Source organism: Mesorhizobium sp. M1273, from assembly GCF_040318195.1.
Taxonomy (GTDB): Bacteria; Pseudomonadota; Alphaproteobacteria; order Rhizobiales; family Rhizobiaceae; genus Mesorhizobium.
The window spans coordinates 1-53,517 of record NZ_JAMYLV010000035.1 but is presented as its reverse complement, the minus strand read 5'-3'; the positions used below and the strand labels follow the sequence as shown (position 1 = coordinate 53,517).

Annotated in this window: 64 protein-coding genes and 3 tRNA genes (1 of these 67 only partly in view); 8 read left to right on the top strand and 59 right to left on the bottom strand. The window is 61.9% G+C overall.

Annotated elements, in window-relative coordinates:
• The 9 genes from NKH30_RS27100 to NKH30_RS27060 form a co-directional block, all read right to left on the bottom strand.
• On the bottom strand, nt 1-297 hold the start of the coding sequence (locus NKH30_RS27100; protein WP_352997539.1) for an ATP12 family chaperone protein. The gene continues 495 nt to the left of window position 1, outside the view; 297 of the gene's 792 nt are visible here — the first part of the coding sequence; it begins with the start codon at nt 295-297; the stop codon falls past the left edge of the window.
• Nucleotides 298-299: 2 nt separating this feature from the next.
• On the bottom strand, nt 300-1,157 hold the full coding sequence (locus tag NKH30_RS27095; protein WP_502911529.1) for a DMT family transporter: 858 nt from the start codon (nt 1,155-1,157) through the stop codon (nt 300-302).
• A 68-nt stretch (nt 1,158-1,225) separates the two neighbouring features.
• Entirely contained in the window at nt 1,226-2,206 is a 981-nt protein-coding gene (locus NKH30_RS27090) for an RluA family pseudouridine synthase (protein WP_352451037.1), read from the bottom strand.
• A gap of 62 nt (nt 2,207-2,268) precedes the next feature.
• Entirely contained in the window at nt 2,269-2,607 is a 339-nt protein-coding gene (locus tag NKH30_RS27085; RefSeq protein ID WP_352451038.1) for a DUF190 domain-containing protein, read from the bottom strand.
• Nucleotides 2,604-2,975 carry a CrcB family protein gene (locus tag NKH30_RS27080; RefSeq protein WP_352451039.1) on the bottom strand — a complete coding sequence of 124 codons (372 nt, stop codon included), beginning with the start codon at nt 2,973-2,975 and terminating at the stop codon, nt 2,604-2,606. The genes NKH30_RS27085 and NKH30_RS27080 overlap by 4 nt, the downstream gene beginning before the upstream one ends.
• A gap of 122 nt (nt 2,976-3,097) precedes the next feature.
• The gene (crcB, locus tag NKH30_RS27075; protein WP_352997535.1) at nt 3,098-3,484 is read right to left on the bottom strand and encodes a fluoride efflux transporter CrcB; all 387 of its coding nucleotides are present in this window, start codon (nt 3,482-3,484) and stop codon (nt 3,098-3,100) included.
• Between the two features lie 31 nt (nt 3,485-3,515).
• Complete coding sequence (locus NKH30_RS27070; protein ID WP_352772929.1) at nt 3,516-4,346, bottom strand: aspartyl/asparaginyl beta-hydroxylase domain-containing protein; 831 nt, start codon at nt 4,344-4,346, stop codon at nt 3,516-3,518.
• Between the two features lie 136 nt (nt 4,347-4,482).
• Complete coding sequence (locus NKH30_RS27065) at nt 4,483-5,793, bottom strand: replication-associated recombination protein A (protein ID WP_352469154.1); 1,311 nt, start codon at nt 5,791-5,793, stop codon at nt 4,483-4,485.
• Between the two features lie 43 nt (nt 5,794-5,836).
• Nucleotides 5,837-7,324, bottom strand: a complete 1,488-nt coding sequence (locus NKH30_RS27060; RefSeq protein WP_352997534.1) for a DegQ family serine endoprotease — start codon at nt 7,322-7,324, stop codon at nt 5,837-5,839.
• A 132-nt stretch (nt 7,325-7,456) separates the two neighbouring features.
• On the opposite strand from NKH30_RS27060, the gene NKH30_RS27055 reads away from it, so the two are divergent.
• Entirely contained in the window at nt 7,457-8,125 is a 669-nt protein-coding gene (locus tag NKH30_RS27055) for a hypothetical protein (RefSeq protein WP_352997533.1), read from the top strand.
• A 22-nt stretch (nt 8,126-8,147) separates the two neighbouring features.
• Here NKH30_RS27055 and rplQ read toward each other — a convergent pair whose 3' ends face one another.
• From rplQ to rpsL, 31 genes are all read right to left on the bottom strand, one after another.
• A complete protein-coding gene (gene rplQ / locus NKH30_RS27050) occupies nt 8,148-8,579 on the bottom strand; it encodes a 50S ribosomal protein L17 (RefSeq protein WP_023675127.1) in 432 nt (143 codons plus the stop codon).
• Nucleotides 8,580-8,695: 116 nt separating this feature from the next.
• The gene (locus NKH30_RS27045) at nt 8,696-9,706 is read right to left on the bottom strand and encodes a DNA-directed RNA polymerase subunit alpha (protein WP_023675128.1); all 1,011 of its coding nucleotides are present in this window, start codon (nt 9,704-9,706) and stop codon (nt 8,696-8,698) included.
• Between the two features lie 104 nt (nt 9,707-9,810).
• On the bottom strand, nt 9,811-10,200 hold the full coding sequence (rpsK, locus tag NKH30_RS27040; protein ID WP_006205444.1) for a 30S ribosomal protein S11: 390 nt from the start codon (nt 10,198-10,200) through the stop codon (nt 9,811-9,813).
• A gap of 138 nt (nt 10,201-10,338) precedes the next feature.
• Entirely contained in the window at nt 10,339-10,707 is a 369-nt protein-coding gene (rpsM, locus tag NKH30_RS27035) for a 30S ribosomal protein S13 (protein WP_006205445.1), read from the bottom strand.
• Nucleotides 10,708-10,905: 198 nt separating this feature from the next.
• Entirely contained in the window at nt 10,906-11,517 is a 612-nt protein-coding gene (locus tag NKH30_RS27030) for an adenylate kinase (RefSeq protein WP_352471809.1), read from the bottom strand.
• Nucleotides 11,514-12,854 (bottom strand): preprotein translocase subunit SecY, encoded by a 1,341-nt coding sequence (secY, locus tag NKH30_RS27025; RefSeq protein ID WP_352471807.1) that lies wholly within the window; start codon nt 12,852-12,854, stop codon nt 11,514-11,516. Before secY ends, NKH30_RS27030 begins: the two co-directional genes overlap by 4 nt.
• 191 nt (nt 12,855-13,045) lie before the next feature.
• The gene (gene rplO / locus NKH30_RS27020) at nt 13,046-13,519 is read right to left on the bottom strand and encodes a 50S ribosomal protein L15 (RefSeq protein ID WP_352997532.1); all 474 of its coding nucleotides are present in this window, start codon (nt 13,517-13,519) and stop codon (nt 13,046-13,048) included.
• Nucleotides 13,520-13,541: 22 nt separating this feature from the next.
• Nucleotides 13,542-13,739, bottom strand: a complete 198-nt coding sequence (gene rpmD, locus NKH30_RS27015) for a 50S ribosomal protein L30 (RefSeq protein WP_006205449.1) — start codon at nt 13,737-13,739, stop codon at nt 13,542-13,544.
• 24 nt (nt 13,740-13,763) lie between these two features.
• The gene (rpsE, locus tag NKH30_RS27010) at nt 13,764-14,327 is read right to left on the bottom strand and encodes a 30S ribosomal protein S5 (protein ID WP_006333394.1); all 564 of its coding nucleotides are present in this window, start codon (nt 14,325-14,327) and stop codon (nt 13,764-13,766) included.
• 83 nt (nt 14,328-14,410) lie between these two features.
• Complete coding sequence (rplR, locus tag NKH30_RS27005) at nt 14,411-14,770, bottom strand: 50S ribosomal protein L18 (RefSeq protein ID WP_023675132.1); 360 nt, start codon at nt 14,768-14,770, stop codon at nt 14,411-14,413.
• A gap of 86 nt (nt 14,771-14,856) precedes the next feature.
• On the bottom strand, nt 14,857-15,390 hold the full coding sequence (gene rplF, locus NKH30_RS27000) for a 50S ribosomal protein L6 (RefSeq protein ID WP_023675133.1): 534 nt from the start codon (nt 15,388-15,390) through the stop codon (nt 14,857-14,859).
• Between the two features lie 89 nt (nt 15,391-15,479).
• Nucleotides 15,480-15,878 (bottom strand): 30S ribosomal protein S8, encoded by a 399-nt coding sequence (gene rpsH / locus NKH30_RS26995; protein WP_006205453.1) that lies wholly within the window; start codon nt 15,876-15,878, stop codon nt 15,480-15,482.
• Nucleotides 15,879-15,890: 12 nt separating this feature from the next.
• Nucleotides 15,891-16,196, bottom strand: coding sequence for a 30S ribosomal protein S14 (gene rpsN / locus NKH30_RS26990; RefSeq protein WP_352451046.1), 306 nt, complete (start codon nt 16,194-16,196; stop codon nt 15,891-15,893).
• Between the two features lie 27 nt (nt 16,197-16,223).
• On the bottom strand, nt 16,224-16,802 hold the full coding sequence (rplE, locus tag NKH30_RS26985) for a 50S ribosomal protein L5 (RefSeq protein ID WP_008875670.1): 579 nt from the start codon (nt 16,800-16,802) through the stop codon (nt 16,224-16,226).
• The gene (gene rplX, locus NKH30_RS26980) at nt 16,795-17,109 is read right to left on the bottom strand and encodes a 50S ribosomal protein L24 (protein WP_254817150.1); all 315 of its coding nucleotides are present in this window, start codon (nt 17,107-17,109) and stop codon (nt 16,795-16,797) included. Before rplX ends, rplE begins: the two co-directional genes overlap by 8 nt.
• Before the next feature lie 12 nt (nt 17,110-17,121).
• On the bottom strand, nt 17,122-17,490 hold the full coding sequence (rplN, locus tag NKH30_RS26975; RefSeq protein ID WP_006205457.1) for a 50S ribosomal protein L14: 369 nt from the start codon (nt 17,488-17,490) through the stop codon (nt 17,122-17,124).
• An 82-nt stretch (nt 17,491-17,572) separates the two neighbouring features.
• Nucleotides 17,573-17,812, bottom strand: coding sequence for a 30S ribosomal protein S17 (gene rpsQ / locus NKH30_RS26970; protein WP_023675136.1), 240 nt, complete (start codon nt 17,810-17,812; stop codon nt 17,573-17,575).
• Between the two features lie 11 nt (nt 17,813-17,823).
• On the bottom strand, nt 17,824-18,024 hold the full coding sequence (gene rpmC / locus NKH30_RS26965) for a 50S ribosomal protein L29 (RefSeq protein WP_006205459.1): 201 nt from the start codon (nt 18,022-18,024) through the stop codon (nt 17,824-17,826).
• Nucleotides 18,025-18,037: 13 nt separating this feature from the next.
• Nucleotides 18,038-18,451: a 50S ribosomal protein L16 gene (gene rplP / locus NKH30_RS26960; protein WP_006205460.1), complete on the bottom strand. Its 414-nt coding sequence runs from the start codon at nt 18,449-18,451 to the stop codon at nt 18,038-18,040.
• A gap of 27 nt (nt 18,452-18,478) precedes the next feature.
• Entirely contained in the window at nt 18,479-19,204 is a 726-nt protein-coding gene (gene rpsC, locus NKH30_RS26955; RefSeq protein WP_023675137.1) for a 30S ribosomal protein S3, read from the bottom strand.
• Nucleotides 19,204-19,593, bottom strand: a complete 390-nt coding sequence (gene rplV, locus NKH30_RS26950) for a 50S ribosomal protein L22 (protein ID WP_006205462.1) — start codon at nt 19,591-19,593, stop codon at nt 19,204-19,206. Before rplV ends, rpsC begins: the two co-directional genes overlap by 1 nt.
• A gap of 2 nt (nt 19,594-19,595) precedes the next feature.
• The gene (gene rpsS / locus NKH30_RS26945; protein WP_006205463.1) at nt 19,596-19,874 is read right to left on the bottom strand and encodes a 30S ribosomal protein S19; all 279 of its coding nucleotides are present in this window, start codon (nt 19,872-19,874) and stop codon (nt 19,596-19,598) included.
• A gap of 16 nt (nt 19,875-19,890) precedes the next feature.
• Entirely contained in the window at nt 19,891-20,724 is an 834-nt protein-coding gene (gene rplB / locus NKH30_RS26940; protein WP_023675138.1) for a 50S ribosomal protein L2, read from the bottom strand.
• A gap of 22 nt (nt 20,725-20,746) precedes the next feature.
• Entirely contained in the window at nt 20,747-21,040 is a 294-nt protein-coding gene (locus NKH30_RS26935) for a 50S ribosomal protein L23 (protein WP_023675139.1), read from the bottom strand.
• A complete protein-coding gene (rplD, locus tag NKH30_RS26930; RefSeq protein ID WP_023675140.1) occupies nt 21,037-21,657 on the bottom strand; it encodes a 50S ribosomal protein L4 in 621 nt (206 codons plus the stop codon). Before rplD ends, NKH30_RS26935 begins: the two co-directional genes overlap by 4 nt.
• Nucleotides 21,657-22,385, bottom strand: coding sequence for a 50S ribosomal protein L3 (gene rplC / locus NKH30_RS26925; RefSeq protein ID WP_352451050.1), 729 nt, complete (start codon nt 22,383-22,385; stop codon nt 21,657-21,659). The genes rplD and rplC overlap by 1 nt, the downstream gene beginning before the upstream one ends.
• 96 nt (nt 22,386-22,481) lie before the next feature.
• On the bottom strand, nt 22,482-22,790 hold the full coding sequence (gene rpsJ, locus NKH30_RS26920; RefSeq protein ID WP_006205468.1) for a 30S ribosomal protein S10: 309 nt from the start codon (nt 22,788-22,790) through the stop codon (nt 22,482-22,484).
• A 63-nt stretch (nt 22,791-22,853) separates the two neighbouring features.
• Complete coding sequence (tuf, locus tag NKH30_RS26915; protein ID WP_352614181.1) at nt 22,854-24,029, bottom strand: elongation factor Tu; 1,176 nt, start codon at nt 24,027-24,029, stop codon at nt 22,854-22,856.
• A 67-nt stretch (nt 24,030-24,096) separates the two neighbouring features.
• Complete coding sequence (gene fusA, locus NKH30_RS26910; protein ID WP_023680448.1) at nt 24,097-26,187, bottom strand: elongation factor G; 2,091 nt, start codon at nt 26,185-26,187, stop codon at nt 24,097-24,099.
• Between the two features lie 30 nt (nt 26,188-26,217).
• Entirely contained in the window at nt 26,218-26,688 is a 471-nt protein-coding gene (gene rpsG, locus NKH30_RS26905) for a 30S ribosomal protein S7 (RefSeq protein WP_008875664.1), read from the bottom strand.
• Between the two features lie 85 nt (nt 26,689-26,773).
• Nucleotides 26,774-27,145 carry a 30S ribosomal protein S12 gene (gene rpsL, locus NKH30_RS26900; protein WP_006333356.1) on the bottom strand — a complete coding sequence of 124 codons (372 nt, stop codon included), beginning with the start codon at nt 27,143-27,145 and terminating at the stop codon, nt 26,774-26,776.
• Between the two features lie 462 nt (nt 27,146-27,607).
• Between rpsL and NKH30_RS26895 the strand changes: the two genes are divergently transcribed.
• Both NKH30_RS26895 and NKH30_RS26890 read left to right on the top strand, forming a co-directional pair.
• Complete coding sequence (locus tag NKH30_RS26895) at nt 27,608-27,889, top strand: transcriptional regulator (protein ID WP_023680447.1); 282 nt, start codon at nt 27,608-27,610, stop codon at nt 27,887-27,889.
• A 123-nt stretch (nt 27,890-28,012) separates the two neighbouring features.
• Nucleotides 28,013-28,942, top strand: coding sequence for a Gfo/Idh/MocA family protein (locus tag NKH30_RS26890; RefSeq protein WP_352997531.1), 930 nt, complete (start codon nt 28,013-28,015; stop codon nt 28,940-28,942).
• An 82-nt stretch (nt 28,943-29,024) separates the two neighbouring features.
• Here NKH30_RS26890 and NKH30_RS26885 read toward each other — a convergent pair whose 3' ends face one another.
• From NKH30_RS26885 to tuf (NKH30_RS26815), 15 genes are all read right to left on the bottom strand, one after another.
• A complete protein-coding gene (locus tag NKH30_RS26885; RefSeq protein ID WP_352997530.1) occupies nt 29,025-29,639 on the bottom strand; it encodes a hypothetical protein in 615 nt (204 codons plus the stop codon).
• A gap of 246 nt (nt 29,640-29,885) precedes the next feature.
• Nucleotides 29,886-30,551, bottom strand: a complete 666-nt coding sequence (locus NKH30_RS26880) for an O-methyltransferase (RefSeq protein WP_352997529.1) — start codon at nt 30,549-30,551, stop codon at nt 29,886-29,888.
• An 83-nt stretch (nt 30,552-30,634) separates the two neighbouring features.
• Entirely contained in the window at nt 30,635-34,831 is a 4,197-nt protein-coding gene (gene rpoC, locus NKH30_RS26875; protein WP_023680444.1) for a DNA-directed RNA polymerase subunit beta', read from the bottom strand.
• A 131-nt stretch (nt 34,832-34,962) separates the two neighbouring features.
• On the bottom strand, nt 34,963-39,099 hold the full coding sequence (rpoB, locus tag NKH30_RS26870; RefSeq protein ID WP_352457481.1) for a DNA-directed RNA polymerase subunit beta: 4,137 nt from the start codon (nt 39,097-39,099) through the stop codon (nt 34,963-34,965).
• Nucleotides 39,100-39,382: 283 nt separating this feature from the next.
• Nucleotides 39,383-39,760 carry a 50S ribosomal protein L7/L12 gene (gene rplL / locus NKH30_RS26865; RefSeq protein WP_023680442.1) on the bottom strand — a complete coding sequence of 126 codons (378 nt, stop codon included), beginning with the start codon at nt 39,758-39,760 and terminating at the stop codon, nt 39,383-39,385.
• Nucleotides 39,761-39,814: 54 nt separating this feature from the next.
• Nucleotides 39,815-40,333 carry a 50S ribosomal protein L10 gene (rplJ, locus tag NKH30_RS26860; protein WP_008875657.1) on the bottom strand — a complete coding sequence of 173 codons (519 nt, stop codon included), beginning with the start codon at nt 40,331-40,333 and terminating at the stop codon, nt 39,815-39,817.
• Nucleotides 40,334-40,724: 391 nt separating this feature from the next.
• Nucleotides 40,725-41,423 carry a 50S ribosomal protein L1 gene (rplA, locus tag NKH30_RS26855; protein WP_352997528.1) on the bottom strand — a complete coding sequence of 233 codons (699 nt, stop codon included), beginning with the start codon at nt 41,421-41,423 and terminating at the stop codon, nt 40,725-40,727.
• Between the two features lie 4 nt (nt 41,424-41,427).
• On the bottom strand, nt 41,428-41,856 hold the full coding sequence (gene rplK / locus NKH30_RS26850; protein ID WP_023680440.1) for a 50S ribosomal protein L11: 429 nt from the start codon (nt 41,854-41,856) through the stop codon (nt 41,428-41,430).
• 160 nt (nt 41,857-42,016) lie between these two features.
• A complete protein-coding gene (gene nusG / locus NKH30_RS26845; protein ID WP_006333333.1) occupies nt 42,017-42,544 on the bottom strand; it encodes a transcription termination/antitermination protein NusG in 528 nt (175 codons plus the stop codon).
• A 27-nt stretch (nt 42,545-42,571) separates the two neighbouring features.
• On the bottom strand, nt 42,572-42,775 hold the full coding sequence (secE, locus tag NKH30_RS26840; RefSeq protein ID WP_023680439.1) for a preprotein translocase subunit SecE: 204 nt from the start codon (nt 42,773-42,775) through the stop codon (nt 42,572-42,574).
• A gap of 363 nt (nt 42,776-43,138) precedes the next feature.
• Nucleotides 43,139-43,214: transfer RNA gene (locus NKH30_RS26835), tRNA-Trp, on the bottom strand.
• Between the two features lie 77 nt (nt 43,215-43,291).
• Nucleotides 43,292-43,795, bottom strand: a complete 504-nt coding sequence (locus NKH30_RS26830) for a hypothetical protein (RefSeq protein WP_352997527.1) — start codon at nt 43,793-43,795, stop codon at nt 43,292-43,294.
• 145 nt (nt 43,796-43,940) lie between these two features.
• Nucleotides 43,941-44,423, bottom strand: coding sequence for a group II truncated hemoglobin (locus tag NKH30_RS26825; RefSeq protein WP_352997526.1), 483 nt, complete (start codon nt 44,421-44,423; stop codon nt 43,941-43,943).
• Between the two features lie 96 nt (nt 44,424-44,519).
• On the bottom strand, nt 44,520-46,205 hold the full coding sequence (locus NKH30_RS26820) for a COG3904 family protein (RefSeq protein ID WP_352997525.1): 1,686 nt from the start codon (nt 46,203-46,205) through the stop codon (nt 44,520-44,522).
• A gap of 159 nt (nt 46,206-46,364) precedes the next feature.
• Nucleotides 46,365-47,540, bottom strand: coding sequence for an elongation factor Tu (gene tuf, locus NKH30_RS26815; protein WP_254817137.1), 1,176 nt, complete (start codon nt 47,538-47,540; stop codon nt 46,365-46,367).
• Nucleotides 47,541-47,811: 271 nt separating this feature from the next.
• Here tuf (NKH30_RS26815) and NKH30_RS26810 point away from each other — a divergent pair, with 271 nt between their 5' ends.
• The 3 genes from NKH30_RS26810 to NKH30_RS26800 all read left to right on the top strand — a co-directional run bounded on the left by NKH30_RS26810 (nt 47,812) and on the right by NKH30_RS26800 (nt 49,947).
• The gene (locus NKH30_RS26810) at nt 47,812-48,699 is read left to right on the top strand and encodes a DMT family transporter (RefSeq protein WP_352997524.1); all 888 of its coding nucleotides are present in this window, start codon (nt 47,812-47,814) and stop codon (nt 48,697-48,699) included.
• A 33-nt stretch (nt 48,700-48,732) separates the two neighbouring features.
• The gene (locus tag NKH30_RS26805) at nt 48,733-49,182 is read left to right on the top strand and encodes a GFA family protein (protein ID WP_352997523.1); all 450 of its coding nucleotides are present in this window, start codon (nt 48,733-48,735) and stop codon (nt 49,180-49,182) included.
• A 105-nt stretch (nt 49,183-49,287) separates the two neighbouring features.
• The gene (locus tag NKH30_RS26800) at nt 49,288-49,947 is read left to right on the top strand and encodes a peptidoglycan recognition protein family protein (RefSeq protein ID WP_352823015.1); all 660 of its coding nucleotides are present in this window, start codon (nt 49,288-49,290) and stop codon (nt 49,945-49,947) included.
• A gap of 45 nt (nt 49,948-49,992) precedes the next feature.
• Here the strand turns inward: NKH30_RS26800 and NKH30_RS26795 are convergent, their stop codons facing one another.
• Complete coding sequence (locus tag NKH30_RS26795; RefSeq protein WP_023717513.1) at nt 49,993-50,250, bottom strand: GlsB/YeaQ/YmgE family stress response membrane protein; 258 nt, start codon at nt 50,248-50,250, stop codon at nt 49,993-49,995.
• Between the two features lie 159 nt (nt 50,251-50,409).
• On the opposite strand from NKH30_RS26795, the gene NKH30_RS26790 reads away from it, so the two are divergent.
• A complete protein-coding gene (locus NKH30_RS26790) occupies nt 50,410-50,877 on the top strand; it encodes a YidB family protein (protein ID WP_352746804.1) in 468 nt (155 codons plus the stop codon).
• A gap of 166 nt (nt 50,878-51,043) precedes the next feature.
• Here the strand turns inward: NKH30_RS26790 and NKH30_RS26785 are convergent.
• Nucleotides 51,044-51,117, bottom strand: a tRNA-Gly gene (locus tag NKH30_RS26785).
• Between the two features lie 67 nt (nt 51,118-51,184).
• A tRNA-Tyr gene (locus tag NKH30_RS26780) sits at nt 51,185-51,269 on the bottom strand.
• Nucleotides 51,270-51,471: 202 nt separating this feature from the next.
• On the opposite strand from NKH30_RS26780, the gene NKH30_RS26775 reads away from it, so the two are divergent.
• Nucleotides 51,472-52,323, top strand: a complete 852-nt coding sequence (locus NKH30_RS26775) for a TrmH family RNA methyltransferase (RefSeq protein WP_352997522.1) — start codon at nt 51,472-51,474, stop codon at nt 52,321-52,323.
• 102 nt (nt 52,324-52,425) lie between these two features.
• On the opposite strand, the gene NKH30_RS26770 is transcribed toward NKH30_RS26775, so the two are convergent.
• A complete protein-coding gene (locus NKH30_RS26770; protein ID WP_352997521.1) occupies nt 52,426-53,313 on the bottom strand; it encodes a 2-hydroxy-3-oxopropionate reductase in 888 nt (295 codons plus the stop codon).
• Nucleotides 53,314-53,517: the final 204 nt, after the last annotated feature.

Genomic DNA, 53,517 nt, shown 5'->3' with positions numbered 1-53,517 from the left:
ATTGACCAGACGCATCACCGGCATCGTCACCGGGTTGATGGTCTCCTCCTGTGCGGCGAATTCCTCGGCGACGAGAGCAGCCGCCTTTTCGGTCGGCAGCTCCAGCAGCGCCTTGGCCGGCGTGCGGACGGGCTTGCCATCGAGATGGACGGCAAAACCGTCTTCGACCGGTGCTACCGCGACGGTCTTGTAGAAGCGCTTCGGCAGCGGCGTCTTCATCTGGATCTGGGCGCGACGCACCGGGTCCGGATCAGAGAGCAGCTTTCCAGCTTCGAGGTCGTTCAATATATCGCGCATGCTCATCCGGGACTTTGTTTTCGGGCCGGCCGGTTGACGATGATGAGTCCGGCGGCGATCAGGGCGAGTGCCAGGAAGATACGAACGGTCAGCGGCTCGTTCAAGAACACGGCGCCGCACAGCACACCAAATACCGGCGACAGGAAAGTGAAGCTCGACAGTCCAGATGCAGGGTAGCGCCGCAGCAGCCAGAACCACAGCACATAGGTGAAGGCGACGACATAGACGGCCTGGAACAGCAGAGCCAAGGTCGGCAGAAGAGTAAAGTTGCGGACGGGCGGCCCGGCAAAGGGCATCACCAAAATGCCGACGACAGCGGCTCCGGCCAGCTGATAGAGCAGCAGCTTTTCGGCGCTGGCCGTCACCAGCTTCGACCGCTTGATGACGATATTGGTCACGGCCCACAGAATGCCGGCACCGAGACTGAGCAAATCGCCACCCAATGTTGCGCCGCCATTGGCGCTCAGTTTATCGGAAAACACCGCGATCAATCCAGCGAAAGCGAGCAGAAGACCAACGAGCTTGCGTGCCGTGATGCTTTCGCCCAGCAGGAAATGACCGCCGACCAACATCCAGAACGGCATGGTGTTGACCAGCAAAGTGTTGCGCACGACAGTGGTGTGCTCGAGTCCGACATAGAGAAACAGGAACTCGAAACCGAAAAGCGCGCCGGCCAGAATGCCGGCGACGAGGGTCTTGTCGGGCGTGAACAGCGCAATGCCGCGCCAGCGGCACCAGCCGAAAACACACAAGCCGCCGATCACCGAGCGGGCGATCGACAGGAAAACGGGATCGTAGCCGGCATAGGAGATCTTGGCGGCGACGTAGTTCAGCCCCCAGGAAAAAGTCAGCCCAACCATGATGGCGGCTGCCGCCAGATCGACCGCGTCACGGCGGTCGAGGGTTTCTGTGGCGACGCCCACCGTCGCTAGTCCTCGGCACTCTGCTCGTCGAAACCGAGCAGGTTCCAGCTCTGGCGCATATGCGGCGGCATCGGTGCGGTGACGTCGACAAAGCCCTTGTCGGGATGCGGGATAACGATGCGGCGCGCGTGCAGATGCAGCCGGTTCTGCATGCCGCCTGGAAAATCCCAATTGGTGTCGGCCTCGAAATATTTGGGGTCGCCGATGATCGGGCAACCGATATGGGCGGCATGGACGCGAAGCTGGTGGGTGCGCCCGGTATAGGGTTCCATTTCCAGCCAGGACAGCGTCTGCGCCGCCTGCTCGACTATGCGGTAATAGGAGACGGCGTGATCGGCGCCCTTTTCGCCATGCTTGGCGATACGCACACGATCGCCGTCGGGCGTCGGTTCCTTGATCAGCCAGGTCGAGATCTTGTCCTCGCGCTTCGGCGGCACGCCCTTGACCAGTGCCCAGTAGGTTTTCTTCGTCTCACGCGCCCGGAACGCTTCGGCGAGCTTCATGGCGGCGAGCCTTGTACGGGCGACAACCAGCACACCCGACGTATCGCGGTCGAGCCGGTGCACCAGGCGCGGCTTCTCGCCCTTCTGGTTGCGCCAGGCTTCCAGCATGTCGTCGACATTGCGGGTGACGCCCGAGCCGCCCTGCACTGCCAGGCCGGCCGGCTTGTTGAAGACGAAGACCTTCGGGTCCTCATGGATCAGCATCTTTGCCAAAACGTCGGCGTCGCCCTGGTTGCGGATCGAATGACCGGTGAGCGGGCTTTCACCTTTCTTGTCGACTTCGAGCGGCGGCACACGCACCGTCTGGCCGGCTTCGACGCGGGTATCGGCCTTCACCCTGCCGCCGTCGACGCGGATCTGGCCGGAACGCAGCAGCTTCTGCAGATGACCGAAACCGAGACCGGGGAAATGGCTCTTGAACCAGCGGTCGAGCCGCATGCCCGCCTCGCCGGCGTCCACTGTGATCTGTTCAACGCCTGCCATGATTCCAATCGCCGTTTTGCAGGCATGCAACGGCATTCGCCGGTACCCGCAATCTCACTCGCTTATTCGTTGTCGGTTCCATATTGCAGAACCTGAACTTTCTCCAGCGTAATCAAACCACTTGTCATGATTGTTTCAAGCACGGGCAGGAAAGCGGCCAATTTTTCCTCGTCATCGACGATCTCGATGACGAGTGGCAGATCCTCCGATAGGCGGAGGATCTTCGTGGTGTGAAGCCGGCTGGAATGGCCGAACCCCATCGCGCCGCGCAGGACGGTCGCGCCGGCTATCTGCATTTCGCGGGCCCTCAGCACAATAACCTCATACAGCGGACGGCCATCTGCCCTGTCGTTTTCGCCGATAAAGATGCGCAGCAATTGTGCCTGTGTTGGTATCTTCATTGCCTGGACCCTCTCAGCCGGTTGAGCCGAACTGCAAAGATGTGGCCAAGCCAGACGGCGGCAAGCCAGGCCACCACGGAGATCGCGATATTGAGTCCCGCGGCCACAAACCTCCCGCCTTGCGCGAGGATGAGTGTTTCAAGGCTGAAAGCGGAGAAGGTCGTCAGGCCGCCGCAGAAGCCGGCCATGAAGAATTGACGTTGCAGCGGACCGGCGAAGACGCGACCATCCGGTCCCGTCAATGTCGCGTAGAAGCCGATGAGGAACGAGCCAACAATATTGACGAGGAGCGTGCCGAAGGGAAATCCAGCGCCCCACAGGGCAGTGCTCGTCGATGAGGCAAGCGCCCGCAACACACCGCCGATCATGCTGCCTGCGGCTACGGTCGCATAGAGCCGAACCGTTTCGTTGGTTCTGCGACGGCCAATGAGGCGCGCCGCATGCCCTGCCGCAGTGTCCGTCCCGTCGTGGCGGAGCTTCCGCAGGCCGCTCACCGCGCCCCGCCGCCAATCAGAAGACTTCCGGCGGCAAAGCCCAGCGTCACGCCGCCGAGGCTCAGAAAAACCGAAAGCAGCACATTTCCGCCGGCGCGCCGCCATTCGCCCTCGCGCGCCAGCGCCAGCGTCTGCAGGCTGAAGGAAGAAACCGTGGTATAGCAGCCGAGGCCGCCGGTAACGGTAAGGGCCCAGATGGCGGGCATGCCGTCGCGCGCCACCGCATGCGCAACGACACCGATTGCAAACGCTCCCGAGACATTGACGGCCATAGTGCCCCAGGGAAAGGTCTCGCCGACCCGGCGGGCGACGAAGCCGGACAGGAAGAAGCGGGCCATTGCACCGATCGCGCCACCAAGGCAGACAAGCAACAGATGATACATCGTGCTCCCTCGCGCCGGTCACACCATGGTGTCAGGCGGCTCCGGCCTTCTTCGGCTTGCTGGAGCCGATCATCTTCCAGTTCTTGTAGAACATGGCATTGATGCGCTCGACGCTGACCGAAACGATGGCGAGAAGAGCGGCGATCAGGCCGGGAAATGGCGATGGCCGGATGATGTCCATGAACACGCAGTAGCGGCGCCCATCATATTCGTTGACCGATCGGTGCAGCAGCGTGTCGTCGAAAATATAGAGCGGGTTGTCGTGCCAGTAGTTCCTGGCGTTGTTGCACTCGACGAAAACCTCGGCCTTCACCGGGAGAAGATTGTAGAGAATGCGCAGGCTGAGCCGCAGCGGTCCGAAATGCCAGGAGGTCGATTCCCTGCCCCTGAACACCGACACGGCGATGGTCTTGATGTATTTGAAATCCTTGTTGAATTCGGCAACGTTGTCGATTTTGTGCTTGCCATACCACTGGTAGACATACATGCCGCGCCGGCCGCTGCCGAAATTGGCGTCGATATCGGCGATGATCTCGTCCTTGCGCGCTTTGAAGACGTCGAGAACCTCGTTGACCTCACGCTGATAGTCCGGAGGAAACTGGTCCAGTTTCCAGACACCGCGGTTTCTGTAGCACAGCAGATCGACCAGCAGATTGAAGGGCGAAAGCAGCCAGGTGAAGATGCCGTTGCCGAGAAAATAACCACTGAACAGGGCCCAGCTCTTGTTGTCGTTGCGCAACACGTCGATCAGGCCGAGGACAATGAAAATTGTCGTCAGGATGGGAATGAAATAGAAGCCGAGCGCCAGCAGCGGGATCGCTATGGCGAATTTCCGGAGGGTCTTGCGAGTTCTTTTTGTCATTTTTCCACGCGCCAGGCGCGATTCCGTTCTGAATATCGTCGGTACGTTTCTGGCCTGTCCGCCGGCCGAAGGCGCACCTTGATAGGGTTTTTTATCCCGCCAGACAACGGCGATCACACCAGTGTGCGACTGGCAGCTACTTTTCCCGCTCGCTGCGCAGCTTCGCCCAATAATCAAGCCGCTTCCTGATATCGCGCTCGAAGCCGCGCTCGGGCGGGTCGTAGAATGTCTGCCTTCCCATCTTCTCCGGAAAATAGTCCTGGCCGGAAAAAGCGTCGGGCTCGTCGTGGTCGTAGCGATAGCCGGCGCCGTAATCTTCCTGTTTCATCAGCTTGGTCGGCGCATTGAGAATGTGCTTGGGCGGCAGCAGCGAACCGAATTCCTTCGCCGCCTGTGTGGCGGCCTTGAACGCGGTATAGACTGCATTGGATTTCGGCGCGGTGGCGAGATAGACGGTCGCCTCGGCGAAGGCCAGTTCGCCCTCGGGCGAGCCCAGATAGTCATAGGCGTCCTTGGCGGCGTTAGCGACGACGAGCGCCTGCGGGTCGGCCAGCCCGATATCCTCCATCGCCATGCGCACCAACCGGCGCCCGAGATAAAGCGGATCTTCGCCGGCGTCGAACATGCGGGCCAGATAGTAGAGTGCCGCGTCGGGGTCGGAGCCGCGCACCGATTTGTGCAAGGCGGAGATCAAATTGTAGTGGCCGTCCTGTCCCTTGTCGTAGATCGGCGCGCGGCGCTGGACGATGCGCTGCAGAGCTTCGGCACCGAACACCTCCTTTGATTTCGCTGCGCGCCAGACCTCTTCGGCGAGCGTCAATGCCGCGCGGCCGTCGCCATCGCTCATGCGGATGAGCATCGCCCGTGCCTCATCATCGAGCGGCAGCGCCCTGCCCTCTGCCTCCTCGGCCCGCGCCAGCAGCTTGGCGATGCTGTCCTCGCCGAGCGAGTGAAAGACCAGCACACGCGCGCGCGACAACAGCGCGGCGTTAAGCTCGAAGGACGGGTTCTCCGTGGTGGCGCCGACCAGCACGACGGTGCCGTCTTCCATCACGGGCAGAAAACTGTCCTGCTGGGCGCGGTTGAAGCGATGGATCTCGTCGACGAACAGCAGTGTCTGGCGGCCGTTCGAGCGGCGCAGCTTCGCTGCCTCGAACACTTTCTTCAGGTCGGCAACGCCGGAAAACACCGCCGATATCTGTTCGAAGGCGAGGCTTGTCTCGCCGGCAAGCAGCCGTGCGACCGTGGTCTTGCCAGTGCCGGGCGGGCCCCAGAAGATCATCGAGCCGAGCGAGCCGGAACCGATCAGCCGCGTCAGCGCGCCGTCGGGTCCGGTCAGATGCTCCTGGCCGACGACCTCGCCAAGGTTCTTCGGGCGCAGACGGTCCGCCAGCGGCCTGCCGGGCGGCGTCTTTTCCGGTTCGTCGACACTGAACAGATCGGCCATGCAACTTCTTCTGCCTGGAGTCCGATCATGCTGACGGTCGGGCTCAGTAACGCAACACCTGGCGCAGTATCTGCCCGCCGCGCTCGACGGTAAAGCGCCACCAGCGCGTATCCTGTTGGGCTACCTGCTCCAAGGTCGCCGCCTTGTCGATCGTCAGGCCATTGACCTCACGCACGATGTCCCCTGGCTGGAAGCCAAAATCGGCAGCGGGCGAATCGCGGTTGATGTCGACCACGGTGACGCCTTTGACATCGGTGCGCAGACCGAGCCGTTGGGCAAGCCGTGGCGACAGTTCAGCGACTTTGGCACCCGAAAACGGGCTACGCCCGCGCAATGTGAGCTCCGCAGCCTTGGCGCCTTCGGGCGGTCGTTCCAGGGCGATGTCCATCATCGCCTGCTGACCCTTGCTCAGGACGCCGAAGCTGGCATTCGTACCAATCGACAGCGTCGCCATGCGGTAGTCCAGCGCCCCGACGCTCTCGACCGGCTTGCCGTTGAGCGACAGCACCACGTCGCCAGGCTTGAGCCCTGCCTTGGCCGCAGGTCCCGCCTCTTCGACCGAAGAAACCAGCGCACCGGTCGGTTTGTCAATGCCGAGCGATTCGGCAATCTGCGGCGTCACCGCCTCGAACTCGGCACCTGCATACGGCCGCTCGAAGAAGTCGAGCCCGGCCTTGGCCGCATCGGCGAAAGCGCGGACCATGTTCGAAGGGATGGCAAAGCCGATGCCGATCGAGCCGCCGCTACGGCTATAGATCGCCGTGTTGATGCCGATCAGCTGCCCTCCCATGTTGACCAGCGCGCCACCGGAATTGCCGGGGTTGATGGCGGCGTCGGTCTGGATGAAGAAGCTGGAATCGGAGACGCCGATATGGCTGCGCGCCACGGCCGAAATGATGCCGCTGGTGGTGGTCTGGCCGACACCGAACGGATTGCCGATCGCCAGCACCAGATCGCCGACCTCGAGCGCGTCGGAATCGCCGATAGCGATCACCGGGAACGGCTTGTCAGAAGAAATCTTGAGCACGGCGAGGTCGAGCGTCTCATCCTTGAGCAGCACCTTGCTGTCGAATTCGCGCCCGTCGGCGGTCGCTACCTTGACCTGGTCAGCGTTCTTGACGACGTGGAAATTGGTGACCACGACGCCGGTGGGATCGACCAGCACCCCCGAACCGAGCGAAGACTGCGCGCGCGGCTGCGAGCGGCCGAAGAACTCCTCGAAGAACGGATCGCCGTCGAAGGGCGACGTCACCTTGGCGGTTTGCGAGGCGTAGACATTGACCACGGCCGGCGCTGTCTGCTTGACCAGCGGCGCGAAGGACAGTTGCACCTCCTCGCGGCCGAACGGCACGCGCTTGTCGGGGCCGGAAGTGGCGTTTTCGCCTTCGACGCCATGCAATAGATCCGTCAGCACGTCGGACAAACCGGGGTCTGGCTTGTTCTCCTCCGCCAGCGCGTGCCTGGCCGCCGGCACGATGGCCAGCGCCATCAAGGCGCAGATCAGAACAAGGGACAGCCGTTTAACGCGCATTCCGAATCCTCCAAGTCGGGCGCCATTGTCCTGACGATTGTGCAAAATGAAAGGCTAAGCCGCTGAAATCCGATTATTTTGGGCGGCAAAGCGGTTATAGGTCGAGGTGAAACCGGAAAGCCGTGTCGGCAAATGAAAAAACAGCTCGTTTCATTCCGTGATTTTTTGGTGACCGGCACTTTGGGGCCTGTTATCCCCGGCATGAAAATGATCGAAATTGCCGAAGCGTTCGGCGCGCCGGATGATTGGATCACCAAGTATGCCGAGACGATTCCCGTCTATTGGATATATGGTCAGCTCGAAGCTTCCTTTGATAACGAGCCGCCTTACGATCTGAATTGGTTTCAGATCGAACATGTGCATGCCATCCGCGGCAAGACCGAGCGCATAACCGACCAATTTGCTCTTTCAATGGATGGGTTCGACAGCAGAACAAAGCCATCGGAATTCCTGAACGCGGGCCTGTGGACACCAGAAGAAGCTATGGTCTTCTACATCGCATCGAGGAACGACATCGACCTGAACATCTGCGCGGGTCCGATCCAGATTTATTTCCGCGTTGATACCGACTTCATCGAAGATCGGGACGCCGAAAAATATCTGAACGGCGTGACTGTGTCCCAATTGATATGCGATATCGATCACCGAACGGAGATCGACAGTGTTTATTCCTATTCGCATCCCGCAATCGAGCAAATAACAAAGGCGATTGATTGGAAGTCAATAAGCGGAAGAAACTACCTCAACTTTGCTCGGCAAGAGGTAGCCGCCCCAATGAAAAAGGGGCCGCAGGCCCCTTAAACTCACTCAGAAAAACCAAGCCTTATGCGGCTGCGGCTTCCTCTTCGGTGCCTTCGGCCTCGATGCGGGCGCGATCGCCGGCGCCCTTGGCAGAGGTGTCGCGGTCGACGAATTCGATGACGGCCATTGCGGCATTGTCACCGTGGCGGAAGCCGGCCTTCATGATGCGCAGATAGCCGCCGTTGCGGGTGGCGTAGCGCGGCGCGATGGTATCGAACAGGCGCTTGACGACGCCTTCATTGCCGATCTGGGCAATAACCTGGCGGCGGGCGTGCAGGTCGCCGCGCTTGCCGAGCGTCACCAGCTTTTCGACGATCGGACGCAAATCCTTCGCCTTCGGCAGCGTGGTGAGGATCTGCTCGTGCTCGATAAGCGACACGGCAAGGTTGGCAAACATCGACTTGCGATGGCTTATGCTGCGGGCGAACCGGCGGCCTTTAAATCCGTGGCGCATGGCTCTTCTCCTTCATTGCGGTTTCAAGAGGCCTGAGCCTCAGTTGGTTAGCCGCATGATCTTGTCCGAAAAGTCTGCAACTTTTTGCTGCGCTGACCTTCGGTTCGGGATCATGCTTAATATTGATCTTCGTAACGCTTGGCGAGGTCTTCGATGTTTTCCGGCGGCCAGTCCGGCACTTCCATGCCGAGATGAAGGCCCATCGCCGCCAGGACTTCCTTGATCTCGTTCAGCGATTTGCGGCCGAAGTTCGGGGTGCGCAGCATCTCGGCTTCGGTCTTCTGGATCAGGTCGCCAATATAGACGATGTTGTCGTTCTTCAGGCAGTTGGCCGAACGCACCGAAAGCTCGAGTTCGTCGACCTTCTTGAGCAGCGCCGGGTTGAAGGCAAGCTCGGTAACCTGTTCGGCGGCGACTTCCTTCTGCGGCTCGTCGAAATTGACGAATAGGCCGAGCTGGTCCTGCAGGATGCGAGCGGCGAAGGCCACCGCGTCCTCGCCCGAAATCGAACCGTCGGTCTCGATGGTCATGGTCAGCTTGTCATAGTCGAGAACCTGGCCCTCGCGGGTGTTCTCGACCTTGTAGGAGACCTTCTTGACCGGCGAATACAGGCTGTCGACGGGGATCAGCCCGATCGGCGCGTCCTCGGCGCGGTTACGGTCGGCCGGCACATAGCCCTTGCCGGTATCGACGGTGAATTCCATGCGGATTTCAGCGCCTTCGTCCAGCGTGCAGATGACGTGGTCGGGATTGAGGATCTCGACGTCGCCGACCGTCTGGATGTCGCCGGCGAGAACCGCGCCCGGTCCCTGCTTGCGGACGACCATGCGCTTGGGGCCGTCGCCTTCCATGCGGATGGCGATTTCCTTGATGTTCAAAACGATGTCGGTCACGTCCTCGCGGACGCCGGCGATGGACGAGAATTCATGCAGAACGCCGTCGATCTGCACGGCGGTTACAGCCGCGCCACGCAGCGAAGACAGAAGCACCCGGCGCAGCGCGTTGCCTAGGGTGAGGCCGAAGCCGCGCTCGAGCGGCTCGGCGACCAGCGTGGTCAGCGTCTTCTTCTTCGACGAGAACTCGATCTTGTTCGGCTTGATCAGTTCTTGCCAATTTTTCTGGATCATAGTGCTTTCCTTCCGTTGTCCCGCCACCATCCAATCGTGGCGGGCGACCTGGAATGCCGTGGAGGAGCGCCCTTGAGGCGCTCGCGCGGCGTTCGGTAAATTCTTTAGACGCGGCGCTTCTTGCGCGGACGGCAGCCGTTGTGCGGGATCGGCGTCACATCACGGATCGAGGTGATGGTGAACCCTGCTGCCTGCAGTGCGCGCAACGCCGATTCACGACCGGAGCCGGGTCCACAGACCTCGACCTCGAGCATGCGCATGCCGTGTTCCTGAGCCTTCTTGGCAACATCTTCGGCAGCCATCTGGGCAGCGAAAGGGGTCGACTTGCGCGATCCCTTGAAGCCCTGGGCTCCGGCCGACGACCAGGCAATCGAATTGCCCTGTGCGTCGGTGATGGTGATCATCGTGTTGTTGAAGGTCGAATTGACGTGGGCAACGCCCGACGAGATATTCTTGCGTTCGCGACGGCGAACACGAGCGGCTTCCTTGGCCATGATAGTCCTTTCAGTTGATCTCTACACCGCCGTAATGCCAGCGGCTCCACCAGGGAGAAGGCAGTGGGGGAATATGGCAGTAGGGCAGTATGTCTGCCGTCCCTATTGCCTACTGCCCTACCCCCTTACTGCCCTAAATTACTTCTTCTTTCCGGCAATCGACTTGGCCGGGCCCTTACGGGTGCGCGCATTGGTGTGCGTGCGCTGGCCACGAACCGGCAGCGAGCGACGGTGACGCAGGCCGCGGTAGCAGCCGAGGTCCATGAGCCGCTTGATGTTCATCGACACTTCGCGGCGCAGGTCGCCCTCGACCTGGTAGTCGCGGTCGATGGTCTCGCGGATCTGCAGCACTTCCGCGTCGGTCAGTTGGTTGACGCGGCGCTCGGCCGGGATGCCGACCTTGTCGACGATCTCCTGGGCGAACTTCTTGCCAATGCCGTGAATGTATTGAAGCGCAATGACAACGCGCTTGTTGGTCGGAATGTTGACGCCGGCTATACGAGCCATGTTCTTCTCTTCTCCATATAGGCCGGGCGAGCCGGCGCTTCAAGTTGCCCCGCGTCCGGTGGAGGCCGGCCCTTGCGGGAGTTTCCAGTTCAAAGCGGCCTGCCTTGCCCTTGCGGACAAGCAAGCCTCATGCCTGATAGGAAGACGGGCCGCCATACCCCAGCGGACCGCTCCAGTCAAGCGCAATCGTTCGATTCTCTAGCCGGCCGCCTGGCCAACCCGCCGGGTCGTCGCCCTGAGCACCGCCTCGATCTGCTGCGTCACCGCATCGATGTCGGCCATGCCATCGACGCCCCTGAGTTTACCCTTGGCGTAGTAGTAGCCGATCAGCGGCGAGGTTTTCTTGTAATATTCCCTCAAGCGTTCTTCGAACACCGCTGGACTGTCGTCTTTGCGCACCGGCAGGCCTGCGGCCTTGGCTTCTTCGGCTCGCTTGACGATTCGGCCAACCAGCGCCTTGTCGTCGACGACAAATTCGATGACCGCGTCTAGCTCCAGTCCGCGATCCGACAGCATTTCCTCAACGGCGTCCGCTTGCACCAGAGTTCGGGGATACCCGTCAAGGATGAAGCCGTTTGCGCAATCAGCTTGATCGATGCGCTCTGCTACGATGGCGTTGACGATAGCGTCGGACACCAGTTCGCCAGCGTCCATCACCGCTTTGGCGCGCTTGCCGACTTCGGTGCCGGCCTGGACAGCAGCACGCAGCATGTCCCCCGTGGAAAGCTGTGGGATGCCGTGTCGTTCTACCAGTCTCAGTGCTTGTGTCCCCTTGCCCGCCCCCGGCGGTCCAAGCAATATCAACCTCATCTGGCCTTTTTCCCCCCGCGCAGCTTCGACTTCTTGATCAGGCCCTCATACTGGTGCGCGATCAGGTGACCCTGAATCTGCGCCACCGTATCGAGCGTTACACTGACCACGATCAGGAGCGAAGTGCCACCAAGGTAGAACGGTACGCCAGTCGCTGAAATCAGGAACTCGGGCAGCAGACACACCAGCACCAGATAGATGGCGCCGACGACGGTGATGCGGGTGAGCACATAGTCAATATAGTCCGCGGTGCGCTCGCCCGGGCGATAGCCCGGGATGAAGCCCGAATGCTTCTTCAATTGGTCCGCGGTGTCCTTCGGGTTGAAGACGATCGCCGTGTAGAAGAAGGCGAAGAACACGATCATCGCCGCGTAGAAGGCCATGTAGAGCGGCTGGCCATGACCGAGCGATGCCAGGATGGTGCTGGCCCAAGCGGGCATGTTCGTCGTCTGCGAGAAACCGGCGACGGTCGCCGGCAGCAGCAATAGCGACGAAGCGAAGATCGGCGGAATGACGCCGGATGTGTTGAGCTTCAGCGGCAGATGCGAGGTATCGCCCTGGAACATGCGATTGCCGACCTGGCGCTTGGGGTACTGAATCAGCAGGCGGCGCTGGGCGCGCTCGAAAAAGACGATCAGGCCGATAACGATAATGGCGAGCACGATGATCGCCAGGATCAGGCCGGTCGACAGCGCTCCGGTGCGGCCTAGCTCCAAGGTACCGGAGATGGCGCGCGGCAGGCCGGCGACAATGCCGGAGAAGATGATCAGCGAAATGCCGTTGCCGATGCCGCGGGCGGTGATCTGCTCGCCGAGCCACATCAGGAACATGGTGCCGCCGACCAGCGTGACGACGGTCGAGATGCGGAAAAAGATGCCGGGATCGTTGACGATGCCGTTTCCGCCCTCGAGCCCGACCGAAATGCCGTAGGCCTGGACCAGCGCCAGAAGCACGGTCCCGTAGCGCGTATACTGGTTGATAATCTTGCGGCCCTGCTCGCCTTCCTTCTTCAGCGCTTCCAGCGACGGAATGACCGAGGTCATCAGCTGCATGATGATGGAGGCGGAGATATAGGGCATGATGCCGAGGGCAAAGATCGCCATGCGCTGCACGGCACCGCCTGCAAACATATTGAACATGCCAAGCACGCCCTTGCTCTGCGACGAGAAGGCGTGGGCAAAGGCGTCCGGATTGATGCCGGGCAGCGGGATATAGGTGCCAAGACGGTAGACGAGCAGCGCGCCGATGGTGAACCAGATGCGCTTCTTCAGATCCTCGGCCTTGGCGAAGGCCGAGAAATTCAGATTCGAGGCTAGTTGTTCAGCAGCCGAAGCCATGCCTGATTCTCCGCTTGGTCACGCTCGATGCCCGCAGCTCAGGCGGCGCGTGTCACCGAAACTCACGAGATAAGCTCCGGACTGCAAACATGCAAGCGGCCGCGTTGATGCGGCCGTCACATCTGTCGGATCAAAGCACAACCGCAGGCAAAACCGAATTCCACCTTTGCCGGCCGTGCTTCAAATTGCCGTTACTCGGCGGCTGCCTTCTCAGGCAGCTTCACCGAGCCGCCGGCCTTTTCGATCTTCTCGATCGCGGCCTTGGAGGCTCCGGCCACGTCGAAGGCAAGCTTGGCCTTGATGTCGCCGTCTGAAAGGATGCGCACGCCGTCCTTGACGCGACGGATGACGCCAGCCGCAACCAGCGCCTCGGCCGTTACAACTGTCTTGGCGTCGAGCTTCTTGGCATCGAGCGCCGCCTGGATGCGGGCCAGCGACACGACGGTGAAGTTCTTGGCGAAGATATTGTTGAAGCCGCGCTTCGGCAGGCGGCGGTAGAGCGGCATCTGGCCACCCTCGAAGCCGTTGACGGCGACGCCGGAGCGCGCCTTCTGGCCCTTGACGCCGCGACCGGCGGTCTTGCCCGAACCGGAGCCGATGCCACGGCCGAGACGCTTCTTGGAGTGCGTCGCGCCGTCCTTGTCACGCAGATCATTGAGTTTCATCTGGGTTCTCCTGCGCTCTGGTTCAGCCCTCGTCCACGACGCGGACGAGATGCTGGACGGCAGCGATCATGCCGCGCACCGAGGGCGTATCCTCCAGCGTGCGCTGCTTGTGCATCTTGTTGAGGCCGAGGCCGACCAGCGTTGCGCGCTGCTCCTTCGGCCGGCGGATCGGCGAACCGATCTGCTCGACGGTGATGGTCTTGGTTGCTTTCTTGGCCATGGTCAAATCCCTGGTCAGCGTCGACTATTCTTCAGCCGCAACGGCGGTGCCGCGGCGGGCCTGAAGGGTCGAATACTTGATGCCGCGCGCGGCAGCCACATCCTTCGGATGCATCTGGCTCTTCAGCGCGTCGAACGTGGCACGAACCATGTTGTAGGGGTTCGAAGAACCCATCGACTTGGCGACCACGTCATGCATGCCGAGCGTTTCGAAAACGGCGCGCATCGGGCCGCCGGCGATGATGCCGGTACCTTGCTTGGCGGCGCGCAGCAGAACGCGTCCCGCACCCCAGCGTCCCTCGACGTCGTGGTGCAGCGTGCGGCCTGAGCGCAGCGGCACGAAGATCATGTCGCGCTTGGCCGATTCGGTCGCCTTGCGGATCGCCTCCGGCACCTCGCGCGCCTTGCCGTGGCCGAAGCCGACGCGGCCCTTCTGGTCGCCGACGACAACAAGTGCCGCAAAGCCGAAGCGCCGGCCGCCCTTGACGACTTTGGCGACACGGTTGATGTGGACGAGCTTGTCGACCATGCCGTCGTCGCGCTCTTCGCGATCACGGCCGCGGCCGCCATCCCTACGTTCCTGTGCCATATCCTGTTCCTTGTTTTTTTCCGGAAGCACGGTTGATGATGATATCCGGCGCCTCTGTGGGTCGCCGGGGGCGAATTTCGTTTTTAGAAGCTCAGACCACCTTCACGGGCAGCCTCGGCAAGCGCCTTGACACGGCCGTGGTAGATGTAGGCGCCGCGGTCGAAGACGACTTCCTTGACGCCGGCCTTCGAGGCACGCTCGGCGATCAGCTTGCCGATGGCAGCGGCGGCCGCCGTGTCGGCGCCGGTCTTGAGCGAGCCCTTGAGCTCCTTCTCGAGCGTCGAAGCAGCCGCGATGGTGTGGCCCTTGGCGTCGTCGATCACCTGGACATAGATGTTCTTCGACGTGCGATGGACCGACAAGCGCGGACGATCGCCGGCAACCTTCTTGATCTGGCGGCGGACGCGCTGGGCGCGGCGTTGGGTGGATTCTTTCGAGCCCATGATATCAGTTCCTTGCCTTCAAAAAAACGGGGGCAACCATATGCGGTAGGACGAGCCTCCCGCGACCGCTCCCCGCGGCGTTAAAATTACTTCTTCTTGCCTTCCTTGCGGACGATCTTCTCGCCGGCATAGCGGACACCCTTGCCCTTGTAGGGCTCGGGGCTGCGATACTCGCGGATCTCGGCGGCAACCTGGCCGACCTGCTGCTTATCGATGCCGGTCACCGTGATTTCCGTCGGCTTCGGCACCGAAATCGTCACGCCCTGCGGCGTCTCGTAGACGACGTCATGGCTGAAGCCGAGCGCCAGCTGCAGGTTCTTGCCCTGCATGGCGGCACGATAGCCGACGCCGGTGATCTCGAGCTTCTTTTCGAAGCCGTCCTTGACGCCCTGCAGGATGTTGACGATCTGCGTGCGTGACATGCCCCACTTGGAACGGGCAGTCTTGGTCTGGTCGCGCGGCTGGACAGCGATCTCGCTGCCTTCCATCTTGACCAGCACTTCGTCGTTCACCACGAACTTCAGCTCGCCCTTCGGACCCTTCGCCGTCACGGTCTGGCCGTTGACGGTCGCGGTCACGCCCTGCGGCAGCGAAACGGGTTTCTTTCCAATACGAGACATTTTGTTGTCCTCGTCACTTCTCTTGTTTCAGGTCTCGGCTTTCGGGACTAGATCCCGAAAACCTGTTTCCAACCGGGTCACATACCAGATCAGAAGATCTGGCAGAGGATTTCCCCGCCGACATTCTGTTCACGCGCTTCGTGGTCGGCCATCACGCCCTTCGGCGTCGAAAGGATGGCGATGCCGAGGCCGTTGGCGACGTGCGGTATCGACTTGGCCGAAACGTAGACGCGGCGGCCGGGCTTCGAGACCCGAGCGATTTCGCGCACCACCGGCGCACCATCGAAATACTTCAGCTCGATCTCGATTTCGGACTTGCCGTTGTCGAAGTCGGTCTGGCTGTAGTCGCGGATATAGCCTTCCGCCTTCAGCACGTCGAGGACGCGGGTACGCAGGCGCGAGGCCGGCGTCGAAACGCTCGACTTCTTGCGGCCATATGCGTTGCGGATGCGGGTCAGCATATCGCCGAGAGGATCGCTCAATGACATGTTATGTCCTCCTTACCAGCTCGACTTGACCAGGCCCGGGATCTGGCCGTTATTGCCGAGATCACGAAGCGCGATACGCGATACTTTGAGCTTGCGATAATAGGCACGCGGACGTCCGGTGACTTCGCAGCGGTTGCGGATGCGGGTCTTGGCCGAGTTGCGCGGCAGCGCCGAAAGCTTCAGCTGGGCGCGGAAGCGCTCTTCCATCGGCTTGGACTGATCCATGATGATCGCCTTGAGCACCTCGCGCTTGGCAGCGAACTGGTCCGCAAGCTTGCGGCGCCTGTTGTTCTTCTCGACTGAGCTGGTCTTTGCCATTTCAGATTTTTCCTTTTCTCGCTGCCGTTACTGGCGGAAGGGGAAGTTGAAGGCCTTGAGCAATGCCCTGGCTTCGTCGTCCGTCTTCGCAGTCGTACAAACGATGACGTCCATGCCCCAGATCTGATCAACCTTGTCGTAGTTGATCTCCGGAAACACGATGTGTTCCTTGATGCCCATGGCATAGTTGCCACGGCCATCGAAGCTCTTCGGATTAAGTCCGCGGAAGTCGCGGACGCGCGGCAGTGCGATGTTCACGAGGCGGTCGAGGAACTCGTACATGCGTTCCTTGCGCAGCGTGACCTTGGCGCCGATCGGCATCTTCTCGCGGACCTTGAAGCCGGCGATCGAGTTGCGGGCGCGGGTGACGACGGCCTTCTGGCCGGCGATCATCGCAAGGTCTTCCGCCGCGATCGAAGGCTTCTTCGAATCGCCGGTCGCCTCGCCGACGCCCATGTTCAGCACGATCTTGTCGATGCGCGGAACCTGCATCTCGTTCTCGTAGCCGAACTGCTCCTGCAGCGCCTTGCGGATGGTCTCGTTGTAGACCTGCTTGAGGCGCGGCGTGTTCTGGGCAGTTGCCTGCTTGGTTTGAGCCTTAGCCATTGATGACTTCTCCCGAGCGCTTGGCGACGCGCACCTTCTTGCCGTCCTTCTGGAAGATGAAGCCGACCCGGGTCGGCTTGCCATCCTTGGGGTCGGCCAGCGCGATGTTCGACAGCTGGATCGGCGCTTCCTTGGTGATGATCCCGCCCTCTTGGGACTGGGACTGCTTCTGGTGACGACGGATCAGGTTGACGCCGCGCACCAGCGCGGTGTCGTCCTTCGGCTGTACCGAGAGGACTTCGCCCGAACGACCCTTGTCCTTGCCGGCCAGCACGACGACCTTGTCGCCTTTTCTAATCTTCTGCATTGGTCCGGCTCCTTACAGCACTTCAGGCGCGAGCGAGATGATCTTCATGTGGTTCTTGGCGCGGAGTTCGCGCGGAACCGGTCCGAAGATACGCGTGCCGATCGGCTCTTTCTTGTTGTCGACGAGAACGGCTGCGTTCTTGTCGAAACGGATCACGCTGCCGTCCGGGCGGCGGATGTCCTTGGCCGTGCGAACCACGACCGCCTTCATCACATCGCCCTTCTTGACGCGGCCGCGCGGGATGGCTTCCTTGATCGACACCACGATGATGTCGCCCACGGAAGCGTATTTCCGCTTCGAGCCGCCCAGCACCTTGATGCACATGACACGACGGGCGCCGGAATTATCCGCGACGTCGAGGTTTGTTTGCATCTGAATCATGACTGGCCGCCTTCTTCTTTTCTAACGGGACGGGTTTCTCACCCCTCCCCGGTCTGTCCAAAATTCGTTTCGTTGGCCCTGATCAGGCCTGGTCCGAAGACACCACGACCCAGCGCTTGTCCTTGGAAATCGGCTTCGATTCCTGGATGAACACCTGATCGCCGACCTTGTGGGCGTTGTTCTCGTCGTGCGCCTTGTACTTCTTGGTCATGCGCACGGTCTTCTTCATCACGGGATGCGTGAAGCGCCGTTCGACCTTGACGACAACCGTCTTCTCGTTCTTGTCGCTGACGACGGTGCCCTGCAGAATGCGCTTTGGCATGGTTTTCGTCCTTAAGCCTTCTTGGCCGCGGACTTTTCCGCAGCGATGGTCTTGATACGCGCAATGTCCTTGCGGACCTGCCTCACGCGCGCGGTCTTCTCAAGCTGGCCGGTGGCCTTCTGAAAGCGCAGGTTGAACTGCTCCTTCTTCAGGCTGGCCAGGTCGTCGGTCAGCTGGTCCTGGGTCTTGGTCCGGATGTCTTCGGCTTTCATGATCAGCCCGTCCTTATTCTGCGATGCGCTGTACGAAGCGCGTCCTGACCGAGAGCTTGGCCGCGCCGAGACGCAGCGCCTCACGGGCGGTTTCCTCGTTGACGCCGTCGATCTCGAACATGATGCGGCCCGGCTTGACGCGTGCCGCCCAGTAGTCGACCGCGCCCTTGCCCTTACCCATACGGACTTCGGTCGGCTTCGACGTCACCGGCACGTCCGGGAAGATACGGATCCACACGCGGCCGGCACGCTTCATCTCGCGGGTGATCGCGCGGCGGGCCGCCTCGATCTCACGCGCGGTGACGCGGTTCGGCTCAAGCGCCTTCAGCCCGAAACCACCGAAATCCAGGTTGGTGCCGCCCTTGGCGGTACCGTGGATGCGGCCCTTGAACTGCTTGCGGAACTTTGTGCGCTTTGGCTGCAGCATCGTTCTAACTCCAAATTCCTAAATGTCTTACGCGTTTTCGCGACGGCGACCGCGTTCGCGCTCACCACCACCGCCATGCGCATGATCGCCCTCGGTGGCGCGGCGCTCCGAAGCCATCGGGTCGTGCTCGAGGATTTCGCCCTTGAACACCCAGACCTTGACGCCGCAGATGCCGTAGGCCGTATTCGCCTCGGCCGTGCCGTAGTCGACGTCGGCACGCAGCGTATGCAGCGGCACGCGGCCTTCGCGATACCATTCCATGCGCGCGATCTCGGCGCCGCCGAGACGGCCGGCGCAGTTGATGCGGATGCCTTCGGCACCGAGGCGCATCGCCGACTGCACGGCACGCTTCATGGCGCGGCGGAACGCGATGCGGCGCTCGAGCTGCTGGGCGATCGACTGGGCGACCAAGGTCGCGTCGATCTCCGGCTTGCGCACTTCGACGATGTTCAGATGCGTCTCGGACTTGGTCATCTCCATTAGCTTCTTGCGAAGCTTCTCGATGTCGGCGCCCTTCTTGCCGATGATCAGGCCCGGACGCGCCGCATGGATGGTGACGCGGCACTTCTTGTGCGGACGCTCGATCACGACTTTCGAGATCGCAGCCTGCTTGAGTTCCTTCTCAAGATATTTGCGGATCTTGATGTCCTCGTGCAGCAGCTTGCCGTACTCGCCGGTGTTCGCGAACCAGCGCGAATCCCAGGTGCGGTTGATGCCGAGACGCAGACCGATCGGATTGACTTTCTGGCCCATTATGCGGCCTCCCCTTTTTCTTCGACTTCACGAACGACGATCGTGAGGTGCGAGAACGGCTTCTCGATACGGCTGGCGCGCCCACGGCCACGGGCATGGAACCGCTTCATGACGATCGACTTGCCGACATAGGCTTCCGCCACGATCAGCGCATCGACGTCGAGGTCGTGGTTGTTTTCCGCGTTGGCGATCGCCGATTCCAGCGTCTTCTTGACCGTGCCGGAAATCCGCTTGGCCGAGAATTCGAGGTCGGAAAGCGCTGTCGCGACCTTCTTGCCGCGGATCAGCGCGGCAACCAGGTTCAGCTTCTGCGGGCTGATACGGATCGTGCGCAACACGGCGCGCGCTTCGTTGTCAGCAAGCCTGCGCGGAGCTTTGGCCTTGCCCATGATTATTTCCTCTTCGCCTTCTTATCCGCGCCGTGACCGTAATAGGTCCGGGTCGGAGCGAATTCACCGAACTTGTGACCGACCATGTCCTCGTTCACCGAGACGGGAACGTGCTTCTGGCCGTTGTAGACACCGAAGGTGAAGCCGACGAACTGCGGCAGGATGGTGGAGCGGCGGCTCCACATCTTGATCACCTCATTGCGACCACCTTCACGAACCTTGTCCACCTTCTTCAGAAGGTAGCCGTCGATGAAGGGGCCTTTCCAAATCGAACGAGTCACTTGGCGTTACCTCTTCTTAGCTCTTGCGCTGATGGCGCGAGCGCAGGATGAACTTGTCGGTCGCCTTGTTGGACCGCGTCTTCTTGCCCTTGGTCGGCTTGCCCCAGGGCGAAACCGGATGGCGGCCACCCGAGGTGCGGCCTTCGCCGCCGCCATGTGGATGGTCGACCGGGTTCATGGTCACGCCGCGATTGTGCGGACGTTTGCCGCGCCACACGGTGCGGCCTGCCTTGCCGTCATTGATGTTGCCGTGGTCCGGGTTAGACACGGCGCCGACAGTGGCCATGCAGGAGCCGTGGACGACACGCTGCTCGCCCGAATTGAGGCGCAGGATCGCCATGCCCTGGTCGCGGCCGACGAGCTGGCCATAACCGCCGGCCGAACGGGCGACCTGAGCGCCCTTGCCGGGCTTCAGCTCGATATTGTGGACGATCGTGCCGACCGGCATCGAGGCCAGCGGCATCGCGTTGCCCGGCTTCACGTCGACCGATTCACCGGCCACGATCTTGTCGCCGGGAGCCAGACGCTGCGGGGCGATGATGTAGGACAGCTCGCCATCGTCATACTTGATCAGCGCGATGAAGGCGGTGCGGTTCGGATCGTACTCGATGCGCTCGACCGTGCCGACGACGTCGAACTTGCGGCGCTTGAAGTCGATGATGCGGTAGGTGCGCTTGTGACCGCCGCCGATGAAGCGGGCTGTGATGCGGCCGTAATTGTTGCGGCCGCCCGACTTGGTCAGGCCTTCGGTCAGGCCCTTGACGGGCTTGCCCTTGTAGAGGCCCGACCGATCGACGATGACCAGCTGACGGGTGCTCGGCGTTACCGGGTTGAATTTTTTCAGTGCCATTGTTCTGTCCTCGCGACCTTGCTCAGAGACCCGTCGCGACGTCGATCGACTGGCCTTCGGCCAGCGTCACAACCGCCTTCTTGACGTCGCTCTGGCGGCCGATCGTGCCGCGGAAGCGCTTGATCTTGCCCTTGCGGACAAGCGTGTTCACGGCCATCACCTTGACGCCGAACAGCGCTTCGACGGCGGCCTTGATTTCCGGCTTCGACGCCTTCTTGGCGACGTTGAAGACGACCTGGTTCTGCTCGGAAGCCATGGTCGACTTTTCGGTGATCGCCGGCGAGACGATCACGTCGTAATGACGAAGGTCGGTCATTTGAAGCGCTCCTCGAGAGCCTCGACGGCGGCCTTGGAAAGGACCAGCGTGCCGCGGCGCAGAATGTCGTAGACGTTGATGCCCTGGATGGGCAGCACGTCGATGTTCGGGATGTTGGTCGCTGCCAGCTTGAAGTTCTTGTCAAGCTCGGCGCCGCCAATCACCAGGGCGTTGCTCAGGCCCAGCGTCGCGAAATTCGCGATCAGCGCCTTGGTCTTGGCCTCGGTCAGCTTCAGCTCGTCGATGATGATGATCGACGCGCTCTTGGCCTTGGCCGAAAGCGCATGCTTCAGGCCGAGCGCACGCACCTTCTTAGGCAGATCGTGCTCGTGGCTGCGCACGACCGGGCCATGGGCCTTGCCACCGCCGCGGAACTGCGGAGCGCGAGCCGAATGGTGACGGGCGCGGCCCGTACCCTTCTGCTTGTACATCTTGGCGCCGGTGCGGGCGATTTCCGCGCGACCCTTGGCCTTGTGCGTGCCCTGCTGCTTCTTGGCAAGCTGCCAGCGCACGACGCGCTGCAGGATGTCCTCACGCGGATCGAGGCCGAAAATCTCTTCGGAGAGCTTCAGCTTGCCGGCGTCCTTGCCGCCAAGCGTTGTAATCTTGAGGTCCATTATTCCGCTCCCTCTGTGGCCGGGGCCTCGTTCGTGGCGGCACCGTCAGTCGCAAGGGCGCGGATCGCGGCGGGCTTCGGCGCATTGGCCGGAAGCGCCACCTTGGCCGCGTCGCGGACCAGGATCCATGCACCCTTCGAACCCGGGACCGCACCGCGGATCAGGATCAGGCCGCGATCGGCGTCGGTCGAGACGACCTCGACATTCTGCGTGGTGACGCGGGTGTCGCCCATGTGGCCGGCCATATGCTTGCCCTTGAACACCTTGCCCGGATCCTGGCGCTGGCCGGTCGAGCCGTGTGTACGGTGCGACACCGAGTTGCCGTGCGTTGCGCGGCCGCCCCCCATGTGGTGCCGCTTGATGACGCCCTGGAAGCCCTTGCCGATCGTGGTGCCCGTCACATCGACCTTCTGGCCGACGACGAAGTGCTCGACGGTGATCTCGGCGCCAACATCGATCATGTTGTCGGCAGAGACGCGAAACTCGGCAACCTTGGCCTTGGGCTCGACGGAAGCGGTCGCGAAATGGCCGCGCATCGCCTTCGACGTGTTCTTCACCTTGGCAAGGCCAACGCCGAGCTGGACGGCGGTATAGCCGTTCTTCTCCTGCGTGCGCTGCGCCACGACCTGGCAGTTCTCCATCTGGAGAACAGTGACGGGAACATGTTCCCCGGCATCGTTGTAGATGCGGGTCATTCCCACCTTCTTTGCAATCACACCTGAACGCATCGGTTCAATTCCTTTAGAGTTCCCTGTCGGGGCTGTCGCCCCTCCACGCCTCTTGTTCCTTCAGAGTTCCGGGTCGCCCCGCTGACCTCTGGTTCCTTAGAGCTTGATCTCGACGTCGACACCGGCGGCCAGGTCGAGCTTCATCAAAGCATCGACCGTCTGCGGGGTCGGGTCGACGATGTCGAGCAGACGCTTGTGCGTGCGCATCTCGAACTGCTCGCGGCTCTTCTTGTCGACGTGAGGCGACCGGTTGACCGTGAACTTTTCGATCCGCGTCGGCAGCGGAATGGGGCCGCGGACGTTGGCGCCGGTGCGCTTGGCGGTCGACACGATTTCCCGTGTCGAGGCGTCGAGCACCCGGTGATCAAACGCCTTCAGGCGGATGCGGATATTCTGTCCGTTCATGCGTCACTTCCTTGTTCTGGCGCGGCGCGGGCAGCGCCCGCGACAGATCGGTTTAAGTCCAAATTACTCTGTGATGGTGACGACGATGCCGGCACCGACGGTGCGGCCGCCTTCACGGATGGCGAAGCGCAGCTTCTCTTCCATGGCGATCGGCACGATCAGCTCGACATCGACGGTGATGTTGTCGCCCGGCATCACCATCTCGGTGCCTTCCGGCAGCGACACGATGCCGGTCACGTCCGTCGTGCGGAAATAGAACTGCGGACGGTAGTTGGTGAAGAACGGCGTGTGGCGGCCGCCCTCGTCCTTGGTCAGGATGTAGGCTTCGGCAACGAACTTCTTGTGCGGCTTGACGGTGCCGGGCTTGGCCAGGACCTGACCGCGCTCGACGCCTTCACGGTCGACACCGCGCAGCAGCGCGCCGATGTTGTCGCCGGCCTGGCCCTGGTCGAGCAGCTTGCGGAACATCTCGACGCCCGTGCAGGTCGTCTTGGTGGTCGGACGGATGCCGACGATCTCCAGCTCCTCGCCGACCTTGACGACGCCGCGCTCGACGCGGCCGGTCACCACCGTGCCACGGCCCGAGATCGAGAACACGTCCTCGATCGGCATCAGGAACGGCTTGTCGAGCGGACGAACCGGCGTCGGGATGTAGGCATCGACCGCAGCCATCAGTTCGCGGATGGCGTCCTCGCCGATCTTCTTGTCGCTATCTTCAAGGGCGGCAAGCGCCGAACCCTTGACGATCGGAATGTCGTCGCCGGGGAACTCGTTCTTGGTCAAAAGCTCGCGCACCTCGAGCTCGACCAGCTCGAGCAGCTCGGCGTCGTCGACCTGGTCGACCTTGTTCAAGAACACCACGATCGAGGGCACGCCGACCTGGCGGGCCAAAAGGATGTGCTCGCGCGTCTGCGGCATCGGGCCGTCGGCGGCCGACACCACCAGGATCGCGCCGTCCATCTGCGCAGCACCGGTGATCATGTTCTTGACATAGTCGGCGTGGCCGGGGCAGTCGACATGGGCATAGTGGCGGTTGGCGGTCTCGTATTCGACGTGCGCCGTCGAAATGGTGATGCCGCGCGCCTTCTCTTCGGGCGCCGCGTCGATCTGGTCGTAGCGCTTGTATTCGCCAAAATACTTGGTGATCGCCGCCGTCAGCGACGTCTTGCCATGGTCGACGTGACCAATCGTGCCGATGTTCACATGAGGCTTAGTGCGCTCGAATTTACCTTTTGCCATGTGATCTCTCCATTCCTGCCAGCCCGTGCGGGCCTTGAATTAAGTTACTGATGCAACTCGTTTCGAGTTACGCGTATTTCTTCTGGACTTCCTGGGCGACCGCGGTCGGGACCGGCTCGTAGTGGTCGAACTGCATCGTGTAGGCCGCGCGGCCCTGGCTCATCGAGCGAAGGTTGTCCACGTATTTGAACATGTTGGCGAGCGGCACCATCGCGTTGATGACCACAGCTACGCCACGGGCTTCCTGGCCCTGGATCTGGCCGCGACGGCCGTTCAGGTCGCCGATTACGCTGCCGACATAATCTTCCGGCGTCACCACTTCGACCTTCATGATCGGCTCGAGCAACTGCACGCCAAGCTTGGGGGCTGCTTCACGGAAGCAGGCGCGGCCGGCGATTTCGAAGGCCAGAACCGACGAGTCCACGTCGTGGTAGGCGCCATCGATCAGCGTCGCCTTGACGCCGATCATCGGGAAGCCGGCGAACGGGCCCGAGGTCATGACGCTGTTGATGCCCTTTTCGACACCGGGGATGTATTCCTTCGGCACAGCGCCGCCGACGATCTTGGTTTCGAACTCGAATTCGCTGCTTTCCGGATTCGGCTCGAACAGGATCTTGACGCGGGCGAACTGGCCGGTACCGCCGGTCTGCTTCTTGTGCGTGTAGTCCTGCTCGTGCTTGCGGGTGATCGTCTCGCGGTAGGCCACCTGCGGCGCGCCGACATTGGCCTCGACCTTGAACTCGCGGCGCATGCGGTCGACGATGATGTCGAGGTGAAGCTCGCCCATGCCGGAAATGATCGTCTGGCCCGATTCCTCGTCAGTCTTGACGCGGAAGGACGGATCCTCGGCGGCCAGGCGGTGAAGGGCGAGACCCATCTTCTCCTGGTCGTTCTTGGTCTTCGGCTCGATGGCGATCTGGATGACCGGATCGGGGAATTCCATGCGCTCGAGGATGACCGGATGCAGCGGATCACTGAGCGTGTCGCCGGTGGTGGTGTCCTTGAGGCCAGCGAGGGCGACGATGTCGCCGGCAAACGCCTCTTCGACGTCGGCGCGCGAATTCGCATGCATCTGCAGCATGCGGCCGATGCGCTCTTTCTTGCCCTTCACGGTGTTGTCGACCGAGATGCCCTTGGTGAGCTTGCCCGAATAGATGCGGGCAAAGGTGAGCGAACCGACGAACGGGTCGTTCATGATCTTGAAGGCAAGCATCGACAGCGGCTCGTTGTCGTCGGCATGACGCTCGATCTCGGCGTCGGTCTTGGCGTCGACGCCCTTGATGGCCGGGACATCGGCCGGCGACGGCAGATATTCGACGACGGCGTCGAGCAGCGGCTGCACGCCCTTGTTCTTGAAGGCCGAGCCGCAGAACATCGGATAGAACTTCACCGCGATCGTGCCCTTGCGGATGAGCGCACGGATCTCGTCGTTGCTCGGCATCTTGCCTTCGAGGTAATTCTCGAGCGCCGTCTCGTCCATTTCGACGGCGGCCTCGATCATCTTCTCGCGGTATTCTTCGGCACGAGCCTTGAGGTCGGCAGGGATCTCGACGATGTCCCAGGCAGCGCCCAGCGTCTCGTCGCGCCAGACCAGCGCGTTCATCTCGACGAGGTCGACGACACCCTTGAACTCGGTCTCGGCGCCGATCGGCAGCTGCATGACGACGGCATGCGCACCGAGGCGCGATCCGATCATCTCGACCGAGCGGTAGAAGTCGGCGCCGATCTTGTCCATCTTGTTGCAGAAGATCATGCGCGGCACGCGATACTTGTCGGCCTGGCGCCAGACGGTCTCCGTCTGCGGCTCGACACCGGCATTGGCATCGAGCAGCGCAATGGCGCCGTCGAGCACGCGCAGCGAACGCTCGACTTCAATGGTGAAGTCGACGTGGCCGGGGGTGTCGATGATGTTGAAGCGGTGCATCTTGCCGTCGCGACCCTTCCAGAAGGTCGTGGTCGCGGCCGACGTGATGGTGATGCCGCGCTCCTGCTCCTGCTCCATCCAATCCATGGTGGCAGCGCCGTCGTGGACTTCGCCGATCTTGTGCGACTTGCCCGTGTAATAGAGGACGCGCTCGGTGGTCGTCGTCTTGCCGGCGTCGATGTGCGCCATGATACCGAAATTGCGGTAGTCTTCGATTTTATATTCGCGGGCCATGGGAGGTGCCTCTTCAGTCTCGTTCGCGCTTTACCAGCGGTAGTGCGCGAAAGCGCGGTTGGCTTCTGCCATCTTGTGGGTGTCTTCACGCTTCTTGACGGCGGTGCCGCGGTTGTTGGCCGCGTCCATCAGCTCGCCGGAGAGGCGGTCGACCATAGTGGTCTCGTTGCGGTTGCGGGCGGCGGCGATCAACCAGCGGATGGCCAATGCCTGACGGCGCTCGGGGCGCACGTCGACTGGAACCTGGTAGGTGGCGCCGCCGACGCGGCGCGAACGCACTTCCACATGCGGCGCGACATTGTCGAGCGCCTGATGGAAGACGGTGACCGGCTCCTGCTTGGTCTTGGACTGAACCTGGTCGAGCGCGCCGTAGACGATGGTCTCGGCAACCGACTTCTTGCCGTCATACATGACGGCGTTCATGAACTTGGTGACGATCAGATCGCCGAACTTGGGGTCCGGATTGATCTCACGCTTTTCTGCACTGTGACGACGGGACATTTTTTCTCTGCCTCAATTCTACGCGGTGGCCTGGATCCCGGATCGTCGCTTGACGCCGCCCGGAACGACCTCGGCTACGCTTCGGTCACTTCGGACGCTTGGCGCCGTATTTCGAACGGCGCTGCTTGCGGTTCTTCACGCCTTGCGTGTCGAGCACGCCGCGGATGATGTGGTAACGGACGCCCGGAAGATCCTTGACGCGACCGCCGCGGATCATCACCACCGAGTGCTCCTGAAGGTTGTGGCCTTCGCCGGGGATGTAACCGATCACTTCAAAACCATTGGTCAGGCGGATCTTGGCCACCTTGCGCAGCGCCGAGTTCGGCTTCTTCGGCGTCGTGGTGTAGACGCGCGTGCAGACGCCCCGCTTCTGCGGGTTCTGCTGCATGGCCGGGACCTTGTTGCGCTTCACCGGCGCAATGCGCGGCTTGCGGATCAGCTGGTTGACGGTAGGCATTAAACCCTCTTGTCTCTCAATTCCGTATCTCGCCCGGTCAGGGCCGCTCAAAGCGTCACTTCCATACGCAAATTCGGGCCACAAACCGCGCCTCGCGGTCTTGCCCGAACAAATGGCAGAGGAAGCGGAAGCCGCTTCGTGCACGCCGGAAATGTCTTTTCGCTCGTAAAACGAACCCTGTTTGAGGCAAACTCCAAAGCGTGTCGCTTCGGAAGCAAGAGCCTCACATCGGTTCTGACTGGGCGGCTTCTACTCGTATGGCCACTGTCCGTCAACCCCGGGGCGGCAAATATTGCGCTGAACCCGAGGCTTGGCAGCCATGCGAAAAGCGCATGTAATTTTCTTGCGCCGTTTTTCAAGAGGAAGGCAGAAAGTGACCGGCTTGCCGCTGTTTCCAGGCCGTGCTTCGTGCGAAAAGGCGGCATGAACAGCCCAAAACCCCTCGCCCGGAGGTACGAACCCGTGAATGACAATGAGGAGCGCCCGGTCACCATTATTACCGGGCGGGTGTGGAAGCGCAAAGGCGGCAAGCCGGAAGGCGTGCATGTGATGTTGGTCGCGCCGGACGACGATTCGGCAGTGCGCCGCGCTCTCGAATCGCTTGCCGCCGAAGGTTATGCCGAGGCAGAGCTCGATCAGATCGGCGACATGGACGGCGTGCCGGACGAGGAGCCGCATCTGTCCGCCTATCAGGGCGCGCTCGAAGGCGAAGTGTCGATCGTGACGTTCGATGTGCCGATCTGAAGAGATCTGAATCGCGGTCGATCTCACGGGCCGGCGACAAAGCCCGGCGACTTGCCCGGCACAAGTTCTCTGCTAAGAAGCGACCTCTGGCAAAACCAAGCACACTCAACCTGCGGAGCTCCCATGTCCTCTAATCCCATCAAGCTCGGCATCGTCGGCGTGGGGAAGATCGTCCGTGACCAGCATCTGCCGGCGCTGGCGAAGGACCAAGATTATCGCCTGGTTGCTGCAGCCAGCCGCCATGGCAAAGTCGAGGACATCCCGAACTTCCCGACGATCGAGGCGATGCTCGACGCGGTGCCGGAGCTCGAGGCGGTGTCGCTGTGCATGCCGCCGCAGTTTCGTTACGACGCCGCGCGCTTGGCGCTCACGGCGAAAAAGCATGTCTTCCTGGAAAAGCCGCCCGGCGCCACGGTCAGCGAAGTCGAAGACCTGAAGGCGCTGGCGGCAGCGAACGGCGTCTGCCTGTTCGCCAGCTGGCACTCGCGCTATGCGCCGGCTGTCGAAGCTGCGCGCGCATTCCTTGGATCGACAACGATCAGGTCGGCCGCCATCAATTGGAAAGAAGACGTGCGCCGCTGGCATCCGAATCAGGAATGGATCTGGGCTCCCGGCGGCTTTGGCGTGTTCGATCCCGGCATCAACGCGCTGTCGATCGCTACCCACATCCTGCCGCCGATGTTCATCAGGTCGGCAGAACTCGATTTCCCCGAGAACCGCGCGGCCCCGATCGCCGCCCATATCGCTTTCCGCACTTCGAACGGTCTGCCGGTAACGATGGAACTCGACTGGCGTCAGACCGGCCCGCAAAGCTGGGACATCCTGGCCGATACCGAGGCCGGATCGATGGTGCTTTCTGGCGGCGGCTCAAAGCTTACCATCGATGGCCGCGTCGTTCACGAGGAGCCGGAAGCCGAATACCCGATGCTCTACAAGCGCTTTGCCGAGATCGTGCGCGCCGGCACCTCCGACGTCGATCTCGCGCCCCTGCAGCACGTCGCCGACGCCTTCATGCTCGGCAAGCGCAATGTGGTGGAGGCGTTTTTCGACTGAGAATACTCGGCTCTGCCTTCGTAGCGATGGCCGTCGACGTTTGTCGGCGGTTCAAGATGGCGAGGGCGGCGTGACAAGCAACCTATTCGTCAGCGATTTCAAGGGTCGTGACTTTAGCAGTTTCTCGCCGATGTCGTTGCCCGACAATGCGGTACGAAATAATGAATTCCATCCTCGATGCAATGAGGTTCAAGTCGTCGGAAAACTTTCCGTCAATCGAAAACAGCAGCTTCAAGCGACGCTGCGACGGGGCGGTGGCATGATCGAGCCATCCGTAAACACGGAATGCGCCTTGTTCTCCCCATGCACGCTGTTGCTGCCAAGACGGTACCGAAGGGTTGTCTGCGTCCGATATGTCATAGACAGCAACGCGGCCGTCGTGCGTTGCTGTGACTGCATCGACCATAATCAAGCTGCGGCTCCAGTTGGTAACCGTCAACGTTGCGCGGCGAGCATGGCGGTCTCTCGTTATGACAAATTCGGGTTCTGCGTCACCAACAGTGAAGGCTGTTTGTTTCTGCGCCTCACGGGCTTGAGCGGCAAGATATGGCAGCGCAACGGCCGCGCCGACAAATGCAGCCCAGCCACTCAGAGCCCCAAACCATTCTCTCAAACAGGCCCCTCCGATTTCGTCAGGTCGACAATAGCCAAGGCTAGTGAAGCCATTCACCCAAACGAACACCGAGAGCGCGCCCATGAACCCGAACGCTATCCCCAGTGCCAAATTGCCGTCTTTGTCTCCCCTCATAGACGGACGCATATCACGCAATCCCGCGAAATAGCGAGGGCTGCAAGGACATGCAGGTTTCCCTGATTCATGGCGCCATCGTTCATGGCGCCACCGATCAAGACGGCCAACGCCGTCATGCTCGGCAGGCGCAATGTGGTGGAGGCGTTAGTGGGCGTCGGCCGCACCGCTGGTCCGGCCGCTCACCGCCTAAGTTCAATTGACGATCGCTATTGCAAAGCCGTCATAGCCCTTGGCGCCAACAGTCTGGATCGCGGTGCCTTCCAGACGTTTGTCGCTGCCGATGAACGAGAACGCCGCGCGTGCCCCTTCGACATTGGCATCGCGACCATCTTCATTCACCACCGCGCCGTCACGGATGACATTGTCGCAGACGATGACGGTCCCCGGCCTCGAAAGACGCATGGCCCAGGACAGATAGCGCGGGTTGTTCGGCTTGTCGGCGTCGATGAAGATAAAGTCGAACGGCCCGGCATTCTCGGCGCCTAAGGCCGCAAGCGATTGAAGCGCCGGTCCGACCCGCAGTTCCACACGGTCAGACACCCCTGCCCGTTCAAAGTTCGACCGCGCGACACTGGCGTGGTGCGGATCAAGCTCGAGCGTCACGACCTTGCCGTCCATCGGCAATGCTCGCGCCATCCAGATTGTTGAGTAGCCGCCCAATGTGCCGATTTCGAGTACCTTCTTTGCTCCCTGCATTCGCGCAAGAAGTGACAGCAGCTTGCCTTGTGCCGGGGAAACGTCGATAGGCGGCAGGCCCTGATCATGGTTGGCCGCCAGAACGGCATCAAGAGCGGGATCCGCCTCGAAAAGAGCTTCGACAATGTAGTCGTCGACAGAAGCCCAGATCTTCCTGCTCATCGTTCTCCTCCGATCCGATTGAGGAACCAAAATGCGAAAAGGGGCCACTTAGGCCCCTTTTCTATCTTCTCTTTCTTGCGCGCTTACTGCGCGGCGTTAACCATGTCGGTCAGCATCGGCTCGGCGACCTCGACGCCGGACGCCTTGCGGCGCTCGTCGATGATCAACTCGTCGCGCGAGGTGGCGATGCGCCGGATCTGGCTCATCGTACCGCCGGTACCGGCCGGGATCAGCCGGCCGACGATGACGTTTTCCTTCAGCCCCTGCAGCATGTCGGTCTTGCCCGCAACCGCAGCTTCGGTCAGCACCCTCGTCGTCTCCTGGAAGGAGGCGGCGGAGATGAAGGACGGCGTCTGCAGCGAGGCCTTGGTGATGCCGAGCAGCACCGGCTGGCCTTCGGCCGGCTTCTTGCCTTCCTCGACCAGGCGCTCATTGACCTCTTCCAGCTCGATCACATCGACGTGGTCGCCCGGAATGTAGGTCGAATCGCCCTGCGTGGTGATCTCGACCTTCTGCAGCATCTGGCGAACGATCACCTCGATGTGCTTGTCGTTGATCGACACGCCCTGCAGTCGGTAGACCTCCTGGATTTCGTTGACGAGGTAGGAGGCAAGCGCCTCCACGCCCTTGATCGCCAGGATGTCATGCGGCGCCGGATTGCCGTCGAGGATGTAGTCGCCCTTCTCGATGACGTCGCCGTCCTGGAGATGGAACGGCTTGCCCTTCGGGATCAGGTATTCGACCGGCTCAAGCGTCGAGTCATGCGGCTCGATGATGATGCGGCGCTTGTTCTTGTAGTCGCGGCCGAAGCGGATCGTGCCATCGATCTCGGCGATGATGGCGTGATCCTTCGGACGGCGTGCCTCGAACAGTTCGGCCACACGCGGCAGACCGCCGGTGATGTCCTTGGTCTTGGCGCTTTCCATCGGGATACGCGCCAGCACGTCGCCGGGGCGAACCTGTGCACCCGGCTCGACCGAAAGAATGGCCTCGACCGAGAGCAGGAAGCGGGCGTCGCCACCCTTCGACAGCTTGCCGACCTTGCCCTTGGCGTCCTGGACGACGATCGCCGGCTTGAGGTCGTTGCCGCGTGGCGTCGAACGCCAGTCGATGACCTCGCGCTTGGTGATGCCGGTCGATTCGTCGGCGGTTTCCTGAACGGAAATGCCATCGACCAGATCCTCGAATGCCACCCTGCCCTCGATTTCGGTGAGGATCGGGCGGGTATAAGGATCCCACTCGGCGATACGCTGGCCGCGCTTCACCTTGTCGCCATCGTCGACGAAGATGCGCGAACCGTAGGTGACGCGGTGCGTGGCGCGTTCCTTGCCGGCTTCGTCGAGGATCAGCACCGCCATGTTGCGGCCCATGACCATCAGCTGGCCGTCGGAGTTGCGCACCACGTTGCGGTTGCGGATCTCGACCTTGCCCTCATAGGAGGCTTCAAGGAACGAGGAATCCACCACCTGCGCCGTGCCGCCCATGTGGAAGGTACGCATGGTGAGCTGGGTGCCCGGCTCGCCGATCGACTGCGCCGCGATGACGCCGACAGCCTCGCCCTGGTTGACGGGCGTGCCGCGGGCCAGATCGCGGCCGTAGCAGACCGCGCAGACGCCGACCCTGACCTCGCAGGTCAGCGCCGAACGGATGCGAACCGACTGCACGCCGGCCTTTTCGATCAGTTCCACGTCACGCTCGTCCATCAGCGTTCCGGCCTTGACCAGAACCTCGCCGGTGACCGGATGGGTGATGTCGTCGAGCGAGGTGCGGCCGAGAACGCGCTGGCCAACCGAAGCGACGACCTGACCAGCATCGACGATCGGCTGCATGGTGAGGCCCTTGTCGGTGCCGCAGTCGAGAGAGTTGACGATGCAGTCCTGCGCCACGTCGACGAGACGACGCGTCAGGTAACCCGAGTTCGCCGTCTTCAAGGCGGTGTCGGCCAGACCCTTGCGGGCGCCGTGGGTCGAGTTGAAGTACTCGAGCACGGTGAGGCCTTCCTTGAAGTTCGAGATGATCGGCGTCTCGATGATTTCACCGCTAGGCTTGGCCATCAGGCCGCGCATGCCGGCGAGCTGGCGCATCTGGGTGGGCGAGCCGCGCGCACCGGAGTGCGACATCATGTAGATCGAGTTCATCGGCTTCTGACGGCCGTTGTCCTCGAACTCGACCGCCTTGATGCGGGCCATCATTTCGTCGGCGACCTTTTCCGAGCACTTGGCCCAGGCGTCGACGACCTTGTTGTACTTCTCGCCCTGGGTGATCAGACCGTCATTGTACTGCTGCTCGTACTCCTTGGCCAAAGCCTCGGTGTCGGAGACCAGCTTGATCTTGGCGTCCGGGATCAGCATGTCGTCCTTGCCGAACGAAATGCCGGCACGGCAGGCGTGGCTGAAGCCGAGAGCCATGATGCGATCGCAGAAAATGACCGTCTCCTTCTGACCGCAATGGCGGTAGACGGTGTCGATCATCTTGGAGATGTTCTTCTTGGTCATCTCCTGGTTGGCGGTCTCGTAGGGCACGTTGTGGTTCTTCGGCAGCAGCTCGCCGATGATCATGCGGCCAGGCGTGGTGTCGTAGATCTTCGACACGACCTTGCCGTCGGCGTCGACCGTGCGGAAGCGCCCCTTGATCTTGGCATGCAGCGTCACCGCCTTGGTCTCGAGCGCGTGCTGGAGTTCGCCCATGTCGGCAAACACCATGCCCTCGCCCGGCTCGTTCTGATTGACGATCGAAAGGTAGTAGAGACCGAGAACCATGTCCTGCGACGGCACGATGATCGGCGCGCCCGAAGCCGGGTGCAGGATGTTGTTGGTCGACATCATCAGCACGCGGGCTTCAAGCTGCGCTTCCAGCGACAGCGGCACGTGGACCGCCATCTGGTCGCCGTCGAAATCGGCGTTGAAGGCCGTGCAGACCAGCGGGTGAAGCTGGATCGCCTTGCCTTCGATCAGGATCGGCTCGAACGCCTGGATACCAAGGCGGTGCAGCGTCGGTGCGCGGTTCAGCAGCACCGGATGCTCGCGGATGACCTCGTCGAGGATATCCCAGACCTCCGGACGCTCCTTCTCGACCAGCTTCTTCGCCTGCTTGACGGTCGAGGAGTAACCCTTGGCGTCGAGACGGGCGTAGATGAAGGGCTTGAACAGCTCGAGCGCCATCTTCTTCGGCAGGCCGCACTGGTGCAGCTTGAGCTCCGGACCGGTGACGATGACCGAGCGGCCGGAATAGTCGACGCGCTTGCCGAGCAGGTTCTGGCGGAACCGCCCCTGCTTGCCCTTCAGCATGTCGGACAGCGACTTCAGCGGACGCTTGTTGGCGCCGGTGATGACGCGGCCGCGGCGGCCGTTGTCGAACAGCGCATCGACGGCTTCCTGCAGCATGCGCTTTTCATTGCGCACGATGATGCCGGGCGCGCGCAGCTCGATCAGCCGCTTCAAGCGGTTGTTGCGGTTGATGACGCGGCGATAGAGGTCGTTCAGATCCGACGTGGCGAAACGGCCGCCGTCCAGCGGGACAAGCGGGCGCAGATCCGGCGGGATCACCGGAACCACCTTCATGATCATCCATTCCGGACGGTTGCCGGACTCCATGAAGTTCTCGACGACCTTGAGCCGCTTCAGGTACTTCTTCTGCTTGAGCTCGGAGGTGGTCGAAGCCAGCTCAGAACGCAGATCGCCGGCGATCTTCTCGAGGTCCATGCCGGCCAGAAGGTCGTGGATCGCCTCGGCGCCGATCATGGCGGTGAACGAATCCTCGCCATACTCATCGACGGCCATCATGTACTCTTCCTCGCTGAGCAGCTGGTGCTCCTTCAGCGCGGTGAGGCCGGGTTCGGTAACGATGTAGTTCTCGAAGTAGAGGACCCGCTCGATGTCCTTCAGGGTCATGTCGAGCAGCGTGCCGATGCGCGACGGCAGCGACTTCAGGAACCAGATGTGGGCGACCGGTGCCGCCAGCTCGATATGGCCCATGCGCTCGCGGCGGACGCGCGACAGCGTGACTTCGACGCCGCACTTCTCGCAGATGACGCCCTTGTATTTCATGCGCTTGTACTTGCCGCACAGGCACTCATAGTCCTTGATCGGGCCAAAAATGCGCGCGCAGAACAGGCCGTCACGCTCCGGCTTGAAGGTGCGGTAGTTGATGGTCTCCGGCTTCTTGATCTCGCCGAACGACCAGGACAGAATCTTCTCAGGGCTGGCAAGCGAGATCCGGATGGAATCGAACACCTGCGCGGGCGCCTGGGGATTGAAGAGATTCATGACCTCTTGGTTCATGCCGTTCTCCTTTTCGGGGTCCTCGAAAACCCCTTGCATCTAGCGCGGGCCAAACGCCCGCCGACTTGATCGGCCATCGGCCGAGAATTTGGTGCGTCCGGTCGCGGGAAGACCGCGGCCGGACGTCTTGCTTACTCGGCCGCGTCGGGCAGCCGGATCGGGTTGTCGTCGAGCTTGGTGTTCTCCAGCTCGACATTGAGGCCGAGAGACCGCATTTCCTTGACGAGAACGTTGAAGCTCTCGGGAATGCCGGCCTCGAAGGTGTCGTCGCCTCTGACGATCGCCTCGTAGACCTTGGTGCGGCCGGCGACGTCATCCGACTTCACCGTCAGCATCTCCTGCAGCGTGTAGGCGGCGCCGTACGCTTCGAGCGCCCAGACCTCCATCTCGCCGAAGCGCTGACCACCGAACTGCGCCTTGCCGCCCAGCGGCTGCTGGGTAACGAGCGAGTACGGACCGATCGAACGCGCGTGGATCTTGTCGTCCACAAGGTGGTGAAGCTTGAGCATATATATGTAGCCCATCGTCACTTTTCGATCGAACGGCTCGCCGGTGCGTCCGTCATAGAGCTGCGACTGACCGCTGGTGTGCAGGCCCGCCTGCTCCAGCATGATGTTGATGTCGGCCTCGTGCGCGCCGTCGAACACCGGTGTCGCGATGGAGACGCCGCGGCGCATCTGCTCGCTGAGGCGAACGATGCTCTCGTCGTCATATTCGCGGACCGGCTCGTTGCGGTCGTTGGAAGGCATGAAGCTCTCGAGCGTCTTGCGCAGCGGCTTGATGTCGCCCGCCGTCTTGTACGCGTCGATCAGATCGCCGATCTTCCTGCCCATTCCAGCGCAAGCCCAGCCCAGATGCGTTTCCAGGATCTGGCCGACATTCATGCGCGACGGCACACCCAGCGGGTTAAGCACGATATCGGCATGCGTGCCGTCCTCGAGGAAAGGCATGTCCTCGACCGGAACGATCCGCGACACGACACCCTTGTTGCCGTGCCGGCCGGCCATCTTGTCGCCGGGCTGCATCTTGCGCTTCACGGCCACGAAGACCTTGACCATCTTCATGACGCCCGGAGGCATCTCGTCGCCGCGCTGCACCTTCTCGACCTTGTCCATGAAGCGCTGCTCGAGCGCCTTCTTGGAATCGTCGTACTGGCCACGCAGGGCTTCCAGTTCGCTCTGGAGCTTTTCGTTCTCCACGGCAAACTGCCACCACTGCGAACGCGGATACTCGTCGAGCGTGTCCTTCGACAGCTTCGAGCCCTTCTTGAAGCCCTTCGGCCCGGCAATCGCTTCCTTGCCGACGAGAACGTCGGAAAGACGCGAATAGACGTTGCGGTCGAGGATCGCCTGCTCGTCGTCGCGGTCCTTGGCGAGGCGTTCGATCTCCTCGCGCTCGATCGCCATGGCGCGTTCGTCCTTCTCGACGCCGTGGCGGTTGAAGACACGCACTTCGACGACGGTGCCGAAGGTTCCCGGAGGCATGCGCATCGAGGTGTCGCGCACGTCCGAGGCCTTTTCACCGAAGATGGCGCGCAGCAGCTTTTCTTCCGGCGTCATCGGGCTTTCGCCCTTCGGCGTGATCTTGCCGACCAGGATGTCGCCCGGCTGCACTTCCGCACCGATGTAGACGATGCCGGCCTCATCGAGGTTCTTCAGCGCTTCTTCCGAGACGTTGGGAATGTCGCGCGTGATCTCCTCCGGCCCCAGCTTGGTGTCGCGGGCCATGACTTCGAACTCCTCGATGTGGATCGAGGTGAAGACGTCGTCGGCGACGATGCGCTCGGACAGGAGGATGGAATCCTCGTAGTTGTAGCCGTTCCACGGCATGAACGCGACCAGCACGTTACGGCCGAGGGCCAGATCGCCGAGCTCGGTCGACGGGCCGTCGGCGATGATGTCGCCCTTGTTGACCCGGTCGCCCATGCGCACCAGCGGACGCTGGTTGATGCAGGTGTTCTGGTTCGAACGCTGGAACTTCATCAGCCGGTAGATGTCGACGCCGGACTTGCCGGGATCGAGATCTTCCGTGGCGCGGATGACGATACGCGTCGCGTCCACCTGGTCGACGATGCCGCCGCGGCGGGCGCCGATGGCGGCGCCCGAGTCACGGGCGACGATCGGCTCCATGCCGGTGCCGACGAACGGCGCTTCGGCGCGCACCAACGGCACGGCCTGACGCTGCATGTTCGAGCCCATCAGCGCACGGTTGGCGTCGTCGTTCTCGAGGAACGGGATCAGGGCCGCGGCCACCGACACCATCTGCTTCGGCGACACGTCCATTAGATCGACGTTTTCGCGCGGCGCCATCATCACTTCGCCGGCGTTGCGGCAAATGACGAATTCGTCGACGAAATGACCATTCTTGTCGAGCTCGGCATTGGCCTGCGCGACGTGGTGCTTGGCCTCTTCCATAGCCGACAGGTAAACGACTTCATTGGTCAGCTTGCCGTTGACGATCTTGCGGTACGGGCTCTCGATGAAGCCGTATTTGTTGACGCGCGCGAAGGTCGCAAGCGAGTTGATCAGGCCGATATTCGGTCCTTCCGGCGTCTCGATCGGGCAGATGCGGCCGTAATGCGTCGGGTGCACGTCGCGCACCTCGAAACCGGCACGCTCGCGGGTCAGACCGCCCGGTCCAAGCGCCGAAAGACGGCGCTTGTGGGTGATCTCCGACAGCGGGTTGGTCTGATCCATGAACTGCGACAGCTGCGAGGAACCGAAGAACTCGCGCACGGCGGCAGCCGCCGGCTTGGCGTTGATCAGGTCCTGCGGCATCACCGTATCGATCTCGATCGAGGACATACGTTCCTTGATCGCGCGCTCCATGCGCAGCAGGCCGACGCGGTACTGGTTCTCCATCAGCTCGCCGACCGAGCGCACGCGGCGGTTGCCGAGATTGTCGATGTCGTCGATCTCGCCCTTGCCGTCGCGCAGTTCGACCAGCGTCTTGACCACGGCCAGGATGTCGTCCTTGCGCAGCACGCGCACGGTATCCTCGGCCTTGAGCTCGAGGCGCATGTTCATCTTGACGCGGCCAACGGCCGACAGATCATAGCGCTCGCTGTCGAAGAACAGCGAGTTGAACATGGCTTCAGCGGTTTCCAGCGTCGGCGGCTCGCCGGGGCGCATGACGCGGTAGATGTCGAACAGCGCGTCCTGGCGGCTCTCGTTCTTGTCGACGTTGAGCGTGTTGCGGATGTAGGCGCCGACGTTGACGTGGTCGATGTCGAGGACCTTGATCTCATCGTCACCGGTGCCAAGCAGCACTTTCAGCGTCTTTTCGTCGATCTCGTCACCGGCTTCGAGGAAGATCTCGCCGGTCCCGTAGTTGACAATATCCTCGGCAAGGTAGTTGCCGAGCAGATCCTCGTCGGTCGCCTTGATCGCCTTGAGACCCTTTTCGCCAAGCGCCCTGGCCTGGCGGGCGGTGATCTTCTTGCCGGCCTCGACGACGACTTCGCCGGTGTCGGCGTCGACCAGGTCACCAACGGCCTTGAGGCCGCGGAAACGCTCGACGTTGAACGGGATGCGCCAATGGTCGCCGGCGCGCTTGTAGGTGATCTTGTTGTAGAAGGTCGACAGGATCTCTTCGCCGTCCATGCCGAGCGCCATCAGCAGCGACGTCACCGGAATCTTGCGGCGGCGATCGATGCGGGCATGCACGACGTCCTTGCTATCGAACTCGATGTCGAGCCACGAGCCGCGATAGGGAATGACGCGCGCGGCAAACAGAAGCTTGCCGGACGAGTGCGACTTGCCCTTGTCATGGTCGAAGAAGACGCCCGGCGAACGGTGCATCTGCGAGACGATGACGCGCTCGGTACCATTGACGATGAAGGTGCCGTTCAAGGTCATGAGCGGCATGTCGCCCATGTAGACGTCCTGCTCCTTGATGTCCTTGATCGACTTGGCGCCGGTGTCCTCGTCGATATCGAACACGATGAGGCGCAGCGTCACCTTCAGCGGCGCCGCATAGGTCAGGTCGCGCTGACGGCATTCGTCAACGTCGAATTTCGGTCCCTCGAACTCATATTTCACGAATTCTAGCATCGAGGAGCCAGAAAAATCGGAAATCGGGAAGACCGACTTGAAAACTGCCTGCAGTCCCTCGTCAGGACGCCCACCTTTGGGCTCCTCCACCATCAGGAACTGGTCATAGGATGCCTTCTGAACCTCGATCAGGTTCGGCATCTCCGCAACTTCCGGGATCTTTCCGAAAAACTTGCGTACGCGTCTGCGGCCATTGAAAGTCTGGGTCTGGGCCATCGTCGCTCCTTAGCTCAATTCTCGGGACGAGCCTCGCCGCGGCTCGCCTTGCATCTCGGGCCACCTTGGCGGCCCTGCCTTGTTGCCCGCCGCCTGTCGGCGGCTTCTTGTCTTTTCACCCGGCGCCAATTGGCGGCGGGCCAGAAACGGGAGAAAACCCGTTTCCTGAAGGCCGGTTTGCGGCCCTCAGGAAAGAGGTTTTCGCACTCTTCGCGTTACGCAGCCTCCCTTCGACGCGAAAGGAGTGGCGGACGGGGCGCCGCCGCCCCCCGGTACTCAACGCTTACTTCAGTTCGACCTTGGCGCCGGCTGCTTCCAGCTGGGCCTTGAACTTGTCCGCGTCGGCCTTGGAAACGGCTTCCTTGACCGGCTTCGGAGCCGCCTCGACCAGGTCCTTGGCTTCCTTGAGGCCAAGACCGGTGATGGCGCGAACTTCCTTGATGACGTTGATCTTCTGAGCGCCTGCCTCGGTGAGGACGACGTCGAATTCCGTCTTTTCCTCGACCGGAGCAGCAGCGGCCGCAGCGCCGCCGGCAGCGGCAACCGCCACCGGAGCAGCGGCGGAAACGCCCCACTTTTCTTCAAGAAGCTTCGACAGCTCGGCCGCTTCGAGGACGGTCAGCTTCGAAAGGTCGTCTACGATCTTTGCCAGATCAGCCATTGCAATGTTCCTTCATAAGGTTCGAACGTGTGTTTGTGATAGCGAGGAACGGCCTCATGCCGCCTCGTCCTTCCGGGCGTAAGCGCCGATGACGCGCGCGACCGAAGCCGCAGGCGCATTGACGATCTGGGCGATCCGGGTTGCCGGCGTGGCGATCATGCCAACCAGCCTGGCGCGCAGCTCATCGAGCGACGGAAGTGTGGCGAGTGCCTTCACACCGTCGGCATTGAGCGAGGTGGTACCCATTGCGCCGCCGAGAATGACGAGCTTGTCATTTCCCTTGGCGAAATCGGACGCGACCTTCGGCGCCGCAATCGGATCCTCCGAATAGGCGATCAGCGTCTGTCCCTTGAACAGCTCGATGATCGATGCGGAGTCCGTGCCCTGAAGAGCGATCTTGGCGAGACGGTTCTTCGCGACTTTGACGGTGCCACCGGCGGCGCGCATTTTCGACCGAAGGTCGTTCATTTGCGCGACGGTGATACCGGCGTAGTGGGCCACGACGACTGAACCAGCGCTTGAAAACGCATCATTCAGGCCCGTGACGAGTTCGCGTTTTTCCGCTCTGTCCACTGCCTATCTCCAGTTGACCCCTGCCCTCTACGAAGGACAGGCGTCGGGTTGCCTTTTGCCGGCCGGGCCATCCAGTAACGGATCTCCCGAACGACGCTCGAGGATCCTGCCCCCTTTCGCCACACCTGCCGGCAAGCCGGACGGTGCGCAGACAAAAGGCAAACACGGTTCGAACCTTTCATTGGAGCTTGTGGCTCCTTTGTCCGGTCTTCACCCGTCTCATGCAGGCCCACATGAATTAAGGCCCACATCACCTAAGGCTTGGGGGCCGCCTGCAATCTCGGACAGGATGTCCGGAAGCCTTTCGACTTCCGGTACCGGGCCGCCGACAGGTCGGAGGCCCGGAATTCTTTCACGGATCAGCGCTTTTGCGCCGATCCACTTGCACGCATCAGGACGCTGCCAGCGTCGAGACGTCGAGCTTGAGGCCCGGACCCATCGTCGAGGTGACCGACACCTTCTTGACGTAGTTGCCCTTGGCACCAGCCGGCTTTGCCCTGGTCACCGCATCAGCGAAGGCGCGGACGTTTTCTTCCAGCGCCTTGACGTCGAACGAGACCTTGCCGACGCTGGCGTGAACGATACCGGCCTTCTCGACGCGGAACTCGACGGCGCCGCCCTTCGATGCCTTGACGGCGGCGGTAACGTCGGTGGTGACGGTGCCGACCTTCGGGTTCGGCATCATGCCGCGCGGACCGAGCACCTTGCCGAGACGGCCGACCAGCGGCATCATGTCCGGCGTGGCGATGCAGCGGTCGAAGTCGATCGTGCCCTTCTGGACGATGTCGACCAGATCCTCGGCTCCGACGATGTCGGCGCCGGCGGCCTTGGCCTCCTCGGCCTTGTCGCCACGCGCGAAGACGGCGACGCGAACGCTGCGGCCGGTGCCGTTCGGCAGGTTGACCACGCCGCGGACCATCTGGTCGGCATGGCGCGGGTCGACGCCGAGGTTCATCGCGACTTCGATCGTCTCGTCGAACTTCACCGAGGAGCGATCCTTGAGCAGCTTCAGCGCCTCACCCAAAGCGTAAGCCTTGTTGGGATCGATGCCTTCGCGGGTCTTCGATACACGCTTTGCAATCTTTGCCATGATCTCAGCCCACCACTTCCAGACCCATCGAGCGGGCGGAGCCCTCGACCATGCGCATGGCCGCCTCGACGTCGTTTGCGTTCAGATCCTTCATCTTCTGCTCGGCGATGGCGCGCACCTTGTCGCGGCCGATCGTGCCGGCCTTGACCTTGCCCGGCTCCTTCGAGCCCGACTTCAGGTTGGCAGCCTTCTTCAGGAAGTAGCTCACCGGCGGCGTCTTCATGACGAAGGTGAACGACTTGTCCTGGTAGTAGGTGATGACGACCGGAACCGGCGAGCCCTTTTCCATTTCCTGGGTCTGCGCGTTGAACGCCTTGCAGAACTCCATGATGTTGATGCCCCGCTGACCAAGCGCCGGGCCGATCGGGGGCGACGGCGTGGCCGATCCCGCGGAAACCTGGAGCTTGAGCTGGCCTGCAATTTTCTTAGCCATCTCTCTTCCTGCCTTTTCTCATGCCGGTCTTGCCGGCGGTTGCAGTCTGGTGGTGCGGTCCGCGCGGCCGGCTAAAGCCGCATTCGCCTCCCACCCGTTTTTGGCCGCGCGATCTCCGCGCCGCCTTCCCTGCCGCCGAAACCGGTGCAGGGATTTCGGATCAGCCCTTCTCGACCTGTCCGAATTCCAGATCGACCGGCACAGCGCGCCCGAAGATCGAAACTTCCACCTTGAGCCGCGCCCGCTCCTCGTCCACTTCCTGGACGAAACCGTTAAAGGACGCGAATGGTCCATCCGAAACGCGGATCGCTTCGCCGATCTCGAACGTCACCGACGGCTTCGGCCGCTCGACGCCTTCCTGAACCTGGTTCAGGATACGCTGGGCCTCGGCTTCGGTGATCGGCACCGGCTTGGAGTCGCCCAGGAAACCGGTGACCTTCGGCGTGTTCTTGACGAGCGAGAACACGGCGTCGGTCAGATTGGCTTTCAGCAGCACATAGCCCGGAAAGAACTTGCGCTCGGCATCGACCTTGCGGCCGCGGCGGATCTCGACGACCTTCTCGGTCGGCACCACGATCTGCTCGATGTCGGCGGACAGGCCCTTCTGCTTGGCCTTGTTCTCAATGTCCTCGGCGACCTTCTTTTCAAAGTTCGAGTAGGCGTGGACGATGTACCACCGCGCGGTCATTTCAAGACTTCTCCGTAATCGCCGGACTTACTGTCCGAGGCCGAGGATTTTTTCGACCGCAAAGCCCATGGCCACGTCTGCGGTAAAGAAAAAGATCATCGCGATGACCGCGAACACAAGGACCATCACCGTCGAGATCATCGTTTCGCGCCGCGACGGCCAAGTGACCTTGGCGGTCTCCGCGCGAACCTGCTGGAGAAAGGTGAAGGGATTTGTGGTTTTCGAAGCCATATGCCGCTCTGTCTGCAAGACCCGTTGGCCGGGCCTCCTGGATGATCCCGCTGGCCGGGACGTGCCGCTTGAGCGTGCGTTCGCGCCGAATCAGCGCAATCATTTCGCCCATGCAAATCAGACGCGTAAAGCCGGCTTCCCAGCTCCACGCGTCGCGTGTCTGTCTCGTCTACATAAAACCGATTCTTGATCCACGCAAGTGGCAAGTGTCCGCTTTATGGCCAAACGCCGCCTCGGAACCATCCAGTCGTCCCGTCCCGGCTATGCGGCCCTTATGCCGCAACTTATGCCATATGGCAAGTCACAAGCCGATTTTCAAAGGCCGCACTGCAAAAGAGTCGTTTTAGGTATCCATTCAAAGAATGGCACGGGCAGCAGGGCTCGAACCTACGACCTGCGGTTTTGGAGACCGCCGCTCTACCAACTGAGCTATGCCCGTATGCGCATGTCGGCGCAGCAGGCGCTTCCTAAAAGCTTCCGCGCGCTCTGTAAAGAGCGACGTGCGCTACCCGGCCTTCATCTTCGAAAGTCCAGGCGTCCTCCCGGCCATTTCCCGTCGATCCGTTGATTGCTGACGATCAAGCCGACCCAGGGACGCACGATTTTCGGGTCGGTCAGATTGATGTATTTTCCAACCAGCCCTTTCGCACCCTCGCGCCGCGCATCGATGAGCCCCTTGCGCACGCCATCATGCCAATCGAACAGCAGGTAAACCCTCTCTCCCGCCGTCTTCACCTCGCCCCGGCCGGACTTCCATTTATGCTTGCTATCGCCCGGGATCGTGGGATCGGCACCGCCGTTCCATCGGCTGGACCAGCTGCCTTCGATGGTGTCGTTGCGGTCGCGGTCGCGGTCGGTGCCCCATGCCTCGGCATTTTCATCGCTTGGAGTTCCCTCCAGTTTCAAGCCGGCGGCGAACGCCGACACCTCCTCGTCGTCGGGAGTGGGGACGTCCATGACGCCAAACGGATTTCGGATTCCGCGGTTGCTGTCAGAATTTGCTTTGCTGTCCGATCCCATCGCAGGCCTCCGGTTTTTCAGCGCGGCCCCCGCCAGCCACGGCGGCCTCAAACCGTTCCAGCCTGGCGGACCGAACCATTCACCGCCACCCATTTCCCGCAAATCGGGTCCTGGCGGCAGGGTTTTCGACCGATTTGCGCCCCGGTCAGTCTCCCGAAGGCGCCTTGTATGGGCCGCCCGGCACCCCCCAACCCCAGGCCGGCATTGGTTCGGTCTCGGGATCGCAGGTCGGGCCCTTGTTGGAGTTCATCTTGGCCAGCCGCGATCCCCATTCGACATAGGCCATGAAAGCCGAGCGGAATTCGGGATCGTCAGGCAGGCCGACCTCGTCGGCGGCGTCGGCGAGAAGATTGATCCAGCGCCGGCGCTGCTCCTCGGTCAGATGCTTGCCGAGATGATGCATCACCATCTCGCGATGGCCGCCATGCTCTTCGCTGTAGGTTTTCGGTCCGCCGAAAACTTCGCCGATGAAGGCCGCGACGTGAGCGGGATGGTCCGGCGACATATGTTTGAACACCGGCCCGACGATGGGATCCCGAGAGACGCTGTCGTAGAAGGTTTGGGTCAGGCGGTTCAGCGCTTCAGAGCCGCCTGCCCATTCAAACAATGTCGGGACATCCTGGCTCATTCGCGATCCCTCCGATGCTGGTCTTCAACCGCGCTGGACGATAGCGGAAACATCGAGCGCCGCTCAACCTGCCTCGATGGCCAGTGCAAGGTTGCGCTAAAGCTTCGCCGGCGTCTCTGCCTCGGCGCTGGCGGACGGCAGAACGCGGCAGTTGTCGGGCTTCGGCGACGACTTGCAGATGGTGGCGCCCGTCAGCGCGTCCACCGATTGCGGCCCCGTCGTCAGTCCAACCTTCAGCATTAGGTCTGGTTCGAGCTGGCGCTCGACCGAGCGCTGCTCGAGCGCGGCGAACAGACCGGGACCAATCGCCATGTCCTCGAGATAGGTCTTAATTATCTGCTGCTGTCCCATCAGGTACATGCCGAGCCGCGCTTGCGGACCGACAAACCGTCTGACGCCGCCGGCAAGCATGAGCGCGCAGGCCGAATCGCATGCCGCTCCCGAATCGACGGTCAGGCCGGCATAGGCGCCCTCTTTAGCCAAGCAACTCCACTCTCCCGGGTCGCAGCCAACGAAATCGGTGCGGGCGACGGCGATGTCGAGCTTCTTTTCGTGGATAAGTCGCCCCACCGCCAGAGCACTGAACAGGTCGCCTCCTTGTGAGCTGACCACCACCGGCAGCCGTCGGTTGCCAAGCATGGCGAGCAACTGGCGCAGCTTCTGCGGGGTCTGAGGCGCAATCGCGCCTTCGGCCGAGATCCATTCCGGGCAGTTGGGATTGCACAGCGGATTGCTGCCGCGAACCACAACGAAGCGCATGTCTGCGACCTCCTTCGGCCGCGGGGTTTCGAGCCCTGCGGGTGCAGGCTCGGCTTTCGCCACCACTTCGCCGGCCGGCTTCGTGATGTTCGCCGGCGCCGGCACCTCCCTGCAACTCGCCGGCAACGGATCGGACGTGCATAGGGTTGGCGCGGTCAGCAGGTCGACGGCATCCCGGCTGGTGACGAGATTCATTTGCAGCATGTCGTAGGGAGACAATTGCTGGATACCGCTGGCCGGTGTGCTTTTCATGGTCTCGAGCACACCCAGGCCGACGCCCATCTCCTTCAGATAGGCCGCCAGCTTCCGCTCCAGCGGCTTGTTCATCTCATAGGTCTTGTAGCTGCCGGCGTTCTTCCGGCTGACGACCTTGGTGCTGAGAATCTTCTTCTTGCCCTTCACCATGCGATAGGTGGTGCGGTACAGCAATTTCGTCCGGATATAGGTCGTGGTGATCTGATGGACGCCGAGAAAGGCCCATTCGCCTACCACGCGCCGGATGCCGCCGGAAAACATCAGCGGACAGGCGGAATTGCAGATGGCGCCATCGGCATAAGCATTGCCAAAATAACGGGCGCTCTTGCCGTCGTTTTCCTTGCAGTTCTTCACATCTGGCAGACAGCCGACGAAGCGGGTTTTGCCGACGGCGATATCGAGCTTGTTCTTGCGGATCAGGCGACCAAGTGTCAGCGCCGCTTCGACATTGCCGCCGGGGGAATCGACGACGATCGGCAGCTTTCGGCCGCCAAGCGCTTTCAGCGCGCGTTTGAACAGGGCCGGCGTGCCGGCTTCTATCGAGCCTTCCGCCGATATCCATTCCGGACAGGTCGGCTCGCAGCCCGGCGCGCTGCTGCGCACGACGACGAACCGCATCGTCGGGCCGAAATCCGGCGCGGATTTTTCCGGCGTGGATTTCTTTGCATCCGCTGCGAAGGCAGCGTGGCCCATGGCAAGCAACGACACCAGGCAGATCAGCCCTAGCGACCACCATGCCTGACTATGCAAACGGCGCCATGGAACCATTCGGGCAGCCCCCCTCGATGCAACCTATACTAGTTATGGCAGAGGCGCTTGCAACAGGATTTGAAGCAATGCGGTTAATCCATTGCCAGAATATCAGAATCAAAAGGGCGGCCCGAAGACCGCCCCTTTGCATCCGATCTCAACCGGCAGCGCCGGCGACTACTCTTTGATGGTGACGACGATGCCGGCACCGACGGTGCGGCCGCCTTCGCGGATGGCGAAGCGCAGCTTCTCTTCCATGGCGATCGGCACGATCAGCTCGACATCGACGGTGATGTTGTCGCCCGGCATCACCATCTCGGTGCCTTCCGGCAGCGACACGATGCCGGTCACGTCCGTCGTGCGGAAATAGAACTGCGGACGGTAGTTGGTGAAGAACGGCGTGTGGCGGCCGCCCTCGTCCTTGGTCAGGATGTAGGCTTCGGCAACGAACTTCTTGTGCGGCTTGACGGTGCCGGGCTTGGCCAGGACCTGACCGCGCTCGACGCCTTCACGGTCGACACCGCGCAGCAGCGCGCCGATGTTGTCGCCGGCCTGGCCCTGGTCGAGCAGCTTGCGGAACATCTCGACGCCCGTGCAGGTCGTCTTGGTGGTCGGACGGATGCCGACGATCTCCAGCTCCTCGCCGACCTTGACGACGCCGCGCTCGACGCGGCCGGTCACCACCGTGCCACGGCCCGAGATCGAGAACACGTCCTCGATCGGCATCAGGAACGGCTTGTCGAGCGGACGAACCGGCGTCGGGATGTAGGCATCGACCGCAGCCATCAGTTCGCGGATGGCGTCCTCGCCGATCTTCTTGTCGCTATCTTCAAGGGCGGCAAGCGCCGAACCCTTGACGATCGGAATGTCGTCGCCGGGGAACTCGTTCTTGGTCAAAAGCTCGCGCACCTCGAGCTCGACCAGCTCGAGCAGCTCGGCGTCGTCGACCTGGTCGACCTTGTTCAAGAACACCACGATCGAGGGCACGCCGACCTGGCGGGCCAAAAGGATGTGCTCGCGCGTCTGCGGCATCGGGCCGTCGGCGGCCGACACCACCAGGATCGCGCCGTCCATCTGCGCAGCACCGGTGATCATGTTCTTGACATAGTCGGCGTGGCCGGGGCAGTCGACATGGGCATAGTGGCGGTTGGCGGTCTCGTATTCGACGTGCGCCGTCGAAATGGTGATGCCGCGCGCCTTCTCTTCGGGCGCCGCGTCGATCTGGTCGTAGCGCTTGTATTCGCCAAAATACTTGGTGATCGCCGCCGTCAGCGACGTCTTGCCATGGTCGACGTGACCAATCGTGCCGATGTTCACATGAGGCTTAGTGCGCTCGAATTTACCTTTTGCCATAGTCTCTTTCCTTGGACGGCCTGGGGATGGCCTGGACCTTCAGTTCAGTCGAATGCGGGGCGATTAGCGACTAAGGCCGAAAAACACAAGTGCCTTGTCGCCGAGCGCGCTCGCCCGCCCGAACGCGTGATCCGGTTTCGGAGAATGTGGCGCGGATATAGGAACGAACAAGGGCAAATGGAATGGTTGCGGCTGCGGCTGACGGCTTTGACGGATTTACAGCCGGATCTGGCCCATTGCCGCCCTGGCGCCGGTCTGATTTCGTAGGCCGATGCATTTCATCCCGACTGCCATACGAGGCCCGCTGTTCATGGTCGTTTCGACCGGGTCCTACATCGTCAACGACACGATGATGAAACTCGCAACCGCGGGACTGCCGCCCTATGAGGTGCTGTTCCTGCGCGGCGCTGCGGCAACATTGTGGGGCTTTCCGCTGCTGTTCATGCTGGGCTATGGCAAGCAGATCCCGCTGATCCTCGACGCCAAGGTTTTGCGCAGGAACATGCTCGAACTGGGTGCGATCCTTTGCTACGTGGTGGCGCTCGCCAACATGCAGATCGCCGATTCGACCGCGCTCGGGCAGATCACGCCCTTGCTGATGCTGGTCGGCTCCTCGATGCTGTTTGGCGAACGGATCGGTGGGCTGCGCCTGGCGCTGATCGGGCTCGGCTTTATCGGCGCCGTGATGGTGGCACAACCGACGATGCAGGGGATTTCCGTCTACGCCCTGCTGGCGCTAGGCAATGCCGCCCTGTCCGCGGCGCGCGATCTGGCCGGACGCAAGGTCGCCGCCGACGTGCCGGGAATGGTCGTAGCTATTTCCGCGGTGATTGTCGTGCTCGCGGGCGCCGGCGTTGCGCATCTGGTTTCCGAGCAGTGGGTGGTGCCTGAAATCCGTCACCTGCTGCTGATGGGCGGCGCCGGACTGTTCCTGATCTTCGGCCACTTCTTCATCTTCATGGCCTATCGCGTCGGGCCGACCAGCGTGGTAGCGCCGTTCTACTATTGCTTTACCGTCTGGGCGGTGATTTCAGGCCTGGTGGTTTTCCGGCAGCTCCCGAATGCGCTGGCCATCGGCGGCATCCTGCTGGTGGTGGCCAGCGGGTTGACCATCGTCTCGCTCGACGAGCGCAAGCGCCGGTTGACCGTCGTCGCTTGAAACTGAAATCAGCCTGCATAATGGGAGGAGCGCGTGGCAAGCCCGGATGACAACCAGAATTCACGCAACCGCAGGCTTATCGGAAAGTGCCTGTGCGGCGCCGTTCAGTACGCGGTGGCGGACGCGTTCGTCTATGCCGCGAACTGCCACTGCTCGAACTGCCGGCGCACCACCGGCTCGGCCTTCAAGCCATTCGCCGGCATCGAACGCGACAGGCTGAGCCTGACCAGGGGCGAGGACAATCTCACGATCTTCGGCGACGAAACCGGCCATGACGCGCACTGCAAGACCTGCGGCTCGTTGCTCTATTCGGTGGTCCGCGATGGCGCCTTCGTGCATGTCGCCATGGGAACCCTGGTCGACGAGCCGACCATCCGCCCGACGCAGCACATCTTCGTCGGCTCCAAGGCGAAGTGGTTCACGATCACCGACGATCTGCCGCAATACAGAGAACACGCGGTCGCCGGAGATGCCGGCGAATAGCTGACCGTTAGAAAACGCTCAACCAAATTATCGTTTCGTTTTCGCGCCCGCCGCCAAGGAAACTATACTGTGCTCCGTCACTGAACTTATGTCGCGGGGATTTCTGTGGCATTGCCGCCCGACTGGTTGCCCAATGTTGCGATGAAGCGCGTCATTTGCCACTGGACGGCCGGCTCGCATTCGGCCGGCGATACCGACAGGGATGCGTATCACATACTGGTCGAGGGGAATGGCCGCCTGGTCAGGGGCCGGCCTTCGATCGCGCTCAATTCAGGCCGGGTAAAACCGGGATATGCCGCGCACACGCTCAACTGCAACGGCGGCTCGATCGGGGTTTCGCTCTGCTGCATGGCCGGCGCGGAGCAAAGGCCGTTCGATGCCGGCCGCTATCCGATGACCAGGGCGCAGTGGGACGCGATGGCCGCCGTCGTCGCCGAACTCTGCAAATACTACCGCATCAAGGTCACGCCCAAAACGGTGCTGTCGCATGCCGAAGTCGAGAGCAATCTCGGCATCGAGCAGCGCGGAAAATGGGATTTCACCCGGCTGCCCTTCGATCCGACGATCAGCGGCGCAAGCGCCTGTGGCGAGCGGCTGCGCCGCGACGTGACGGCGGCAATGGGCGCGATGCCAAATCTGCCGGTGAGGATTGGGCGCGATGCCGTATGGCAGCGATTGCTCGAGGAATTATGGCCGATCATGGTGAGAGGGCTGGAAGCCGGCCTCAACACGCTGATCCGCGAAGTCCTCAAAAGGATCAGATAGGCGGTCGGCATTCGGGTGAATGCCGACGCAACTGCCGGACGGCTTCTACAGAGCCCTCTTGCCGCTGAACTGATGATAGGCCCACAGGACAACCACCGCACCGACCACGGCTACGATCAGGCTATAGATGTTGAGCCCGGTAACGCCCGACGCGCCAAAAGCGCTGAAGATGAGCCCGCCGACGATGGCGCCGACAATCCCGAGCACGATGTCGAGCACCAGGCCTTGCCCGCTTTTATTGACGATCTTGCTGCCTATGAAGCCGGCGATGACGCCGAGAATAATCCAGCTTAATATTGACATTTTTCCTCTCCGTTCCCCGCGCCCGATTACTTCCACATTATTAAGCAAAGCTCAAGCCAACTTGAAAATCATGATTACGGAAAGCTCAAACCGGCTTGAAATTCGCCATGGATGCGTCATTGTTGGAGACGGACGGGCAATTTGACATGGAGATCCACAATGGGACTGTTTGACAATGCCGTTCCCGGCGGCAACGTCGCCAAGCCGCTGATGATCGCGCTCGGCGCACTTTTGGTGGGAAAAATGCTGAGCGGTGGAAGTTCCGCCCAGACGGAGGCAGCGCAAAGCCCTGCCCCCATCCCGCCCGATACAACCACATCCGCCGATGGCGGCCTGCTCGGCGGTCTGGGCGGCCTGCTCGACAAACTGAAGGACGCCGGCCACGGCAACGTTGCCAATTCGTGGGTCGGTACCGGTCAGAACCAGCCGATCAACCCCAGCGATCTGGGCAGTGCTCTCGGGCCACAAATCATCCAGGAGATCGCGCAAAGGACGGGCCTGAACCAGCAGGACCTGCTCAAGCAGCTATCCGCAGCCTTGCCAGGGCTTGTCGACCAGTTGACGCCGAACGGGCAAGTGCCGCAGCAGAACCAGCTCGCGTCCATATTCAGCAAATTCGCGAGCTGACGCCTGTCGCCCAACGCCGCCTGCGGTTCGGGACAACGATAACACAGATTAAGATGCGCGTCCGTCCGGACGCGCAACGAATACTTTGAACTATCGGCAAAGCGCTTCGCTTGGGGGTGCCTGCTTCGGCATCGTGCGCGAGGTGCGCCGCGGCTTGGGGGAAATCTGGAGCGGGTAGCGGGAATCGAACCCGCATATTCAGCTTGGAAGGCTGCTGCTCTACCACTGAGCTATACCCGCGCCTTTCAGTCAAGCATCGGATCCGCTCCGACGCTCGCTCTGCGTTTCAGGGCTTCCGGGCCGGCAGTGGTGGAGAGGGTTGGATTTGAACCAACGTAGGCATAGCCAACGGATTTACAGTCCGTCCCCTTTAACCACTCGGGCACCTCTCCAGTCTGCCGCCGGAGCCATGCAACGAGGCATCGACGCGTCGCGGCTGCCTGAGCAGCCCTTCCGCGAAGCGCCTTATGGCGGCAGCGCCCAAAACTGTCAACCGCAACAGTCCGGCAAAAAGCGCTGAATTTCGCACCTCGCCCGACAAGCAGCTTCTGCGGCTGTATCCATGGCCGGACGACACGGCTATAGAAGCCGGCCATGAGCAACGATAACAAATCCAAGACCCCTAAAGACACCCACTACGCCAAGCTGCGCCGCGCGCATCGCGACGAGAAGAGCGGTGGCGCGCCTGCATTCAGGCCACGCCAGCCGGTGCCGCCCGGCGAGAACCCGGCGGATGGGCTGGTGCGGCTCTACGGGCTGCACACGGTGCGGGCCGCACTCGACAATCCGCGCCGCAAAATCAAGAAGATGCTGGTGACGCGCAACGCTGCCGAGCGGCTGGCAATCGCCGACCTTGGCGCTTTGCCCTTCAAGGCGGAACTGGTCGAACCCAGGGACATCGACAAGGTCACCGGCTCGGATGCCGTTCACCAGGGCGTGCTGATCGAGGCCGAGCCGCTGAAACCGAAGCGGCTCGATGCGCTTGGCGACGCCAGGCTGGTGCTGGTGCTCGACCAGATCACCGATCCGCACAATGTCGGCGCGATCCTGCGCTCGGCGGTCGCCTTCGGCGCCGGCGCACTGATCACCACGGCGCGCCACAGCCCGCAGGAATCCGGCGTGCTGGCGAAGTCGGCCTCCGGCGCGCTCGAACACATCGATCAGATCGAGGTGAAGAACCTCGCCGATGCGCTGGAGCAGCTGCACGAGGCCGGATTCCAGACGATCGGCCTGGATTCAGACGGGCCGGCGGAGCTCGAAACGAGCTTTGCCGGAGAAAAGATCGCGTTGATACTTGGCGCCGAGGGCAAAGGCCTGCGCCAGAAGACGCGCGAGACGGTGACGACGCTGGCCCGGCTCGACATGCCCGGTGCCATCCGCTCGCTCAACGTGTCGAATGCCGCCGCGGTGGCGCTTTATGCGGCGGGGAAATTTTTGAAAGGGTGAATGGTGAATGGTGAATGGTGAGACTGTCCGTAAGTCGTGACCAATTCACTACCAACTACTCACCTATCTGCAACTGACTACCTATTCACCATTCACTATTCACTATTCACCCACTTCACATCCCGCCATCCGCTCCAGCGCCCGAACCAGCGCCGAATGATCTTCCTTAGCGCCGCCGTTGGCCGCGCAGGAGTTGAACAATTGCTGCGTCGTTGAAGTGTTGGGCAGGGCGACGCCGAGCGCTTTCGCGCCTTCAAGGGCGAGATTCAGGTCCTTCTGGTGGAGTTCGATGCGGAAGCCGGGCGCGAAGCTGCGCTTGATCATGCGCTCGCCATGCACTTCCAGGATGCGCGAGTTTGCGAGCCCGCCCAGCAGCGCCTGCCTGACCTTGGCCGGGTCGGCGCCGGCTTTCGATGCAAAAACCAGCGCTTCGGCGACGGCCTCGATGGTCAGCGCGACGACGATCTGATTGGCGACCTTGGTGATCTGGCCGACGCCGTTGGGTCCGACCAAAGTGATGTTCTTGCCAAGCTTCTCGAAGATGGGCCTGGCGCGTTCGAAGGCTGTTTCCTCGCCGCCGACCATGATGGTCAGCGACGCCGCCTTGGCGCCGACCTCGCCGCCCGACACCGGCGCATCGAGATAGTCGCAGCCGAGATCGTTGATCTTTTTTGCGAAGGCCCTGGTCTCGATCGGCGAGATCGAGCTCATGTCGATGACCAGCTTGCCTTTAGTGAGGCCGGACGCGACGCCATTCTCAGCGAACAGCACGTCGGCGATCTGCGGCGTATCCGGAACCATGGTGATGACGATGTCGGCGGCACGCGCGACGGCATCATGGCCGGTGACGACCTTCAGGCCCTTGGCGACGAGGTCGGCCGGCGGTTTCGAGCGGTGGTCGCTGGCGACGACCTGATAACCGGCGTCTAGCAGATGCCCCGCCATCGGCGCGCCCATGATGCCGAGGCCGATGAAGCCGATGGTTTCCATGTTTTTCTCCAAGTGACTATGTGAAACGCCCCCTCATCCGGCCCTTCGGGCCACCTTCTCCCCGAGGGGAGAAGAGATCGCGAACGCCGGTGCCAGCCTCTTTGTAACTTGTTTCTTGCCGACTCTGCTATGAAGGCAGGTGCGGTGGCGGACGGGAGACCGGAGCATCTTTGGGTGATCGAGCCCGTGGGAGAGCAAGGGTCT

What these genes read in the sequence shown, in the direction of transcription:
- NKH30_RS27095 (WP_502911529.1), bottom strand. Translation starts at nt 1,157, where the DNA reads ATGGTTGGGCTGACTTTTTCCTGGGGGCTGAACTACGTCGCCGCCAAG.
- NKH30_RS27090 (WP_352451037.1), bottom strand. Translation starts at nt 2,206, where the DNA reads ATGGCAGGCGTTGAACAGATCACAGTGGACGCCGGCGAGGCGGGCATG.
- NKH30_RS27085 (WP_352451038.1), bottom strand. Translation starts at nt 2,607, where the DNA reads ATGAAGATACCAACACAGGCACAATTGCTGCGCATCTTTATCGGCGAA.
- NKH30_RS27080 (WP_352451039.1), bottom strand. Translation starts at nt 2,975, where the DNA reads ATGATCGGCGGTGTGTTGCGGGCGCTTGCCTCATCGACGAGCACTGCC.
- crcB (WP_352997535.1), bottom strand. Translation starts at nt 3,484, where the DNA reads ATGTATCATCTGTTGCTTGTCTGCCTTGGTGGCGCGATCGGTGCAATG.
- NKH30_RS27070 (WP_352772929.1), bottom strand. Translation starts at nt 4,346, where the DNA reads ATGACAAAAAGAACTCGCAAGACCCTCCGGAAATTCGCCATAGCGATC.
- NKH30_RS27065 (WP_352469154.1), bottom strand. Translation starts at nt 5,793, where the DNA reads ATGGCCGATCTGTTCAGTGTCGACGAACCGGAAAAGACGCCGCCCGGC.
- NKH30_RS27060 (WP_352997534.1), bottom strand. Translation starts at nt 7,324, where the DNA reads ATGCGCGTTAAACGGCTGTCCCTTGTTCTGATCTGCGCCTTGATGGCG.
- NKH30_RS27055 (WP_352997533.1), top strand. Translation starts at nt 7,457, where the DNA reads ATGAAAAAACAGCTCGTTTCATTCCGTGATTTTTTGGTGACCGGCACT.
- rplQ (WP_023675127.1), bottom strand. Translation starts at nt 8,579, where the DNA reads ATGCGCCACGGATTTAAAGGCCGCCGGTTCGCCCGCAGCATAAGCCAT.
- NKH30_RS27045 (WP_023675128.1), bottom strand. Translation starts at nt 9,706, where the DNA reads ATGATCCAGAAAAATTGGCAAGAACTGATCAAGCCGAACAAGATCGAG.
- rpsK (WP_006205444.1), bottom strand. Translation starts at nt 10,200, where the DNA reads ATGGCCAAGGAAGCCGCTCGTGTTCGCCGTCGCGAACGCAAGAATATC.
- rpsM (WP_006205445.1), bottom strand. Translation starts at nt 10,707, where the DNA reads ATGGCTCGTATAGCCGGCGTCAACATTCCGACCAACAAGCGCGTTGTC.
- NKH30_RS27030 (WP_352471809.1), bottom strand. Translation starts at nt 11,517, where the DNA reads ATGAGGTTGATATTGCTTGGACCGCCGGGGGCGGGCAAGGGGACACAA.
- secY (WP_352471807.1), bottom strand. Translation starts at nt 12,854, where the DNA reads ATGGCTTCGGCTGCTGAACAACTAGCCTCGAATCTGAATTTCTCGGCC.
- rplO (WP_352997532.1), bottom strand. Translation starts at nt 13,519, where the DNA reads ATGAAACTCAATGATCTGCGTGACAAGGACGGCGCGACGCACTCCAAG.
- rpmD (WP_006205449.1), bottom strand. Translation starts at nt 13,739, where the DNA reads ATGGCCAAGAAAGCAACCAAGACCATCACCGTCGAGCAGATCGGTTCG.
- rpsE (WP_006333394.1), bottom strand. Translation starts at nt 14,327, where the DNA reads ATGGCACAGGAACGTAGGGATGGCGGCCGCGGCCGTGATCGCGAAGAG.
- rplR (WP_023675132.1), bottom strand. Translation starts at nt 14,770, where the DNA reads ATGGGCTCGAAAGAATCCACCCAACGCCGCGCCCAGCGCGTCCGCCGC.
- rplF (WP_023675133.1), bottom strand. Translation starts at nt 15,390, where the DNA reads ATGTCTCGTATTGGAAAGAAACCCGTTTCGCTGCCGCAGGGCGTGACC.
- rpsH (WP_006205453.1), bottom strand. Translation starts at nt 15,878, where the DNA reads ATGTCATTGAGCGATCCTCTCGGCGATATGCTGACCCGCATCCGCAAC.
- rpsN (WP_352451046.1), bottom strand. Translation starts at nt 16,196, where the DNA reads ATGGCAAAGACCAGCTCAGTCGAGAAGAACAACAGGCGCCGCAAGCTT.
- rplE (WP_008875670.1), bottom strand. Translation starts at nt 16,802, where the DNA reads ATGGCTAAGGCTCAAACCAAGCAGGCAACTGCCCAGAACACGCCGCGC.
- rplX (WP_254817150.1), bottom strand. Translation starts at nt 17,109, where the DNA reads ATGCAGAAGATTAGAAAAGGCGACAAGGTCGTCGTGCTGGCCGGCAAG.
- rplN (WP_006205457.1), bottom strand. Translation starts at nt 17,490, where the DNA reads ATGATTCAGATGCAAACAAACCTCGACGTCGCGGATAATTCCGGCGCC.
- rpsQ (WP_023675136.1), bottom strand. Translation starts at nt 17,812, where the DNA reads ATGCCAAAGCGCATTCTGCAGGGCACCGTCGTCAGCGACAAGAACGAG.
- rpmC (WP_006205459.1), bottom strand. Translation starts at nt 18,024, where the DNA reads ATGAAAGCCGAAGACATCCGGACCAAGACCCAGGACCAGCTGACCGAC.
- rplP (WP_006205460.1), bottom strand. Translation starts at nt 18,451, where the DNA reads ATGCTGCAGCCAAAGCGCACAAAGTTCCGCAAGCAGTTCAAGGGCCGC.
- rpsC (WP_023675137.1), bottom strand. Translation starts at nt 19,204, where the DNA reads ATGGGCCAGAAAGTCAATCCGATCGGTCTGCGTCTCGGCATCAACCGC.
- rplV (WP_006205462.1), bottom strand. Translation starts at nt 19,593, where the DNA reads ATGGGCAAGGCCAAAGCTCCGCGCAGGCTTGCTGACAACGAAGCGCGC.
- rplB (WP_023675138.1), bottom strand. Translation starts at nt 20,724, where the DNA reads ATGGCACTGAAAAAATTCAACCCGGTAACGCCGAGCACCCGTCAGCTG.
- NKH30_RS26935 (WP_023675139.1), bottom strand. Translation starts at nt 21,040, where the DNA reads ATGACCGACCTTCGTCATTACGACGTGATCGTCTCGCCGGCGATCACC.
- rplD (WP_023675140.1), bottom strand. Translation starts at nt 21,657, where the DNA reads ATGGACCTCAAGATTACAACGCTTGGCGGCAAGGACGCCGGCAAGCTG.
- rplC (WP_352451050.1), bottom strand. Translation starts at nt 22,385, where the DNA reads ATGCGTTCAGGTGTGATTGCAAAGAAGGTGGGAATGACCCGCATCTAC.
- rpsJ (WP_006205468.1), bottom strand. Translation starts at nt 22,790, where the DNA reads ATGAACGGACAGAATATCCGCATCCGCCTGAAGGCGTTTGATCACCGG.
- tuf (WP_352614181.1), bottom strand. Translation starts at nt 24,029, where the DNA reads ATGGCAAAAGGTAAATTCGAGCGCACTAAGCCTCATGTGAACATCGGC.
- fusA (WP_023680448.1), bottom strand. Translation starts at nt 26,187, where the DNA reads ATGGCCCGCGAATATAAAATCGAAGACTACCGCAATTTCGGTATCATG.
- rpsG (WP_008875664.1), bottom strand. Translation starts at nt 26,688, where the DNA reads ATGTCCCGTCGTCACAGTGCAGAAAAGCGTGAGATCAATCCGGACCCC.
- rpsL (WP_006333356.1), bottom strand. Translation starts at nt 27,145, where the DNA reads ATGCCTACCGTCAACCAGCTGATCCGCAAGCCGCGCATTGCGCCGGTG.
- NKH30_RS26890 (WP_352997531.1), top strand. Translation starts at nt 28,013, where the DNA reads ATGTCCTCTAATCCCATCAAGCTCGGCATCGTCGGCGTGGGGAAGATC.
- NKH30_RS26885 (WP_352997530.1), bottom strand. Translation starts at nt 29,639, where the DNA reads ATGGGCGCGCTCTCGGTGTTCGTTTGGGTGAATGGCTTCACTAGCCTT.
- NKH30_RS26880 (WP_352997529.1), bottom strand. Translation starts at nt 30,551, where the DNA reads ATGAGCAGGAAGATCTGGGCTTCTGTCGACGACTACATTGTCGAAGCT.
- rpoC (WP_023680444.1), bottom strand. Translation starts at nt 34,831, where the DNA reads ATGAACCAAGAGGTCATGAATCTCTTCAATCCCCAGGCGCCCGCGCAG.
- rpoB (WP_352457481.1), bottom strand. Translation starts at nt 39,099, where the DNA reads ATGGCCCAGACCCAGACTTTCAATGGCCGCAGACGCGTACGCAAGTTT.
- rplL (WP_023680442.1), bottom strand. Translation starts at nt 39,760, where the DNA reads ATGGCTGATCTGGCAAAGATCGTAGACGACCTTTCGAAGCTGACCGTC.
- rplA (WP_352997528.1), bottom strand. Translation starts at nt 41,423, where the DNA reads ATGGCAAAGATTGCAAAGCGTGTATCGAAGACCCGCGAAGGCATCGAT.
- rplK (WP_023680440.1), bottom strand. Translation starts at nt 41,856, where the DNA reads ATGGCTAAGAAAATTGCAGGCCAGCTCAAGCTCCAGGTTTCCGCGGGA.
- nusG (WP_006333333.1), bottom strand. Translation starts at nt 42,544, where the DNA reads ATGACCGCGCGGTGGTACATCGTCCACGCCTACTCGAACTTTGAAAAG.
- secE (WP_023680439.1), bottom strand. Translation starts at nt 42,775, where the DNA reads ATGGCTTCGAAAACCACAAATCCCTTCACCTTTCTCCAGCAGGTTCGC.
- NKH30_RS26830 (WP_352997527.1), bottom strand. Translation starts at nt 43,795, where the DNA reads ATGGGATCGGACAGCAAAGCAAATTCTGACAGCAACCGCGGAATCCGA.
- NKH30_RS26825 (WP_352997526.1), bottom strand. Translation starts at nt 44,423, where the DNA reads ATGAGCCAGGATGTCCCGACATTGTTTGAATGGGCAGGCGGCTCTGAA.
- NKH30_RS26820 (WP_352997525.1), bottom strand. Translation starts at nt 46,205, where the DNA reads ATGGTTCCATGGCGCCGTTTGCATAGTCAGGCATGGTGGTCGCTAGGG.
- tuf (WP_254817137.1), bottom strand. Translation starts at nt 47,540, where the DNA reads ATGGCAAAAGGTAAATTCGAGCGCACTAAGCCTCATGTGAACATCGGC.
- NKH30_RS26810 (WP_352997524.1), top strand. Translation starts at nt 47,812, where the DNA reads ATGCATTTCATCCCGACTGCCATACGAGGCCCGCTGTTCATGGTCGTT.
- NKH30_RS26795 (WP_023717513.1), bottom strand. Translation starts at nt 50,250, where the DNA reads ATGTCAATATTAAGCTGGATTATTCTCGGCGTCATCGCCGGCTTCATA.
- NKH30_RS26790 (WP_352746804.1), top strand. Translation starts at nt 50,410, where the DNA reads ATGGGACTGTTTGACAATGCCGTTCCCGGCGGCAACGTCGCCAAGCCG.
- NKH30_RS26775 (WP_352997522.1), top strand. Translation starts at nt 51,472, where the DNA reads ATGAGCAACGATAACAAATCCAAGACCCCTAAAGACACCCACTACGCC.
- NKH30_RS26770 (WP_352997521.1), bottom strand. Translation starts at nt 53,313, where the DNA reads ATGGAAACCATCGGCTTCATCGGCCTCGGCATCATGGGCGCGCCGATG.